The following is a 57,671-nucleotide window of genomic DNA, read 5'->3' on the forward strand; positions in this document are numbered from 1 at the left end:
ATAAACTCCGTACTCATTTTTTTAGCATCCCCAACAAGTGCCAAGGTTCTTGAAGGTACAATTGGAATACCTTTGTCATTTATTTTAACAACGTTTCTAAACTGAGTACCATACCATGAAACGTATCCTATACCACCACCTAAGAATATCCTTGTACCTACACCAATTGTAAGCATCTTCGGATCTTTTAGAAGAGGACTAAGCTCTCCAGAAGTTGAATAAGTTACATTTCCATAGTTTGGTAATAACTTACCCATGTAAGTGTAAATTGTTTCATCTGAGCTATTTGTTGCTGCAGCGTAATTTTGATAAGCATTTCTTGGGTTAAACAAGAAAAAATCATTTATCGTTTCTTTATTAATGTATGTTTTAAAATATTTTCCCGGATAACAATCTGTACCTTTTCCCCAAGCTTCAAGTAATATATCTTCTCCCTTTATTAAAAGCTCAATTATATGTCCACCACCAAATGACTTATCATATTCAGATTCTTGAGTGGCCCCAATATATCCGTCTACAGCAGCAATTCCTCCGTAAACTCCAACACCTCCTAAGTTTATCTTTTCCATCCTCATAGGTGGTAAAGTATGCCCAAAGTTAATAAACGCACCGCTTGAACACATCGGAGCAAAAGTTCCTGTTGTAACGACGTCGACTTTCTTCGCAACCTCTTTTATGCCTTCTTCCTTAGCCATTTTAACAACTTCTTCAGCTGTTAAAACCACAATTTCACCTTTTGCTATTTTATTATTTATTTCTTCGATTGTTTTTGCCATAGTATTAATTTACCTCCTTAATTTGACTATCTTCATCTTCAAAAAATTCTTTGTGTACCAACTTAAATGCTTTTTCTCCATCTTTGGAATCTGTAATAAAGTAAATTGAAACATCTGAAGCTCCTGCTGATATCATCTCAACATTAATGCCTCCACGACTAACTGCTCCAAAAATTTTAGAAGCTATACCGTGGGCATCAAGCAACCCTTCACCAACAACTGCTATTAATACCTTATCTTTTTTAAATTTTATTTCTTCTATCTCTTTTAATTTCAGACTTTCAGATAACTTCAAAACCTTATCTAAATCACTCATGGATATGATTAAATTTATCGAAGTTTGAGAAGTAATCACAAACTTTATGTTCACACCACTTAAAGCCACACGTGAAGCTATTTCTCCAAGTATTCCAGGAACTCTTCCAAAATTGTGTCCTTTGAATTGAACAATTGCGATGTCGTTTGTCATAGAAACACTTTTTATGCAATTAGCCGTGTAATCTCTAATATGCTCTAATTCATTTCCTTCACTATAATCTTTTATTACTGTAAAATTGATACGATTGTCTAATAACAATTCATAACTTTCCAACTTTTTTAAATCTTCGATACTACAAATATACAATGGAATGGATTTTAACCTTAAAGGTTCTACTGCGCTATGATGAAGTACTTTCGAACCAAAATAAGATAATTCATCAGCTTCTTCGTAATTTAGCATTCTTACAATCTTAGCGTTTGGCGTTATTTTTGGGTCTCCGGTAAGGAAACCTAGAACATCTTTAACGAGAATCACAGAATCCGCATCTAAACAATATCCTAAACTAGTTGCAGTATAGTCACTTCCACCACGTCCAAGTATTGTAATATCACCATTGGTAACTGACTTACCGTAAAAACCAGGTACTATAAAATCACCACTTTGCCATTCACTAATGCTTTCAGCTAGAGCAGATTTACTCTTTTCTAATAATACACTTGAATTACCATATCGACCATCTGTGATTAGAAAATTTTCTGGATATGCGATCTTAAATTTCATTCCATATTCTAGAAGTAACTTTTCCATTATAACAGCGCTCCATCTTTCTCCGGAACTAACCACCTTGTCATATACAAAATCTGGAACTCTGCCTATCATTTTTGAAGCGTAAAGCAAATTTTTTAGGGAATAAATCTCTTCTTTAATCAGATACATATCTTCTTCGGTAAAATTTGCAAATTTCAAGTGATAATTGTGAATGTCATTTAAAAAAGAATCGATATTTAAATTTGTTATATTTTTTAAAGCCTCTATAAGTTTATTTGTTATCCCCTTTAGTGCACTTACAACGATAACAAGTTGATGATCTTTAAAAATTTTATTTTTCAAACTAACTATAATCTTTGAAATATCAACTAGGCTTTCTGGAGAGTCTAAAATAGATCCCCCAATTTTGATAATTTGAAATCTCCTTTTCCATGTTTGATTCACAGAATCGCACCTCCTTTTTGTTTAAAATTTTGCTTGAATTTTGTTAGAATGTGTGGTATAAAAAAAGCGGTCGGGTTTCTTCAACCCGACCGCTGGTTTTTTGTAACAGCAAAATGGTGTACCTATAATTTCCAGCGGTCGGTACACCACATCATCATAGCCATCATATTAACATTTATCGTAACGATATTCATAAGAGAATATTTTTCTTTTAGCTTAGACACACAATCACCTCAAGCCAAAAATTTCTTTGAAATAGATTATATAACAATTACTCGAAAAATCAAGAGCTTTATTTGTATGCAGTAACAAATAATAAAAAATTTGGAGGTGTCCTCCATGTTAGAAGTTTGGAAAAAATGGAATGTAAGAGGTGTTGTTCAAGGTGTTGGTTTTCGCCATTTTGTCAAAAACGTTGCAAGAGCAATAGGTGTCAGAGGTTATGTGAAAAATGAAGACGATGGAAGTGTTACAATAGTTGCTGGAGGTAACGATGAGCAAATAAAAGAGCTCTTTAGAAGAATCATGGAAGGAAATGGTTGGAGTTACATTTCCGATTACGACGAAATTGATTTACCAAAACAAGAATACAAAGACTTTCATGTAGAATTTTAGAGAGGAGATGGTTTGATGAATATAGTCTGCTATGGATTACAGTGGGGGGACGAAGGAAAAGGAAAAGTTACGACATATCTTTCAAGAGAGTTTGACTACGTTGTACGGTACAGTGGTGGAAGCAACGCAGGTCATACTGTTAACTACGGTGAATTTAAACTTGTCCATCACCTCGTACCATCTTTTGATATAAGAGGAAATACCAAAGCTTACATAGCAAATGGTGTTGTCGTTGATCTTGATGTTCTTATTAAAGAAATCGAAGAAATTAAAAAAATTGGTTTTGATGTATACGATAGGATAAATATTTCATCACTTACTCACATTGTTTTACCGGTTCATAAGATGTTAGATGAAAAATTAGAAATTGCGAAAGGCGAAAAAGCTGTAGGGACAACAAAACGTGGTATAGGCCCTGCTTACGCCGATAAAGTGCATAGGATTGGTCTAAGATTGGTTGATTTATTTGATAAAGAAACAGCTTTAGAAAAATTAAAATTCATTTCCAAGATGTATAAAAATCTTTACGGTATAGAATGGGACGATTATGAGATACTCTTTGAAAATTTTGAGAAATTATCAAGAATTATAGTTCCTCCTCTTGAGATGAAGGAAGAATTAAAAAATGCTAATGTTCTTTTTGAGGGAACTCAGGGTGTTTTACTTGATATAGATATGGGAAGCTATCCATATGTAACAGGTTCTTATTGTAATACAACAGGCGTGGAAAGTGGACTGGGCTTTCCAATAAAAATTGACAAACGAATAGGTGTGTTTAAAGCATATGTAACGCGTGTTGGTAAAGGTCCATTTCCAACAGAACTATTTGGTGAAGAAGCCGAAAAGATTAGAATAGCTGGTAGAGAATTTGGTGCTACTACAGGTAGACCAAGGAGATGCGGATGGCTTGATTTGCCAATATTGAGGTACGCAATTGAAACTTCTGGTTGCGATGAAATGATAATGACAAAAGCAGATATATTATCTGGATTGGAAAAAGTTAAAGTTGGAATTAGATATCTATCGAATGGGAGAAAGTTTGAAATCCCTAATGATATATCTATGATAGATAAAGTCACTGTTGAATACATCGAGTTTAACGGTTGGAAAAATCTTGAAGATGACAATTTTGCTAAATTTGTAGATTTTATTGAAAGAGAAACGGGTTTAAAAATTGCCTATATATCTACTGGTGAAAAAATTGATGATATCAGAAAGGTCTGATGCGTTTGAAGGTATCCATAAGAATATTTGGATCTTTGTCTGATTTAACTAAGGGAGTTTACTATTTTGAGATTAATCCTGGAGTAGGTCAAACAATAAAAGATTGTATTGAACGCCTCGGTATTCCACATACCGAGGTTTATTTTATTACTTTAAACGGTAATTTTGTAGATTTTTCTAAGATTGTCGAAGATGGTGATTTTTACTGTGTTTATCCTCATTGCAATCTAGAAATCGATGAGAACTATTCTTTAACTCCTAGATTCAAAGGAGAACCAAGATTTGTTTTGGATATACATTTAGGAAAGCTTTCGAAATTGCTCCGAATGTTTGGTATATACGCTGAGTATGGTTTAGTTGACGATTTTCAAATAGTTGATAGAGCAAAGAAAATTGGTGGAATAATACTTACAAGAGACAGAAAACTTCTTATGCGAAGAGATATCGTTTATGGTTATATAATTCGAAGCGATTTTCCAGAAGAGCAGTTAAAAGAAGTTTTTGAAATGTACGAGCTTATGAATTGGGTGAAGCCTTTCTCACGTTGCTTGGAATGCAATGGGGAGTTAGTCGTTGTTGATAAGGAATCTGTTTCTGGTAGAGTTCCTCCACGTGTTTTTGAGATGCATGATGAATTTGCTATGTGCGGTAATTGTGGAAAAATCTATTGGAGAGGAACGCATTACGAGCATATGGCAGCTTTAATAAATGAATTTATAAAACAAATTCAATGAAATTCTTGAATTTATCAATACATGTTGCAAACTAAATTGTTTTTGTTTTCCTTGTCCAACTATAGTCATAGAACTATATATTATATATTACTTATTATATATACTATATAGGGTGGTAAATTGGTAAGTTTACACGGTGGTAACACAAAAAGGTACAATTCAAAGGGCTTTATGAATTTTTTTGAACGTACCATCTTATTCATAAAAACTTACCGCAAATGGTAAATTTCTCCAAAAATTGTTTATTCATAAGTATTTGTGTTTGGTAAATTTTTATAAAGCATATGAATAAAAAATTTTTCGAATGTTTTTTCTCAAAATTCATGGTAAAAAAATTTTCAATTGGTAATTTTGGTAAGTTACTTGTTGAGACTTTTTCTCAATTAACTATATATAGTCGACTAACTTTTATAAATACTATATATTGTATTAAAATAATTACCACTAAGGGTAAAAACTTACCAAAAATATACCATAAATATACCAACACTATATATTGTGTTTAATTTACCAATTTATGTCAATATATAGTATACTAATGAACTTAAATAATATGGTTTAAAAGTTTTATAGAATTAAAAAAATTAGTTTTAGATTTTGAAGTATTCGTAAGCATCTAAGATATTTGTAAAGTTAAAACGTTTCGTGTTCATTTTTTTATTTTTTGGTGTATAATTATTTGGGTAAAGTGTATAATAAGTATAATAAAATGTACTTTTGGTTTTAGAGAATTGAAAAAATAATTTTGTAGGTGGTTTTAGTGTCTGAAAAATCTATAAGGGTTTTGTTTTATGTTATGGCACTCGTAAGTGTTGTGCTATTTTTGTTTTTACTCATATATGTTAAAAAGATTAAAAATGAGCCTTTAGCTATTATTGAAGGAATTTACGGTAGTGTTTTTTTGGATGGTAGACGTTATGAAGGGACCGTAATTCTTGAGCCGAATAAGACATATGAGGTTATAGGTTCTGCAACGATAAGTCAGTTTGGAGGCAAGAAGAAAATTGTTAATTTGCAACACTTTGAGGTGAAGGTTGTATGGGAGAAATAAGAATTGTTGAACCGGTTAATTTGGTAATTTTTATGTTTTCATCTCACCTAGACTATTGGTTTGATGAGATTAAACCCGAACTAATCAAACATTTTGGACCAATTGACTATATTAGTAAGCCATTAGATTTCGAAAAGTATACTTTGTATTACAACGAGGAAATGGGTTCAGGAATATTCGGTAGGCTTATAAGTTTCGAAAGATTAATACATCCTTCGATGCTTTCGATAATCAAAGTAAAGACTAACGAGATTGAGCAAAGATACGCGGTTGATGGTAATAGAAGGTTTAATTTGGATCCGGGGTATATGCACCATATGCAGTTTGTTCTCGCAACAACGAAAATGTGGCCACACAGAATTTACATAGGTCACGGTATATATGCAGAGCCGACGCTCATGTATATAAACGGCAGATGGAAAGATTACGATTTTACATATCCAAACTACAAAGAGCAGGTTTATAAAGATGAGCTGACGAATATAAGAGAGCTTTATTTGGAAAAGAGAAAGAACTTTTTGAATAATCTATCAAGAAGTAAAAAGCAGAGAGTCAGAGAGTGAACTAGAAAGATAAATTGTAAAGGGAAAGAAAAGGAAGGTGGCTTTTTTGAAATTATATGTAATTGTTCTTGGTTGTGCCAAAAACGAGGCGGATTTTTCACTTTTTAAGTACCATTTGAAACAGTTAGGTCATGAAGTAGTTGATGATGTTGAAGATGCAGATGGTGTTGTTATAGATACTTGTGGTTTTATAGTGGATGCCAAGCAAGAGTCTATCGATACAATATTAGAGTTTGCAAGTATTAAAAAACAAAAGCCCGATTTCAAAGTATATGTAACTGGCTGTTTAGTTCAAAGATACCCCAAAGATTTGCCATTGGAAATACCGGAGGTTGATGGCTGGTTTGGAGTTATTCCTCCAAAGAATTTGGCTGAAAGTATTAACAAAACAAAAAAATATATAACAGATCCTGTGGCAGTTTATGAGTTTGAGGGAAGAGTTGATAGTGATTTACCTTATGCGTATGTGAAGATAGCAGATGGATGTGATAGAGCGTGTACTTTTTGTACAATACCAAAGTTCAAGGGGGGTTTTGTAAGCAGAAAACTGGAAGATATAGAAAAGGAAGTAAGATATTTAATTGAAAATGGTAAGAAAGAGATAGTCCTTGTGGCACAAGATACGACAGGTTACGGTGTAGATTTATATGGTAAGCAAATGCTTCCAGAGCTTCTTAAAAGAATTAACGATATTGATGGAAACTTTTGGATTCGTGTTATGTACATGCACCCTGACCACGTAACTGATGAAATTCTAAAAGGTTTTTCATACGAAAAAGTTGTTAAATATTTTGATATACCAATCCAACACAGTAGTGATAATATACTTAAACTAATGGGAAGAACGAAAAGTACGAAAGAACTTGAGGAATTATTCGATAAAATAAGAAGTTTATATCCTCAAGCGGTTTTGAGAACCAGTATAATTGTTGGTTTTCCTGGTGAAACAAAAGATGATTTTGAGCAACTGATAGATTTTATAAGAACTATTGAATTTGATAGGCTTGGTGGATTTGTGTATTCCGACGAAGAAGACGCCGCATCGTATAATTTACCTAATAAAGTTTCTTTGAAAACAGCTCAAAAAAGGTTAGACACTTTGATGGAAGTTCAGGCTGAAATTTCGTTTTTAAGGAATCAAAGATTGGTTGGAAAAGTTATCGATGTTTTGTTTGAAGAAGAAGTTAACGGAGTAATCATCGGAAGAAGTTACATGGATGCTCCTGAAGTTGATGGGAATGTTTTTGTAAAAGGTCACGGAATTAACAGGTTTGGTAAGGTAAAGATTACAGAAGCAGATACTTACGATTTGGAGGGGGAATTGGTTGAATAAGGAGAATTCGACGACTTCAAGGAAATCTGTTTTTAACATTCCGAACACAATAAGTTGGTTAAGGATAGCTCTCACTGTTGTGATAGTTTTGCTAATGTATTTTGGAAAAAACTTACTCGCGTTTGTGTTTTTCTTAATTGCGTCTATCAGCGATTATTTCGATGGTTACTTAGCCAGAAGGCTAAAACAAGTTACAAGTCTTGGTAAAGTACTCGATCAAATGAGTGATAAAATATTAATCACATCGATTCTTGTTGTTTTTGTAGAACTCCATATTGTACCAAGTTGGCTGGTTGTTATAATTATTTTAAGAGACACACTCGTTAGTGTTGTTAGAATGTTAGCGTCAGAATCTGGAAGAATCGTTGCGGCAAATATCTTTGGAAAATTGAAAACAGTGTCTCAGATGATACTTACGATAGGACTGTATATCCAGCTCTTGGGTTTTCGGATAGAAGTGTTCACCACAGTATTAATTTACTTTGTGGCTGTTGTAACGGTACTTTCTGGAGTTATTTATCTTTACCAAAATCGAGAATTTCTCAATAAGTAATATTTTGGGGGTGTTGTGGTGAGAACATTTGTGGCTATTGATATAAACGAAGAAATTAGAGAGATAGCCAAAGAGGTAATAGATAAACTTCAGAATATAGGGTTTAAAGCCAATTGGTCTAAGCCTGAGAATCTTCACTTAACGTTATTTTTCATGGGAGAGATGGATGAAAAAAGCGTAGATTTTATGTCGCAAACTTTGAACAAAAGGATGTACGGTTTTCCATCTTTCAGCACATCTTTGAATGGGTTTGGCTATTTTAAATTTAAGAACTCTCCAAGAGTTTTGTTTTTAAAACTTGAATCAACTAAATCTCTTCAAAAGATGTATTTGGAGATGAAGTCTGAATTGAACAAACACAAGATAAAGTATGATGATCAAGGGAATTTTGTCCCTCATATAACTCTTGGAAGAGTAAAAGAGTATCCAGACAAGTGGGAAGAACTTGTTTCTCAAATAGAAATTCCTAAATTAACGTTGGTCATTGATGGATTTACTGTTTACAGTTCCACTTTGACACCGCAAGGACCTATCTACAAGTGGATCTACAAATCAAAGTTTGAAGGAGGTTTGATTAAAAATGTCAGATGAAATGAAAAAAGATGTTTTAAAAAAAGCTATAAGCAAAATTGAGAAGACTTATGGTAAAGGTTCTATAATGGTTCTTGGTGAAGGCAACCTTGTTCAGGAAATAGATGTAATACCAAGTGGCTCGTTGGCAATTGATATAGCGTCAGGTGTTGGTGGATACCCAAGAGGCAGGATTATAGAAATATATGGCCCTGAATCAAGTGGTAAGACTACCATCGCTCTTCATGCCATCGCATCGGTTCAGAAACTCGGAGGAATAGCAGCTTTTGTTGACGCAGAACATGCTCTTGATTTAAACTATGCAAAGAACCTAGGTATAGACCTTTCGGAATTACTTGTTTCTCAACCAGATTACGGTGAACAAGCGCTGGACATTGTTGATGAACTTGTAAGGAGTAACGCTGTTGATTTGATAGTTGTCGATTCTGTAGCTGCTTTAGTGCCAAGGGCGGAAATTGAAGGTGCAATGGGTGATGCACAAATAGGTTTGCAAGCAAGACTTATGTCTCAGGCTTTGAGAAAATTGGCAGGAAATGTCAATAAATCAAAAGTTGTGGTTATTTTTATCAACCAAACGCGTATGAAAATAGGTGTCATGTACGGTAACCCTGAAACAACAACAGGTGGAGTTGCCCTGAAATTTTACGCAACAATGAGAATAGAAGTAAGATCTGCCGGGAAAATTGTGGAAGGTAACGAACATATAGGTAATGAAGTGAATATTAAATTCGTGAAAAACAAGGTTGCACCACCATTTAGAACAGCAAGTGTTGATATAATATACGGAAAGGGTATAGTCCGAGAAAACGAACTGTTTAATATAGCAGTCAATGAAGGTTTGATAGATAGGAGAGGAAGTTGGTTTACTTACGAAGATCTTAGTGGCAAGGAACACTCTCTTGGACAAGGTAAATCTAATGCTGTTAATTATCTTGTTGAACATTCAGAAGTTGCCGATGAAATTGAAAAGAGAATTAGAGAAAAGTATTTAGCAAAACCAGATCAAGTATCTCAAGAGAAAGATGGAGAAAATGAAAAATTACAAAAACAAGCAACAAAGTGAACGTTCCAGTGAAATTCAGTCACGACAACAAAAAAAAGATCCATTCAATATCGCTTTAAGATTCATAAAATTTAGGGCAAGGTCTGAGTGGGAAGTTGCGAATAAGCTCAGACAGTATGGTTTTTCGGAGGAAGTTATATTAGAGGCTTTAAAGAAGTTAAAAGAAAGAGGTTTCATCGACGATGAGAAATTCGCTTACTTATACGCATACGATAGTCTTGTAGTTCGTTATAAAGGTCCTTATAGGATTCGCTATGAGCTAAAACAGCTCCACGTTGATGAATATATTATAGAAGATGCTATAAATAAAGTCTTAAATGAGGTAAATGTAGATGAGATAATCGAAAAACTTACTCAAGGTCTTGACGAGCATAAAAAAAGAGAAAAACTTTACAGACAAGGATTTGGAGGTGAATGGTAATGGAATGGTTGATATATATAGTTATATTATTTGTTGGAATAGCGGCAGGTGCGTTTTTTGGCATTTCGGTTGGAAGAAAAAGAGCGGAAGAAGCTTTGGAGAAAAAGCTCAAAGCAGCTAAAGAAGATGCTGAAAGCATAATTAAAAGTGCAGAAAAAGAAGCAAGTGAAATAAAGAAAAAGGCTATAATCGAAGCGCGTGAGGAAGCTCATCAAATTCGCGAAGAAATAGAAAAAGAAAGAAAAAAGCGAGAAGAAGAGATAAAGCAACTCGAAGAAAGATTGCTTAAACGTGAAGAAATGCTGAGTAAACGCGAAGAGCTTATCGATAAAAGGGAAAATTATGTGGAAAATTTAAAAATAGAGCTCGAATCTAAAGCCAAAGAGATAGAAGAAAAGGCAAAGGAAATCGAGAGGAGATTTATAGAGCTCGCTGGTATTACACATGAACAAGCAAGAGAAATAGTACTTCAAGAGGCGAGAGAAAAGTACGAACATGAAATTGCTAAATTCTTTGTCCAGATAAAGACAAGATACGAGGATGAAGCCGATAAGTACGCTAAAAAAATCATTGCTGATGCTATTCAAAGATATGCACCAGAATACATAGGTGAAGTAACGATTAGCACTGTTGCTTTGCCAAATGACGACATGAAAGGTAGATTGATAGGTAGGGAAGGTAGAAACATAAGGACATTTGAAAAGATAACAGGTGTGGACCTTATAATAGATGACACACCAGAAATGGTTACTTTAAGCTCGTTTAATCCATTAAGAAGAGAAGTTGCGAGAAGAACTATCGAAAAACTAGTTCAAGATGGTAGAATACACCCAGCAAGGATAGAAGAGATGTACGAAAAAGCTAAGGCAGAAGTTGAAAGAGAAATAAAAGAAGCAGGACAAGACGCGGTTATAACAGTTGGTGTTGGAGGTTTACATCCAGAGATTATCAAATTGCTTGGTAGATTGAAATTCAGAACAAGCTACGGTCAAAATGTGCTAGCACATTCGGTGGAAGTTGCACAAATCGCAGGTTTGCTTGCAGCCGAATTAGGTTTGAATGTAGACAAAGCCAAAAGAGGAGGCTTACTCCACGATATAGGTAAGGCGATAGATCACGAAGTCGAAGGTTCACACACCGATATAGGTGCTGAAATGTTGAAAAGATATGGTGAGTCTGATGAGATAATTAATATGGTTATGGCACACCATGGTCAAGAAGAACCAATAACACCAGAAGCGGCTATAGTAGCTGCTGCGGATGCAATTTCAGCAGCGAGACCTGGGGCAAGGCGTGAAGACGTCGAAAATTACATCAAACGTTTGATGAAACTTGAAGAAATTGCAAAGAGTTACAAATATGTTGAAAATGCGTACGCAATACAAGCTGGTAGGGAAATAAGAGTTATAGTCCAACCAGATAAAACGGACGATGCGACAATAGAGAAACTTGCGCACGATATAGCAACAAGAATAGAAAACGAACTACAATATCCCGGTGTATTGAAAGTTGTAGTTATAAGAGAAAAAAGATCGGTTTCTTACGCTAAGTGATAATATTTAAAAAATAACAAAAAGTCGAAGATACATTTTGGAGGAAAATATAAATGAGCATTCTTGCAAGTAGTTTAGCATTTGCAATAGCTACATTTCTATCAAGAATACTTGGCCTTGTCAGGGATATGTTAATGGCTTCGAAATTTGGAACATCCTGGCAGGCGGATGCTTATTTCGTAGCGATACTATTTCCTTTTTTTCTTAGAAGAGTCTTTGGTGAAGGTGCTATGACTTCAGCTTTTGTACCACTCTATTCGGAATCAAAAGAAAAAGACGAATTTCTTTCTTCTGTACTAACGTTATTTACGCTTATTCTTTTGATAATAGTTATAATAGTGATGATATTTCCAGATATAGTAATTTACCTTTTCAGTTCTGGTGCGGCTCCTGAAACGAAACAACTTATAAGGAAACTAACACGAGTAACAGCTCCTTCAATATTGTTCATTTTTTGGTGGGCTATTACTTATTCTATAGAAAACACCAGGGGAAAATTCTTTTATCCGGCGCTAACACCGATTATTCCAAATATCGTAATCATTATTTCTTTGCTTCTACCAAAAGTTGGTATTTACGGCCCAACTTGGGGTTTTCTCATAGGTGAAATTGCAGCGTTTGCAGCATTAGCCTATCCACTGAAAAGGCATAAGCTTAAATTTACTTTCAAGTACGCTCGAGAATTTCTTCAGTATTTTTGGCCAAGTTTTCTCGCGATGTCAATCTCTCAAATAAACAGTATAGTTGATACGAACGTTGTCTCTTATTACAGTCAAGGTAAAGGTGGTGGAGTTTCGTATCTCCAATACGCATCAAGATTTTACATGTTACCTTACGGATTATTTGGAGTAGCGGTGGCAACTGTTATACTTTCAACGATAAGCAACGACAGAGAAAACTATACGAAGCATTTAAGAAAAGGGATAACATCGACGATGTTTTTTACAGTACCCGCAGCGGTAGGGCTAATCGCACTTTCTAAGCCTATATTAAGACTGTTCTATGAGTACGGTCAATTCACAGCGCAAGACACAAAAATGACAGCTTACGTTCTTAATGCTTATGTTTTGGGGTTACCATTTTACGGTATATACTCAACAATGGCTCGTGCCAGACATGCGGTAAAGGATATGAAAACACCTCTCAAGGCAACTTCTATCGTTGCTATCACAAATGTTATAATGGACTTGCTCGTCGGTCTTAAGTATGGCCCTATAGGTGTTGCTTTAGCCACGAGTGTGGCAGGTATCATTGGATTTGTTTACTTACTGCTTAAAGAAAAGAACAAAAAACTTTTCGAAAAAGATGATTTGTTCATTTTAATCTCATCTATAATAATGGGTATAGCCACTTACTATTTTTCACTTATTTCTTCAAGAAGATACTGGGCGATAATCTCGACGATTTTTGGAGCGGCTGTATATTTACTTGTTTCGTCGATCTTTTTTAAAGATAGAATAAAAGAATTCTTAAAAAGAAGATAGAAGATATTGTGAGGTGCTACAATGATTGGTGAAGAAATAGAGGTGCTTTACGAAGTTGATAGTACAAATGAATTTTTGAAGAAAAATTACAAATCTTTTCATGACGGGGCAGTAGTTGTAGCAATTAAACAAACGGCTGGCAAGGGCAGAATGGGGAGAAGTTGGATTTCACCGGAAGGTGGGTTGTGGTATTCCGTACTTTTTAAGCCGAAAATACACTTAACCCCCCATATATACACCAAAATATTCTCAATAGCGATAATTGAAGTGTTGAAAAAAATAAAAGTAAAAGCATATATAAAATGGCCAAATGACATTTATTACAACGGAAAGAAGCTTTGTGGTATCTTGCCAGAAGCTGTATCTATTAACGATCGACCAGTTGCGATAGTTGTTGGGATAGGTATTAATGTAAATAACGACATACCAGATGAAATAAAAGATATCGCGATATCGTTAAAGGATATAGTGAAAAAGAAACTGAAAATAACATATTTACTTGACGAAATAAACAAACACGCTTGGAATCTGCTTGTAAGTTATAGAAATGAGACTGAGAATATTACAAAACTTTGGAAAAAGTACCTTGTTCCTAAAGAAGGAGATAAACTTAAGATAAAACACGAAGGAGAAATATTCGAAGGAACGATATTAAAGATAACTGACGAAGTTTTGTATGTGGACATTGGAGGGAAAGTTGTTGGAGTTCAGAGCATTCACCAAATTGTTGAATAAGTTGATAATACTGATTATTTTATCACTTTTTTCTGTTTCTTATTTTGCTCAAAATTATCAAAGTGTTTATCAATTGATTAGTTCCAAAGCACCTTTGTCAAGTTACGTAGGAGTTTATTTTCAAGATATAGAAAATGGGAATGTACTTGTGCAATACAATGAACATAACCTTTATGTGCCTGCTTCGATTACAAAAATATTTTCAACACTCGTTGCATGGGAAGTGCTAGGGCCGGATTTTCGATATACGACAACAGTCTATGTACCAAGAGGAAATATATCACCAACAATTAATGGGAGCATAATTATAAAGGGCAATGGCGATCCTTCTATGAGTGTTGAAATTTTAAGGGAAAATTTGAAGAAATTTGTATACGAAGGAGTAAAAGAAATAAAAGGTGACATAATAATAGACAATTCCTTTTTTTCAAACGAACGTTGGGGAATAGGCTGGGAGTGGGATTACAAAAATCCAAGTATAGATGCCCTTATACTTAAAGAGAACACAAATACATTTAATCCATACGATGAAAACGCTGTGGCTCTTAATTTTGGATACAATGTGGTAAATATACTTAAAGAGTATGGAATTAAAGTTTATGGAAATGTCAAGGTTGGAAAATTAAACCAAAGCTACCGTGAGTTTATAGTTATAAAATCTGTCCCACTTTCTAATTTGATAAGTGTGGCAAACAAATACAGTAGTAACTCTTACGCTGAGCAAATTCTTAGAACTGTTGGTTTAAGAGTTTATGGATATGGAAATATATACAATTCTTTAAAAGTTATGAACGATTTTTACAGGAAACTTTTCGGGGAATACTATCCATTTAGATTAAACGATGCATGCGGCTTATCAACAAAAAATGTTGTAACCCCGTATATGGTTGTCAATGTTCTAAGTTATGCATATAAGAACGAAGGGGGTTTAAGTGGATTTATATCCACATTAGCGGTTTCAGGAAAAGAAGGTACGATGAAAAACCGATTAGGTGATATAATAGCGTATGCTAAAACGGGTACACTCCAAAATGTTTCAAACATAGCAGGAATAATGATAACGAGAACAGGAAGAAAAGTTGCATTTTGTATAATGGTCAATAATTTTACAATACCAACATATGTGGTAACTAATTACCACGATGAAATAATAAGATACGTATGGAATAATTATTAATCAAATTAATCAAATGTTTTCAAGATCTTTTGGGTAAGGCTCAAGGAAAGTTTGATTAAGAATGTAATTTATATTATAATGTATAGCCCAAGATTTTAGCAAAACCATTATTGATTGCAAACTTATAAGATTGTTTTTATAATCCTCCACTAAATCCATGAAGTATGCTTTCTCTTTCTCATTTAATTTGTCTTTGAAGAATCCATACATGTGAAGTAGTGTGTTTATAACTTTTGAATTTTTAATGGGAGTTTTAAGGGCTTTTATTAAAAATTCACGATATTCTTTCAGAACGTTCTCGTTAAATTCCTTTTGTGCAACTATTCTTCCAAGCTCTCTCATAATCTTTTCATTTTTTGTAAGTAAAAGGAACTTATTGATTGAATGAAAATCGATAAGTTCCTTTTTTGTTTTCACGTCTCTAAAGCGTGCAAGTGTAAAAATGAAAGTCAAGAATTCAAATCTGATTTTATCGTTTGTAAGTCTCATCTCACTTTCAATCATTAACTCTGTAAATTTCTCAATCATCACCTTTGCAAAAATTCCCGGCGTTTTTGATATGACTCTACCATTTGGGCCATACAATTTCGCATCGTTTATCGCGCACGAAGGCGATTTGGCTTTTAAAATCATTCCATCGATTTCTAAGGTAGAAACATTTTGAGCAAATTTATTTGCAAAGCTCAGCATCTTTTCTGTTAAATCGATATTATGAGATTTATTCATAAGTTTGTAATCATTGTTGATTAAAAACACATCTATTGGTTCTCTTGGTATAGGTAAACCGATTTCGACTTCTGGGCAGATGGTTACAAAATTGCAGTAATTTTCAAGCTTTTTTACAATATCACTCGAAATAATTCCACCATCGTAACGTGTGTGTTCAAAAAAACACCTGCTCACAATTAAATTTGGTTTGTTATGGAAAGGCATAAAAATTCCTCCTTATGTTTAAATTTTTTGCAGTTTTTGCACAAAGTATGTTAAAATATATTATACCAGAAAATATCACAGTTCTACATAAACTCTACTTTTGATGGGGAGGAGATTGTATGGAGAAAAAAGAAATTGTTTTGAAAGTGCTTCTTGAAAATGATAAGCCGATGAGACCTGGCGATATTGCTGAAAAATCAGGTTTACCAAAAGAAGAAGTGGATAAAGCTATCAAACAATTAAAAGAAGAAGGAAAGATAGAATCACCAAAAAGGTGCTACTATCAAGCTAAGAAATAATAATTGTCAGCGATAAGATCGTATAGTTTGTAAATTACATTTCTAAAAAAGAAAATCAGAAACGTAGGTGGTTTAATTGAAGGGATTGGTTAAGCCAATTCTAATTGTTTTATTTGTTTTTTATATTGCTCTTTCTTTACTATCTTTTGGCAAAGAAAATTATGTTGCTGTGATTTCAGATTTGCACCATCCATACTTTAAAAACACGATTAATAGCGTTATTGAAAAGCTTGTTCAATTAAAGCCATTGTATGTATTTATGCTTGGCGATCTTACGGAAATGGGGAAAGAAGAGGAATTTGACGACCTTTCAAAGATTTTAAGTGTTTTTAGTAATAACGGAATTAATTACAATATACTTCTTGGAAACCACGATACTCGCTGGTCAGACAAAGTTAGAAAAACTAAGAATATAGATAATGCCTTGTATGAAAATTTCAGAGTAGATATAGGAGAAATATCTTTCATAGGCATAGACACCTCTATGTACTTTCAACACCTTGGCCACATCGGTGAAAAACAATTAGAATGGATAAAGACTCAATTGGAAGATTGTAAAAAGCAAGGTAAACTAGCAATATTACTATCTCATCACCCATTCGGTGGACCAATTAATTATACAGACGATGGCTGGAAGCTGATGGATATCATAAAAAATTACAATGTTCCTATAATTCTTTACGGTCACACGCATAAATACGATTACTTTGGGATGTACAATGGGGCATATATCCAAACAGTTGGTGCAACAAGAGAAGGTTGGATAACATTAATTAGCTGGGATAATGATAATCTATATTTATCGAAAACAAATCCAAAGCAGTGTGGAAAAGAAGAAATTGTAAAGATAATACCGAAAAAGAAAGAATTTCGAGAAAAATCTAAAAACGTCCAAACTAAAGAGTTAAAAAGCGTAAATTCAAAATATTTTGAAGAAATAGTATCGATTAGGTTTGAAAATAGTATTTTTTCTCAAGTGTTAGCAAACGATGGCGTATTTTACGCCATAGATTATTCTGGTAATATTAAAGCGATAAACAGCAATGGACAGATTTTATGGAAAAACGCAATCCAAAATCCAGTTGTAGCGAATATAGAGTATTATGATGGAATAATTTTCATTGGTGATTTGTATGGGAACTTATATTTAATCAATTCAAAAAATGGAAGAGTTCAAAGGATATTAAACTTCGACGGACCTATATTTTCCATAAAGGTAGGAAAAGTTTCAATCGCGATTGGAGTTGGGAAAACCATACATATTTTAGATTTGAAAGAATTTAAAAGGTTAGCAACTTACAATTTAAATGGTGTGATACAAAGAGAGGCAAGATATTACCAAGGAAAGTTCTTTCAAACTTCTTGGGGAAATGGGTTGTTTATTATAGACGAAGATGGGAAACTCTTTGCGAAGATTCCAACAGGTTCGGGTTATTACACCCCTGGAGGCATAGTGCCTTTGGTTTTCGAAAATTTGTTGATTGTCACAACTCCTTCTGGAGTAGTTCAGGCATATGATTGGAAAAATAAAACAATATTATGGACAACAAGTGGTTTAAAAACAGGTTATTCAGATGTTGTGAAATCTGATCCAAATTTTGTAACGACAAGCATAGATGGTCTTGTTTACTCATTAGATATAAATTCCGGAAAAGTGATTTGGAAAACTTCCGTAGGTTCACCCATTTACAATATATCACCATTGATTTTATCGGATGGGAAAATAATTGTTGGCACAAACAACGGGGAAATTGTATTGATTTCAAAAGATGGGAAAATATTGGAGAAAGTTTTTGTCCACAACTCGTACCTTATCAACAAAATTTTATATTCGAACGGTAAAATACTTTTATCGTTCACAGATGGTTTGGTTAAAATACTTAAAATTAAGGAATAAATCATACATTAAAAAACGCCTGCCAATTGATTGGCAGGCTTCTGTATTTTTAGAACTTTCAGGAAATTTTGAATTTTCCCAACTCTGTTTTCAGCTGTTCAAAAGCCAAGCTTGTATCTTTTAGCTTATTTGAAAGGACTTCAAGTTGTTTTTCTATTTCCTGCATTGTTGATGTGATTCCTTCACCTTGGACGGATATTTTTGAAACATTTTCGGCTATTTCATTCGCTCCACTTCTCATTTCTTCAACAGACGCATTTTGTTCTTCGCTATGTGCTGCAAGTGTATCTATAGCCGAAGAAATATCTTTCACAGCTCTTTCTAAGTAACCGAAGGTATCAAACAATCTATCGTATCCACTTTCCGTTGATTTTATTCCTTCTCGTAATCTTTGTATTTGCTCATTAAGAACTTTGGAATATGTTCTTATAGTTTCTATCGTTGATGTAATAGTATCAGTAGACCTTTTTGTTTCTTCGGCTAATTTTCTAATTTCATCGGCAACGACCGCAAAGCCCCTTCCTGCTTCTCCTGCCCTTGCGGCTTCTATAGCAGCATTTAATGCAAGTAAATTGGTCTGCTCGGCTATATTTCTAACACTTTGTATTATGTCACCTATATTTTTTGTTGCCTCTGTTAGTTGATTTATACCATCTTCGAGATTTTCATATTCTTTTACAAATCCAGAAGTTGTTTCTTTTACTTTCTTGAGTTCATCTGTACTTGTTTTTGCCTTTTCATCCAATGTGTCTGCAAGTTTTTGAACACTCATTGCTAAATCTGCAAGCGATTGAGCTTGTATTGAAAGTTGTTCTATATTTGCAGTTATCTCCTCTATTGAACTTGTAATACGCTCAATACCTTGTTGCTGTATTTCTACGGCTGATATGGTATTATCAGCAATGTTTTTGAATGTATAAAACTTATTTTCAAGGTCTTTCAATACATAGATTGAAGAATCAGATATATTAACCGTGCCTTTTATCACATTGTTTATACTTTTGGTTGCTTCATTTAACTTGTTTGATATATATCTAAACTCATCAACAGATTCAACAAAAACAGCTTCTGTTAAATTGCCATTATATATATCATTAAGCGATGTAATTATTTTTGGAACATATCTCAATATACGCTTTGATAAAAACATTATTGAAAAACCAAGTATTATGTTGAGTCCTATGCTTGTGATAACAAAATTTCTTTGCATTTCATTTGAAAGCTCAGTTTTTAATGTTAGATACTTTAATAGTATAGGTGCGATCCAAAGAGAGATTGCTAATACGCCTGTTGTTAACTTCATGGAAATCGGTATCATGATATTTTTATATCTTTCCCCAGTATATTCTTTTAGTAATCTTAAATTAGAATAAAAGACCAAAAACAAAACAATTATAACCATATTTATAGCAAGAGCTCCGGATAACCTGAGCATTAAAGTTTCTTCTGGAAGTGGTTTAATCTGTTTGGCAAAAATGCCAACAAAAGTTGCTGCAATAAAATTCATAATGAACAAAAGTATTGACAAAACTGTCGGAAGGTTGAATTTGCCATCTAACAGTGATTTCCCCGCTAACTTACGAGATATGAATATCGTTAATAGACCAAATGTTGCAAACATGATGAAATACCCGGCAAGTATAATCCAAATAGGATAATCTCTTAGTCCAGCAAAGATATAATAAGAAAACAATAGTGCTGGTGGATCGATGAGAAGGAGTGTAAGCAAAACAACTTTAGTTACGTATTTTTTTAATCCTATAACATGTTTTTCACTTATATCGTTAGGAAACATGACAATCCCTCCTAAAGCATTTTCTAAAAAATTATAAAATGAATTTTCCAATGGATTTTTCAAAAGAAAAAGAGATATAATTTAAAATATAAGGTAAAAATGAAATTTTGTGGAGGTGATTGAAATTGTTTGTCTGTTTTGGAGATAGCATAACAGAGGGGAAACCAGGGGTTTCGTATGTGAGGTATCTTGGGGAAGGTTTCATCAACAAAGGTTTAGGTGGAGACACAGTTATTGGTTTGAAGAAAAGAGTTGAAGACTTTTTAAATGCTGAAAATACCGTTGACAAACTTGAAGGGGCTATAATCGAAATTGGAACAAATGACATACTTTTACCATTTCTTAAATCATACTCATCAGGTTGGGCCAAAGTTGTTGATAAAATAATCGAGTCTGGGAGAATACCATCTAAAAATATCGATGAATTTGAAAAGTATTACAGAGAAATTGTCTCTTTAGTAAGTGATAAATTGTTATGCGCTATAAGCATTCCATGTATAGGCGAAGACATTGAAGGTGAAATGAATAGGAAAGTAGAAAAATACAACGAAGTTATTAAAAGCATTTGCCATGAAAAGAAAATAACGTATGTCGATTTCAATTTATGGCAAAAGAATATGATAAAGAAAGAAATTAATAATTTTAATCGAGGAAAAAGTTACTTTGTTTCGAAAGAACCATTTGTAATGGTTATGGATTCAATATTTGTTGTTTCACCTTTGATGACTACTTTTGTTAGCAAGTTGAGAAGGTTAATAACAACAATAGATGGGGTGCATTTGAATTCATTTGCCGCAAAAGAGCTTGCAAAAATGGTTAAAGAAAGCATTATTAAGAATTCGTAATAAAACCAGGCAGGTTTTTGAACCTGCCTGGTTTTTAAGTATTTAGTAAGTATTTAGTATGTAATAGATTTAATCAAACATGGAGTATTTGCTTTATATCTTCTTCAGGTGTACTAATGAGTTTTAAGTCGTAATTTTTCACAAGAACCTCAAGTATGTCTTTGTTTACCCAAGCTGGTAGGACTGGTCCTATGTAAATGCCTTTCAATCCAAGTGCAAGTAATGTCCAAAGTATCGCAACTGCCTTTTGTTCCATCCACGTGAGAACAAGTGTCAACGGAAGTTCTGTGACTTTTACACCAAATACATCGGCAAGAGCCATAGCTATCTCAAGCGCAACTATTGTATCGTTACATTGACCCACATCGATAAGTCTTGGAATTCCTTCGATATCACCTAATTGTAAATCGTTAATTCTGAATTTTCCACAAGCAAGTGTTATAACTACCGTATCTTTTGGAAGTTTTTGTACGAATTCTCTGTAATATGCACCGCGTTTTGTCGGAGTATCACAGCCACCAACTACCAAGAAGTGTCTAATTTTTCCTGCTTCTACAAGTTCTTTTATTTTTCCTGCGAGTGATTTTACAACACTAGCTGAATACCCAGTCGTTAATTTGTAAGATCCTGGTTGATTTGGAAGTTTTGGCAGGGATTTTGCCTTTGCGATAACTTCTGAATAGTCATATCCTTCAATGTGTTTCACGCCGGGTAATTTTGCTATAGATGTTGTGAACATTCTATCTCTGTAAGACTCTTTCGGAATGAGAACACAGTTACTTGTTCCAAGTATAGCCGCAGGATACTTATCGAAAAGTTCTCTTTGATCATACCAAGCAGCTCCTAAATTGCCAGCTAAGTTTTTGTATTTTCTAAGTCCAGGATATCCATGTGCTGGGAGCATCTCTGAGTGAGTGTAAACGTAAACGTCCGTACCTTCAACTTGTTTCAATAGTTCTTCAAGGGCTTTTAAATTGTGACCTGTAACTATTATCGCGTGCCCTTCTTTTGTACCTGTTTCAACTTCTGTAGGTATTGGCTCACCGTAAGTTTCAATGTGCGCTTTTTTAAGGAGTTGCATAACTTTGAAATTCATCATACCTGCTTCAAGAGCCTTTTTAACAAAGTCTTCTCCGTCAAAGTTGACGTTTGTAAGTGTGGAGTACAATCCCTCACCTAAATATGCTGCTATTTCTTCATCGTGATATCCTAATTCTCTGGCATGGTAATAGTAAGCGGATATACCTTTTAGGATATAAACTAGATTGTCTTGGAGTCTTGCCACTGTCGGTTCTTTACCGCAAACACCGGTTACTGTACAACCTTCGCCGTTCATCGCTTGTGAACATTGATAACAAAACATGTTAAGAGCCATACTAACACCTCCTTAATGAGCATTGGTTTTCTAAGAAATCCACTATAATCTTAAAACAAATAAACAAAAAAATCCGTAACCTATGTTACGGATGAAATAGAATTTTTCATTGTATTTTTCCCAACTCATTTTGAGCAATTTTGACAGATTCTTCGTATGATTTAACAAAAAGTGGATAGGGTTTAGATTCTATGTCTTTCATTTTGTCGCCTCCAAATACTTAAATTATTGTTGATAAAATTGTACCACATGTATATAATTTAAGTGTGACAATATTTATATACAATTTTTGGGAGGAAATATGAAAAAAAATTTAGAGGAAATATTGCAAAATTTGGAAAATTGTGAAATTTTTAAAGGTATAAGCAAGGATTTTATAATGGAAATTTTAAAGGAAGCTAAAATCGAGAATTATAAATCAAAAGAAATAGTCCGCTATCGTGGGGATGATTGTGATGAGATTTTAATCCTTGTGGAAGGAGAAGCCTATGGCTTGTTTACAAATACAGAAGGAAGAGTTTTGCAGATTGACCATATGTTGGCTCCAAAACTTTTAGCCTCAGCGGTTATATTTTCGACAGATGCCAAATACCCTGTCGATGTGGAAACAGTAAGACCATCAGTATTCGTAACTATTGGAAAAGATACTTTTGTGAAATACCTTATGAAGAATGAGACTTTGCTCCGTAACTACCTTAGGTATGTAAGTGATGCGTTTATATTCATCACAGACAAATTTTACGAAGTTGCAATGAAAAACCTCGTTCAAAAGGTTTGTTCTTATCTATTAAAGCTTTCAGAAGAACAAAATTCTTTGAAAGTTACTATGGATATGTCAAAAGAAGAATTGGCTCGAGAGTTCGGTGTTACCCGTCCAGCTTTATCGAGGGTTTTTATTGAGCTTGAGAAACAAGGGATAATAAACGTAAATAATAGGATTGTTGAAATAATCGATGAAGATTATATTAGAAATTTTGCGGAGTTTGGATAAATTAAAGCAAAGGTTCTTAATACGAAATAATGTATTGACATTTATTTTCCAAAGTTGTACAATTAAACATAATAAAAACGATAAAATTTTTCAATAAAAAATCCGGAGGGAGGGTTGTCCGATGAGAATTAGTAGTCTGAGTTTTGTGAAGAGTAGTTCTTCATATTTCTTTTTTATTGGACAACCCGAGTCATGGAGTCAGAGCCCTTCGGAACGTTTTCTTGAATTGCTAATTAGTTAATGGTGTATAGCTCAATTCCTCTTTTTTAATTAATGAATACACTAATTAACTAATAAAATAAAAAATAGGCTAAAACTCCACGGGTTGTCCCCGTGGAGTTTTTTTATTCAATGTTTTAGTGTTAAGGAGGGAAAGGGTATGAAAGAAGCAAAAAGCACTGGAGATTTAAGAACGATACTACATTACATGAAAGGTTACACATTTTATTACGTGGTCGCAGTTTTATCCACAGCACTTTCTATATTATTTTCCAGGCTTATCCCTTTAGTTGTGAAATTTACAATTGACAACATTATTTCTAATAAGAATATAGAATCAAAATTTCTCAGTAGTATTTATTATGAATTCGGCGGTCGAGAGTTTTTTCTTCGAAATTTGTGGCTCGTTGGTTTAATTGTTGTCGTATTTGCATTTTTTAACAGCTTTTTTTCTTTCTTAAGAGAAAAAATGGCGGGATATACGTCTGAAAATTTTGCCAAAAAATTAAGGGACGACTTATATAACGTTATTCTAAAAGCGGAATATGGATTTTATTCAAGGTTTCAATCGGGTGATGTTATACAAAGATGTACATCAGATGTTGAGACGATACGAAGATTTATTGCAGCAGATGCGATAAGTATCTGGAGGATTATTTTTACAATATTTCTTGCTTTGTTTGTTATGCTAAAGCTCAATGTGAAAATGACATTAGCTTCATCTGCGATGATTCCTGCATTATTTGGAAGTTCTTTATATTTTTTCGTCAAAGTGAAGAGATATTTCGAGAAAGTTGATGAGGCGGAAGCGGCAGTTACAACGGTCGTTCAGGAAAATATTACGGGAGTTAGGGTAGTCAAGGCTTTTACGAGAGAAGAATATGAGGTGAAAAAGTTTTTGGAGAAAAACACTGAGTACAGGAAACTTGATTTAAAATTGCTCAAGTTGTTTGCCAATTTTTGGTCAATTTCTGACTTTTTAGCGTTTTCACAATTTGTTTTTACTATTATATTTGGAACTTACTTTACTGTAAAAGGAGAAATAACTGTCGGGACTTTGATAGTGTTTACAACATATGTTGGAATGTTGATGTGGCCTGTTAGAGAGCTTGGGATATTATTATCTAACTTTGGGAAAGTGAAAGTTTCATTAAAGAGAGTCAATGAAATTCTTTCAGAGAAATTGGAGAATTTAGAGGACGGCAGAGAAATTAAGTTAAATGGTGATATAGAGTTTAGGGACGTTTGGTTTGGGTACAATCCGGAACATCCAGTACTCAAAGGCGTTTCTTTCAAAATTAGCAAAGGTGAGAAAGTTGCGTTTTTTGGTGGGACTGGATCGGGTAAGTCGACAGTAATTTCGTTGCTTATGAGGTTATATGATTTAGATAGCGGAAAAATATTAATCGACGGTATAGATATTAGAGAAATACCGAAAAGCGCCCTTAGGAAGAACATAGGCCAGGTTCCACAAGAGGCTTTCGTTTTTTCAAAAACAGTGAGGGAAAATATAGCTATTACAAAGCCTGATAGCGATATTGAAGAAATCATCCTTTCAGCCAAGCTTGCATCTGTTCATGACGATATTGTGAAATTTGAGAGAGGATACGATACCTTGGTAGGTGAAAAAGGGATAACGCTTTCAGGTGGACAGAGGCAGAGGTTAACAATCGCGAGAACTTTGGTAAATGACTACCCGATTTTAATATTTGATGATTCCATGAGCGCTGTTGATACTGAAACGGAAAGAAAGATACTTGAGGCGATAAGAAAAAGAAGTGAAAACACAACAACGATAATCGTGTCACATAGGATTTCAAGTATAAAAGATGCTGATAAGATTATAGTTTTCGAAAATGGTGTGGTAACTGCGATAGGTAATCACGAAGAATTAGTGAACCATCCAGGGCTTTACCAAAGAGTTTGGAGAATTGAGAATGTACTTAAACTCACGGAAACAGGAGAGTGAATAGTATGGAAGAAATTATTCAAGAAAGGCAAACCAAGTTTAATCCTAAATTGTGGGCTAAATTTTGGATTTTCTTAAAGGAGTACAAATTTCACTTCATTTTTTTAATAATAATTATGATTCTTGTTGGGCTTATCGATGCAACTTATCCATATTTGACTAAATATGCTATAGACAATTTTATTGCCAGAAAAAATTTGAATGGTTTTAGCAAATACTTTATTTTGCTCTTAGCAATAGGCTCTTTACAAGCATGTGGAACGTATTTTTTGATAACACTTGCTGGAAAAATAGAAAATGGTTTTGCCTATAATGTTAGAAATGCGTCATTTAAAAAGCTTCAATCTTTATCGTTATCATTTTTCGATAATACACAAACGGGTTTTCTCATTTCGCGCGTGATGTCTGATGTTCAAAAAGTCAGTTCAGTTATGTCATGGCAGATAGTTGATGGAGTTTGGGCTATTTCTTCTATGACGTTTATTTTAATTTACTCTTTCTTACTTAGTTGGCAACTTACACTTTTCATACTTTTTGCAATTCCATTGATTGCTTTTGTCGGTTGGTATTTCCAAAGAAAAATACTTAAACAATACAGAATTGTCAGAAAGCTTGTTTCAGAAGTGACGGGTATATACAATGAAGGACTGATGGGTGCAAAAACAGTAAAGGTATTGTCTGTTGAAGATTTGGTATCGAAAGATTTTAAAAAACATACAGATGAGCTGAAAAATGCTTCGATAAAAGCTACCATTCTTTCAGGAATGTACACTCCGATAGTTATTTTCATCGGTAATATAGTCACAGCTCTTATTCTTGTGTACGGAGGAAAGAGAACGTACATAAATGTTTTAAGTATCGGTACTTTGAGTGCAGCTATTTCTTATTCCATCCAATTTTTCGAGCCAATATATCAACTTGCAAGAGTATTAGCTGACCTTATATCAGCTCAAGCAGCTGCCGAAAGAGTTCTCGAACTCATCGAAACTGAACCTGAGATATTGGATACCCCTGATGCCATTGACGTAGACATTCAAGGGGAATTGGTTTTTGATAATGTATCGTTCAAATATTCAAAAGGTGACTGGGTTATTAAATCGTTTAACTTAAAAGTTCGTAAAGGGGAAACAATCGCTCTTGTAGGTGATACCGGTGCTGGAAAAACAACGATAGTAAATTTAATAGGCAGGTTTTACGAACCAACTCAAGGTACGATATACATAGATGGCGTAGATTACAGAAAAATCAAAATAAAAAAACTGAGAGAAAGCATAGGCTATGTACTTCAAACACCGCATTTATTTAATGGGACTATCGCTGAGAACATAAGATACGGTAGGCTAGATGCAACAATGGAAGAAATAATAGAAGCGGCAAAATTAGTAAATGCCCATGATTTTATAATGAAATTGGAGAATGGGTATGAAACAAACGTTGGTGAAAGCGGTGCGAATTTATCACTCGGTCAAAGACAACTTATTTCACTTGCGAGGGTTGTGATTGCTAATCCGAAGATTTTAGTATTAGATGAAGCAACAAGCTCTATAGACACATATACGGAACATTTAATACAAGACGCTATTCACAAACTGCTAAAAGGAAGGACAAGCTTTGTCATAGCCCACAGATTATCCACTATAAGGAACGCCGATAAGATATTGGTTATTGAAAATGGGGAAATAATAGAAGAAGGTACACATGAACAATTGATGAGGAAAAAAGGAAAGTATTACAGATTGTATATGAACCAATTTGTACAAGAGAAAGAAAAAGAGATATTGGGAGAGAAAGAGCAGGTTTAGAGTTGACAATTATAATACAAAATTTGATATCTTAGCTTATTATAAGTTATAATTTATTGATTTCTTCGTTATGCTAATTTATGTTCGTTTGTATTGATATTTAAGTACCATAAAATAGATAGTATAATTAAATGTGGATAAAATCCTATTTTGCGGTATCAAACTTAAATCTAACAATAGGGAGGCGGTTGCCTTGGGGACAAATACGATGAATACTATGAAAGCTATTATGAAAGAAAAAGCCGGTCCAGGATTGGTGTTAAAAGAAGTTAAAAGGCCAGATGTAAACGATCTTGGTCCACGCGATGTTTTGGTTAAAGTTCGAAGAGCTTCAATTTGTGGTACGGATGTACACATATATAAATGGGATGAGTGGTCACAATCAAGAATTATTCCTCCACTAATAACAGGGCATGAAATGGCAGGAGAAGTTGTCGCTGTTGGTAGTGCTGTTACAAGAGTAAATATTGGAGATTTAGTCGCAGCGGAAACTCACATACCTTGCGAAAGTTGTTATCAATGCAAAACTGGTAGAATGCATGTTTGTAAAAATTTGAAAATATTAGGTGTTGATACAAATGGTATATTTGCAGAATATGCAATTATTCCCGAAAGTGTTTTGTGGAGATTTTCTTCCGAGATTCCTCTTGACTTCGCATCTGTTATGGAACCATTCGGAAATGCTATTCATACCGCATCTGTAACTAATTTACTTGGGAAGAACGTCCTTATAACCGGTGCAGGTCCGATAGGTCTTATGGCAATTCAAGTGGCTAAAGTTGCCGGCGCAAGCACAGTAATTGTGTCCGAAGTCGATCCAATGAGAATTAAAATGGCTCAGGAAAATGGGGCGGATGTAATTATAAATCCCGCGGAAAAAGATTTAGTGAAGGAAGTTTACAAAATTCTTGATGATGGTGTTGACGTGCTTCTTGAAATGAGCGGTAACAGAAAAGCATTTGAAGATGGATTAAAATGTGTTACGATGGGTGGCGAAGTTTCCGTTCTTGGTATATTTGGTGGAAAAATAGATATAAACTTAGACTCTCTTATCACAATGAGGGGATTAACTGTATATGGTATCACAGGAAGAAGAATGTTTGAAACTTGGAGAATTGCGGATGAATTACTTAGGACGAAGAAGGTTGACCTTTCAAAGGTTGTTACCCACGTTATCCCGTTTGAGCAATGGGAAAAGGGATTTGAATTGATGTTGAATAAACAATGTGGAAAGGTTGTTCTAAATCTTGATTAAACTTGATTAAATTTATCAGTTGGGAGGTGAACAAAGATGTTTAATTATAAAATTTTAGAAGATGAAATGGAAAATTTGAAAAATGAAGGTCTGTATATTAACATTAGGACACTTGAATCACCACAGGGAGCATGGATAGTTGTTAATGGTAAAAGGGTACTTAACTTGTGTTCAAATAATTATCTTGGTTTTGCAAGCGATGAAAGATTAAAACAAGCTGCAAAAAAAGCTATTGATGAATGGGGCGTCGGTCCAGGAGCAGTTAGAACAATTGCAGGTACAATGAAAATCCACGAAGAACTTGAAAAAGCGCTAGCGGAATTTAAAGGAGCAGATGCGACGATATTCCTACAATCCGGTTTTATAGCGAACCAAGCAGCTATACCAACGGTGTTTGGCGATGAGAACGATGCAATTATTTCAGATGAACTGAACCACGCAAGTATAATTGATGGTGTTAGGCTCTCAAAAGCCAAAAGGTACGTTTATAAGCACAACGATATGAATGAACTTGAGGCAAGGTTGAAAGAGGCAAGAGATGTTCAAAAGGCAAGAAGAATATTGATAATAACTGATGGTGTTTTCAGTATGGATGGTGATATTGCCCCGCTTCCAGAAATCGTTGAACTTGCCGAAAAATACGAAGCGGCAGTTATGGTTGACGACGCGCATGGCGAAGGGGTATTAGGTAGAGGAGGAAGAGGTATAGTCGATCATTTCGGATTACATGGAAGGGTGGACATGGAAATTGGTACGCTTTCAAAAGCGTTTGGTGTGCTTGGTGGATATATTGCAGGTAAAGAAACACTCATAAGGTACTTAAAACAGAAAGCGAGACCATTTTTGTTCAGTACAGGATTGACACCAGCGGATGTTGCGGCATGTCTCGAGGCAGTAAAGATACTCCAAGAAAGTGATGAGAGAGTTAAAAGATTGTGGGATAATGCAAATTACTTTAAGAGTGAGATGAAAAAACTTGGGTTTGACCTAGGCGTAAGTCAGACACCTATTACTCCCGTTATGTTGTACGATGCCAAAGTTGCGAGTCAATTTAGTAGAGAACTATTCGAAGAGGGAATATTCGCACAATCGATAGGTTATCCAACAGTACCGAAAGGTAAAGCAAGGATAAGAGTAATGATAAGCGCGGTACATACAAAGGAAGATTTGGACTTCGCTCTCGATAAATTTGAAAAAGTTGGAAAGAAATTTGCGATTATTTAAAACCTCAAATCAGCAGTTGGTTCCTTACCAACTGCTGATTTTTTTGATTTTTAGGGAGTGAAAAAAATGGATATTGTCACATACCCCAAAGGAAGTGTTCTGTATGATTACGATGAAATACCTCGAAAATTTTACTATCTTCTAGAAGGAGAGGTTTCTGTTAAAGTTCACAAAAAAGAAGTAAACCTAAACAGTGGAACGTTTGGCGAATGGTCTTGGTTTTCTATGCTTTCAGAAGAAAAAATTACAGTATCTTCTCCCGAAGCGATGTTTTATGTTTTTGAACCGCAAGAGGTATTTCAATCAAAAGAATACTTAAAAATTCTAAAAAGCGCGATATCATCAATCTCAAAGAGATTATTGATAGCCGATTCGGAACTTGCTGAATGTCAGAAATTGCCAGAATATGTTGGACCTGACAGACTTAGATATTTTAAAAGAGTACATCCAAATTCATATAAATTGGACGATAAAGTATTTCAAGATGTTTTAAGTGCAAAAAGATTTTACGCAGGCGGATACTATAAAGAAGCATTTGATGTACTTGTTAAAATTCTTCCAGAAGTTGTTTCGGAAGATTTGAAAAAAGAAATCATGGTTTTGTACACATTACTTAGCGTGATATTAGATCCCGAGCATGCTGAACTTCATTTCAGAAGATTAAATCCCAAAGATTACGCTGAACATCTTTCGTACTTTTATTTACACACATTTTTAAGAGGTGGGCAAAATCAGGATATACTAGAAATGTTTATGAAAGCTGGTTTGTATATACCTCCGTACACTATAGTTACACTTGAGGGAGATGTAGCACAAGAGGGGTATTTGGTCGTAAAAGGCTACTTAAAAGCTGTGAAACTTTACGAGAACAAAGAAGTTCTTTTATCAATTGTTCAACCTGGAGAATTTGTTGGAGAAGGCGCGCTTTTAGATACAAAAACACGTATGGTAACGCTTTACTCGATATCCCCAGCTTCGATTATACCTATAAACTGTGAAAGTATAGAAAAGTCACTTCAAACGAATCCTAATTTCATACTCAGAATATGCAAATCTCAACTGAAAAGAATAAAACAGGTGAAGAGCTTAATCAAAATTAAAAACATACCTAATCCTATTAAACGCATAGATTGGGCAATAAGTTATTTTCAGGAATTATTTTCCAAGGTAAAAATAACCGCAAAAGACATATCGAATTTAATCGATGTTAACGTTGAGCATGTTATCGAAGAGCTAAAGAGGAAAGGTTTTAGAATAACATTGGATGGAAGTATTGAAAAATGAAAAAGATGAGCAAGTGAGGTGTGAGGTAACTGTGGAAAAATTCTTTAAACTCATAAAGAATGCTTGTATATACGCGCCGGAATATATCGGAAAACGTGATATATTGATTGCTGGGAAAACGATAATTACAATTGAAGAAAATATAAATTTTCCATTGTTTGATTTAGAAATTTATGATGCCACAGGTTTAATAGCAATTCCCGGATTGATAGATCCGCATGTGCATATAACAGGTGGAGGGGGGGAAGGTGGTTTTTCAACAAGAACGCCTGAACTTAGGATTTCGGATTGTATAAAGAATGGTGTTACGACGGCTATTGGATGCCTTGGCACAGATGGAATAACAAGGAGTTTGGAAAATTTATACGCAAAGGCAAAAGCTATGGAAGAAATTGGTATAAGCACCTACATATACACAGGATCTTACAGCGTTCCACCAGTTACGTTCACTGGAAGCATTCAAAAAGACATAATTTTGATAGATAAAGTTATAGGTGTTGGAGAGATAGCCATCTCAGATCATAGGTCCTCGCAACCGACTTTTGAAGAAATAGTAAAGATCGTTGCTGATGCAAGAGTTGGTGGAATGATTGCTAAAAAACCAGGAATTGTCAATTTCCATGTTGGTAATGGTGAAAGAGGTATTGAGATTTTATTTGAGATAGTTAAAAGAACGGAAATTCCAATAAAACACATTTACCCAACGCATATCTCAAGGGGTAAGAAATTGTTCGAGCAAGGTCTAGAATTTGCTAAATTGGGAGGAGTGATTGATTTAACAGCACTACAACCTGAAGAAAATAGCGAATTTGGTTTCAACACAGTAGATGCTATTATTCAATCTTTTGATAATAACTTAATCGAAAATGTAACTATCTCTTCGGATGGACAAGGTAGTTTACCAAAGTTTGATAAAAATGGCAATTTTGTGGGTTTAGGAGTGGGAAGTGTCGGAGCTTTGTTGTACACAATCAAAAAAGTTGTTGAAAGAGGTATAAAACTTGACGAAACATTAAAAATTGCAACGGTGAATACTGCCAAAGTTTTCAATTTTAGCAAAAAAGGTAGAATAGCAAAAGATTTCGATGCTGATATAGTTTTTCTCAGAGATTGGGAAGTTGTTTCCGTTATATCTCGGGGTGAATTTCTTATGAAAGATGGTATTTTAAAGCCTATCAATTTTGAATAAATATAAATGACAATTTATAGCTATATTATCCTTTACTTTATTCTGCTATTTATCAGTTGAAAAAGTTTTAGGTAAGAGTATACTATAAAATTGAAAGACAAGTTAAAAGTTAAATAATAGAATATGGAGGGATTGGTTTGCTAGAACAATTCTTATTGTTTTTTCAGAAAATGGCATTCTCTCAGATGACTTTTGGTAATATCTTTATGCTTCTTATAGCTGGTGTTTTGATTTATGTGGCTGTCAAAAAAGATGCTGAACCGCTTTTGCTTATACCAATCGCATTTGGAATAGTTCTTTCGAACATCCCACCACTTGCGACGGGCATATTAAATCCTCCGCAAACTTTCCCAGATGGGAGATTTATACCTGGTGGATTTATGTATTACATAAAAAAAGGACTAGATTGGGGTGTTTACCCACCTCTTATATTTTTAGGAATAGGCGCTCTTACTGACTTTTCTTTCATGATATCCTATCCGATAACCATATTTCTTGGTGGTGCTGCTCAAATCGGTATATTTGTGACATTCATACTCGCAAGAGCATTTGGATTTACTTTTAAACAGGCTGCATCCATTGGTATAATCGGAGGAGCGGATGGTCCTACATCGATATATGTTGCAACAAAGTTTGCGCCAGAATTACTTTCTATAATAGCTATCGCCGCGTATTCTTATATAGCTTTAATTCCTATTTTACAACCACCGGTGTCTAAGTTGCTTACAACGAAAAAAGAAAGGTTGATTCGCATGAAACCACCAAGAAAGGTTTCTAAAACGGAAAAGATATTGTTTTCACTTATAACAACCCTTGTAACAGCATTACTCGTTCCTCAATCTTTAACACTTGTTGGGCCTCTTATGTTTGGTAATCTTCTTAGAGAAGTTGGTAATGTCAAAAGACTTGTTGAAGCGGCAAGCAAGTATATATTAGACACAACGACAATACTTCTTTGTTTGTCAGTGGGTGCATCTGCAAGAGCTGATATATTCTTAAAACCTCAATCTCTTCTGGTCTTTGGAATGGGAGCTTTTGCGTTTGTTTCCGCTCTTGCTTCAGGGATACTGTTTGCAAAATTAATGAATTTATTTATGAAAGATAAAATAAACCCATTAATTGGCGCTGCTGGAGTTTCAGCTGTTCCCGATAGTGCAAGAGTTGCTCAGAAAATTGCTCAAGAAGAAGATCCAACAAACTTCATACTTATGCATGCGATGTCTCCAAACGTAGCCGGAGTTATTGGATCAGCAGTTGCTGCAGGCGTCTTTTTAGCAATATTTGGATAGTAAAAATTATTTAAAGGAGGTTGAACCATGGCAAAAAAGCAATTTAGAGTGGAAATTAAATACGAGTGGTGTAAAGCATGTGGAATATGCTATAATGTATGCCCGACAAAGACAATTGTAAGAGGAGATTTAAATAAACCAGCTGTACCAGATCACAGCACATGTATAGGTTGTTTAATGTGTGAAAATCTATGTCCAGATTTTGTTATAAATATAGTTGAAGTAACTCCTATGGAAGAAGTAAAGAACGAAAAGGCTGGTGTTGAAAATGCCTAAGAATCCAAGAATGGTCTTTTGGCAAGGCAATGAAGCTTGTGCTTATGGAGCAATAAAAGCAGGTTGCAGATTTTACGCAGGTTACCCAATTACACCTTCTTCGGAAATTGCGGAAACGATGGCACGTGAACTTCCAAAAGTTGGAGGAGTTTTTATCCAAATGGAAGATGAGATTGCAAGTGCCGCTGCAATTATTGGCGCCTCGCTTGCAGGTGTGAAGTCTATGACGGCGACAAGCGGTCCGGGATTTAGTTTGATGCAAGAAGCGATAGGTTACGCAATTATGACAGAAACCCCGACGGTTTTTGTTAATGTTATGCGTGGTGGACCATCAACAGGTATGCCTACGAAACCGTCCCAAGGAGATATAATGCAAGCAAGATGGGGAACACACGGTGACCATGCGATAATCGCACTCTATCCTTCGACTGTTGAAGAAGTTTACAAATATACAATCAAGGCGTTCAATTTGGCTGAAGAATACAGAACTCCTGTAATATTGTTGATGGACGAAGTATTAGGGCATATGTACGAGAATTTTATTCTACCACCAGACAGCGAAATCGAAATTTTTGAACGTATCTCATCGAAAGAATTGGAAGAAGAAGAAATATTCGTTCCTTTCTCTGAAACTGAATATGCGGAAAGTTTGCCACCGTCTTTGGTTGAGATGGGAAAGGCGAAGTTCCATGTCTCTGGGTTGGTACACGACGAGTCAGGATTTCCAATGGCAACTATGGAAACAGCTGAAAAATTAATAAGAAGGCTTGTTAATAAAATTAAACTACACATAGATAAGATAGCAGAATGCGAAGAATTCATGATGGACGATGCGGAAACTGTTATAATAGCGTATGGTTCAGTTGCAAGGTCAGCTAAGGAAGCGGTATTAATGGCAAGAAATGATGGTATAAAAGTTGGTTTGCTTAGGCCAATTACTATTTGGCCCATACCAATTGAGAAAATAAGGAAAAAATTATCGAATGTGCAAAATGTGCTTGTCGCAGAGATGAACCTCGGGCAGTATGCAAGCGAAGTTTCAAAACTTGTAAAGCCTGGAACAAAAATTAGATTACTGAGTAAAGTTGGAGGGGAACTTATTGCTCCTCATGAAATATTGAATGAGTTAAATAGTATGCTCCTCGAAGGCATAGATTTCTGATATAAAGCTAGTGCTTCGGTCATCCTTGACGGGTGACCTTTTTTCTTTTTTATGATACAATATAATTGCGACTTGTAAGGTTTGGCAAGTCATTTGTTTGTAATTAAATTAATTAAAAATTGAAAACTTGGGAGTGATTGATAAGTGCTTGGAAACTTAAAGAAAATATTTGATAAAAACGAGATAGAAATAAGGAAAGCGAGGAAAATCGTTGAAAGAATAAATCAATTAGATGAAAAGGCAAGAAAAACAAGTTTTGAAGAAATGAAGAGTTATATTTTACAGTACAAAGGCAAACTGGAAAATATTGAAGAATTAGATGAACATTTGGAACAAGTATTTGCTTATGTGCGCGAAACCGCAAGAAGAACAGTTGGAATGAGGCATTTCGATGTTCAACTTATCGGCGGTATTGTTTTGCATAAAGGAAAAATAGCTGAAATGAAGACTGGAGAAGGAAAAACTTTGGTCGCGACCGCCCCAATAGTTTTAAATTCACTTATGAACAGGAATATCCACGTTGTTACGGTGAACGACTATCTTGCTAAAAGAGATGCTATGTGGATGGGTCCTATTTATCTTGCCCTTGGTTTAAGGGTGGGGATAATAAATACAACTGGAAAAGCTTACGAAGTTGTATGGAAAAATCCTGAATTAGCTGAAAAAGGGTTAAAAGAAAATTACTGTGTCTGGCCTGACGATTACGATGGAGAATTTTTATCAGACGAGATGAAAGTTAAAAAAGCAGTCGAAGCTTTTGAGGTTGATATAATTGAGGTAAGTAAAAAGGAAGCTTACAGATGTGATGTTACATATGGAACAAATTCGGAATTTGGATTTGATTACCTTAGAGATAACCTTGTTGTCTCACTTGATGATAAAGTTCAGATGGGGCATTTTTACGCAATTGTTGATGAAGTGGACAGCATCTTAATAGACGAAGCAAGGACCCCATTGATTATAAGCGGCCCATCAAAAAACAATGCATCTGTCTACAAACATTTTTACCAAATAGCAAAAAGATTAGAAAAAGACAAACACTTCAAGGTTGATGAAGAGCATCGAACAGTATTACTTACAGACGAAGGCATTGAATATTTGGAAAAGCTCCTTGGCGTTGATAACCTATATGACCCAGCGAATGTGAATAGTATATATCATATAACAAACTCATTGAAAGCGATTCATCTTTTCAAAAAGGACGTCGATTATATAGTTCACAACGGACAAGTTTTAATCGTCGATGAATTCACAGGGCGTGTTCTTCCTGGAAGGCGTTACAGTGGAGGTTTACATCAGGCTATAGAAGCAAAAGAAGGAGTTCCAATTAAGGAAGAGAGTATTACGTATGCTACGATAACGTATCAAAATTATTTTAGAATGTATGAAAAACTTGCTGGTATGACCGGTACGGCAAAGACTGAAGAACAAGAATTCAAAGCAATTTACGGTATGGATGTTGTGGTAATACCGACTCACAAGCCAATGATAAGAATTGACCATGACGATTTGATTTACAGATCAGTTGAAGAGAAATACAAAGCGATAGTTGAAGAGATAAAGAAAAGGCATGAAAAGGGTCAACCTGTCTTGGTAGGTACAACTTCCATAGAAAAGAGTGAAAAACTCAGCGAAATGCTTAAAAAGGAAGGTATACCCCATCAAGTTCTAAACGCGAAATACCACGAAAAAGAAGCGCAGATTGTTGCGCAAGCTGGCCAGAAAGGTATGGTAACGATAGCGACAAACATGGCGGGACGTGGTACGGATATTAAATTAGGACCTGGTGTAAAAGAGTTAGGTGGACTTTTGATAATAGGTACTGAACGCCATGAAAGTAGAAGAATCGATAACCAACTTAGAGGTAGGTCTGGAAGACAAGGGGATCCTGGCGAGTCAATATTCTTCCTTTCGGTTGAAGACGATTTAATGAGAATATTTGGTGGCGACAGAATACAAAAAGTAATGGATATGGTCAAGATAGAACCAGGCCAACCGATATATCATCCACTATTAACGAAACTCATTGAACAAGTACAGAAAAAAGTTGAAGGTATAAACTTCTCCGTAAGAAAGTACCTTCTTGAACTTGATAGCGTTCTTGATACTCAAAGAAGAGCTATATATGGTTACAGAGACAATATACTTGAACGCGATGTCGATGACTTTATAAGTGAAGCTATCGATAATTTTGTTGAAGCAAGAATTGAAGAGTTTTGTTCTGGCGTGGAATGGGATTGGGAAGGTTTGAAAAACTCATTTGCAGTTATAAAAGATTTTGTAAAAATAGATACTAAAATAGATGATAAAGAAAAGCTGAAGCAGGATATAATTGAACAAATCACAAAGGCTTACAGATTGAAAAAAGAAGAATTTGGTGAGGATTTTGAGCATGTTGCCAAATTTATAGTACTTAGGATAATAGATGAAAATTGGAGGCAGTATTTAGAAGAAGTTGAGCATGTAAAAGAATCTATTAGACTTAGAAGTTACGGTCAAAAAGATCCTGTTCTCGAGTTTAAGAAAGAAACATACGATATGTTTAATGACATGATGATGCGGACATACGAACTTTCAGTTTCGTACTTACTCAACTTGAGACGTGTTGACAACAAAGCTGAAGAAGAAAGTAAGAAAGAACTTGCAAAGGTCAGCACTGTGCATGACGAGTTCAGATTAATTGCCGAAGAAAGCAAAGATAGCGATAAGAAAAAGCCCAAGTTGAAAATAAAGAGATGATGGGTTAGCAAATTGGGAGGAGTATCTGGTGAAAATAGAAGGTGTGATACTCAAAAGCGGAGAAATTCCGAAAAAGCTTTTTAAGGTAATTTCTGGGACCGTACGTGAAACAAGGCAAAATACGTACCACGATCTTGTTAGTGGAGATTATATAGCATTAATGGAATATTTACTTTCGATTCCATTAGAGGAAGATATAGTTGCAATCGAAGAAAGTGAAATTGTAGAAATAGACTTTGAAAGTGAATATTTAAATATAGTAAAAAAGATTGTCGAACTTAGGAAACTAATAGATGAAACATCCATCGATATTGACAACATGGTTTTAAGCGATTTTAATTTTGAAAATATTGAATTGGATGATTACCTTAATCAAATTGAGCAATTACTCACACTTGCGGCAGGCGAACTTCCGGATGATGTTCAAGAAGCCCTAAAACAAATAGAACAGCTTGAAGATGATAAGATAATAACGAAAGTTAACTTAGTCCGCAGATTTATTGAGAAATTTCCAGATGACGAGAGCGGGCCAAGACTTTTAATAGAAACAGCTTCAAAAGTTTATCTTTTACTAAATGATAGATACCTCACAAAAGCTTTGTTAAAGAAAGTTTTAATAAATTACTCTCAAAAACTTGATTATTGTTATGAAGCGACCAAAATATTGAAAACTGTATACGAAGATGAAGGTAATATACTATGGCGAAGGTATGAAAAAATTGCAAAAGTTATTGAGGTGATTTTGCGTGGAAACGCTTGAATTCAAAGATAATCAAATGATTATACAAAAAGGTGAAAAAGGTGAATATGTTTATGTTTTAAAATCTGGAAAAGTGAAAATAAAAGTTAGTAGTTATGAAGTAATGATGTTCGATGAAGATATATGTGTGTTTGGCTTAGAAGCATTGATTGACGAACCTTACACGGAAACGTGTGTGACGGTAGGAAATGTTAAGGCTATAAAGTATCAACCATCGGAATTTATGGAAATATATGCAAAAACGGAAGTTGGAAAGAAAGCACTTGAAAGTTTCATGAGAAGGACCGCAAAAGTTCTTGGATGGATTTGATTAAGTTTCAAAAAAGAATTAGAATATCAATATAGAGACTTATAAAGAAAATTATATTGCTTGCTTTGGGGGTGGATTTATGCACACTAATAGGATCGACCACATAGGTATAGCTGTAAGAGACGCTAAGGAAAAATTAAAATTATATCAGGATTTTCTTGGTTTGGAGGTTACCGAAATTGAAGAACTTCCAGAAAGAGGCTTAAGGGTGTATTTCATAAAGGTTGGAGACACTAGGATTGAATTGCTTGAACCGATGAACGAAAATTCTGAAGTGTCAGGATTTTTGGAAAAGAAAGGCGAAGGAATTCACCATTTAGCTTTCAATGTTCATGGGATAGAAGAGGCAGTCAGACTTGCAAAAGAAAACGGATTACAGCCACTTTCTGAAGAACCTAAAAAAGGTGCTGGAGGTACAAAAGTTTTATTCCTTCACCCAAAGACAACAGGCGGAGTACTTATTGAATTGGTAGAAGGTGAACATTAATTGTATTCACATAAATAAAATATCTTCGAGGGGAGTGAATCCGTAAATGGACGAACTTATACAGAAATTGAAAGATTTAGAAAAGGAAGTTGAAATTGGCGGCGGACAGGACAAAATAGACAAGCAACACGCGGAAGGAAAACTTACAGCAAGAGAAAGATTAGAATTATTATTCGATCCAGGTACATTTGAAGAGATAGATAAATTCGTGAAGCATAGAAACACACAATTTGGGCTGGACAAAATGAAATTGCCTGCCGATGGTGTTATAACAGGAATTGGTAAAGTAAATGGCAGGCCTGTTGCCGCATTTTCACAAGATTTTACGGTCATGGGTGGCTCGCTTGGTGAAATGCACGCGAAAAAGATTGTGAAAATAATGGATATGGCGATGAAACTTGGGATTCCACTCGTTGGTATAAATGACTCGGGTGGTGCAAGAATACAAGAGGGCGTTGACTCACTTTACGGGTACGGTGAGATTTTCTATAGAAACACACTTGCATCAGGTGTCATCCCTCAGATAACAGTTATCGCGGGGCCATGTGCAGGTGGAGCAGTTTATTCTCCGGCTATCACGGACTTCGTCGTGATGGTTGATAAAACTGCTCAGATGTTTATCACAGGACCAAACGTTATAAAGGCAGTGACCGGCGAAGACATCTCAAAAGAAGATTTGGGGGGTTCATTTGTACACAACTCTAAGAGTGGAAACGCTCACTTCTTGGCGTCAGATGACAAACAAGCAATAGAAATGGTTAGAAAGCTCTTATCCTATATACCACAGAATAATATGGAAGAACCATTGCCCGAGGATAATTTCAGTATTCCAGATATATCTGATATACATACATTAGTACCTGTTGATTCCAAGAAGGGGTTCGACGTTCGAGATGTTATAAAAAAGATAGTTGATGAAGGTACATTCTTTGAAGTTCACGAACATTTTGCGAAAAGTATTGTAGTTGGTTTTGCAAGAATCGGCGGAAGATCTGTAGGTATTGTTGCGAACCAACCAAATTATCTAGCTGGAGTATTGGACATTGACTCTTCTGATAAAGCGGCAAGGTTCATAAGATTCTTGGATGCCTTTAATATACCAATAGTCACATTTGTTGATACACCTGGTTACCTTCCTGGGGTAAAACAAGAGCATGGTGGAATAATAAGACACGGTGCCAAGTTACTTTACGCATACAGTGAAGCAACCGTTCCAAAGATTACAATCATTCTAAGAAAGGCGTACGGAGGAGCATATATAGCTATGGGAAGTAAACACCTTGGAGCAGATTTTGTTGCTGCGTGGCCAACAGCTGAAATTGCTGTTATGGGGCCGGATGGTGCTGCAAACATAATCTTCAAAAAAGACATAGATGCATCAGAAAATCCAGAGGAAACAAGAAAACAAAAAATAGAAGAGTATAGACAACTGTTTGCCAATCCATATGTAGCTGCATCAAGGGGATACATAGATGCGGTAATTGATCCACGTGAAACAAGAACATGGATAGAAAAGGCTCTTGAATATGGTTCAACGAAAGTAGAACCAAGACCCAACAAAAAACATGGAAATATACCTTTGTAATTTGTAAGTAGTAATTAATTCAAAAGAGGTGGTTGTGTGAATAATCCAATTGAATTAACAATAACTATTGTTGGTGTAGTCACTGTCTTTGCAGTTTTCGTTATCTTGTATGGAGTTTTTAAATTAATGGAAATTATAGGCATTAGTCAAAACAAAAAAGTTAAAATGCCGAAAGAAAATCAACAGTCTTCCAAACCTAATGTTGAAAATGCGGTTATCGTGGAAAATTCTACAGCGAGTATCTCAGTTACAAATATGACGCAAGGGATTGAAAACGAGGAAGAAATAGCGGCGGTTTTTGCTGCGATATATTCTCTTTTTGGAGAAAATGTTGTTGTTAAATCCATAAAACCAGTGCAACGTATAGTTGAGAAAAAAGGAAAAAGAGGATGGAATGAATGGAGAACATATGGTTGGAGAGGTGGAAATAAATGGTGAGAAAATTTGTTGTTCGAGTTAATGGTAAGGAGTATGTTGTGGAAGTTGAAGAATTAGGAATGCAAACTCAGGCATCTGTTCAAAGCGTTACTCAGCAAGCGCAAGCTTCTCAACCTGTCCAAACAGTGCAAACACAACAATCAACACAACCAGTCCAAGCGGTTAAAACAGTTCAACCGGTTCAAGAGGAAAGTAAACAAACACAAGTGTCATCTACATCGTCTGGAGTAAAAATTGTAGCTCCAATGTCTGGTGTCATTTTGAAAGTGCTTGTTAGCGAAGGTCAAAAAGTTGAGTACGGTCAGAAAGTTGTCATCCTTGAAGCGATGAAGATGGAAAATGAGATAGTTGCAGATAAACCTGGGGTTGTGAGGAAAATACTTGTTAAAGAAGGAGACAACGTAGATACTGGCCAAGCGCTTGTTGAGTTAGGATAATAAATAAAAAATTAATTTGATAAAAAGCGGACAAACCTAAAAAGTTTGTCCGCTTTTTATCGTATAATTAGTAAAGAGGAATCTATTTTCTATAAAGTAATTATGAGTTTGTTTGCGAATTACAATATTTTGAAAGGTGAAGTTACATCTTCTATAAATCACAGTAGTTCGCATAAAACAAAAAAGTGCCATTATTGGCACTTTTTCATATAGAATACTCAAAGGGTTTAAAGTACAATTTTTCGAAGAATTTTTACAAATTGTTGGTATAAATCCTCGTTTATCCCGTACTTTTCTTTGAAAAACTCTTTAAAAACCTTTCCTTCTTCTTCTACCACTTTCCAATCTTTTCTCTTAACAGGTCCAGTTAAAGCATCTTTTAAATCATACTTTGATATATTTTTACTGACCGATTCCATCAGTGTTGATATTATTTTTCTAGCGTTTTCATTATCTATTCCTATATCTTCGTATATTTTTAAGGACAAATACGCAAGTGCCATAGGAAAGTTGCTCGATATAACCGCCGCAAGATGATATAAAGCTTTGTCATGTGTTGAAATTGTTACATACTTTCCTCCGACTAATTTTACAATTTTCTTCGCTATTTCTAAGCCTTTTTCGGAACCTTCTATCCCAAATAAAACGTCTTTAAAAGAGTAATATTCATCTGCAACTGAGCAATTAGGATGCATAGAAACAGGGGACCATTCTTCAGGAAATATTGCGGATGAATGAAACCCACTGAAATGTACCGCTATTATATTATTGACTTTTCTCTCCAATTTTTGTTGTATATAAGGTAATACTGAATCATTTACTCCAAAAAGTACGATACCATCCAATAGAAAATCATCATCGTAAGTAACTGGTATACCGTCTAACTCTTTAGCAAGTTGTTCGGCTTTTGCTCTATCTCTTGAAAGAATATGCCCAAATTTTGTTTTTCCCTTTAATTGTCTTGCTATAGAGCTGGAAACTTTTCCAATGCCAACTATATTTATAAATAATTTTGATGGGCTTTTCGTGCTCATAATCTTGGTTCATTCCTCTTTATCACATATTTTTCCAATTACAAAATCAACTAATTCTAAGACATTCTTTCCATCAACGCTGTACTTATCAAGCAACTTGGATATTTTTTTATTCAATATAGTTTCCACATGCTTCTTGATTCTTCTTTGAGCTCTTAAAGAAATTTCACCACTCTGATATAAAAATTCACGGTGATTTTGAATTTCATTGTAAAGTTCATCAATTCCTTTTCCTGAAGTTGCTACGCACATAACTATAGGCTTTTTGCTATCTGAATAAGATAATATTGTTTCTAGGTTTATTTTTAGTATTTCTGCGCCTTCAAGATCGGCTTTGTTTATGACAAATATATCGCCTATTTCCATTATTCCAGCTTTCATAAGTTGAATTTCATCACCGCTTCCGGGCGAAAGAACTAGTACAACAGTGTCTGCTACATAAGCAATATCTATTTCGCTCTGACCAGCACCGACAGTTTCAATTATTATATAATCGAATCCAAATAACTTATAGAGTGTAATCACACCAAAAATTGAGTCGTTTAGACCTCCAACATTACCTCGACTCCCCATGCTTCTTATAAATACGTCATTATCTGTAAAATGCCTTTTCATCCTTATCCTATCACCCAACAGTGCACCACCAGTAAATGGGCTTGAAGGGTCAATTGCTATTATACCTACGCTCTTTCCATCTTTTCTTATCCTTGTAACATAAGAATCTGTCAATGTACTTTTTCCAGCTCCTGGACTACCGGTTATTCCAATGATATGTGTTATTCCATTCTTCTCTAAAAGAATATCTTTAAAATTTTTTTCAATTTCAAAGACTAACTCCGGATTATTCTCAACCATAGTTATAGCCCTTGAAAGGGCAAATTGATCCTTTTCGATGATTTTATCGGTGAGCTTTAATAAGATTTCCGACTCTTTGGAAAATTTTTTCATGCTTGCTCTACACCTTGCTTAACGACCTCGTTAATTTTTTCTACAACTTCTGAAATTGGAGTTCCTGGGCCAAAGACAGCTTTAATTCCCATTTTCAAGAGTTCTTCGGCATCATCGGCTGGTATGATTCCTCCAACAAATACTGGAACATGGAAATCGTATTTTTCCATCAATTCGAGAACTTTTTTACATACGCTCATATGTGCGCCAGAAAGGATAGATAAGCCTATAATATCGACGTCTTCTTGCATAGCTGCTCTTATAATCTCCTCTGGAGTTTGTCTTAACCCAGTGTAAATAACTTCCATACCAGCATCTCTTAGACCTCTTGCCACAACTTTAGCACCTCTATCATGCCCGTCCAGTCCGGGCTTTGCGATAAGAACTCTAATTCTTTTCCCTTCCATAATCATCACCCCACAACCTTAGATTTTTGTTTACAAACCTATTTTATCACTCAAAAAATCTTTTTCAAATATTGGAAAAAGTTAAAAAACAAATTAAATTACACCAAAGTTATTCAATGAAGCTAATAATTTAAATCATTTAATTAATGCGTATTTTTAGTCTGTTTTATTTTGAAAAAAGCCTTAACCAAAATTTGAAATAGAATATTTTACATATAGATTAAAGCAATCGATGAAAATAAAAGGATGTTAAAAGCACAGATTACACATTGAGACATTAATAAATACTATCGTAATTTATCGTAAAGCGATAAATCTAATTAACAAATAATTTTTTCATTATTCGATGGATGTTATTATGCATTGCATAATAATTAACAAAGTTGATACTTTACTTGTAACATAAAAATTGGAAGATATTTAGAATTTGAAAAGCTTCCTATTACAGGATTAAGGTATTCTTATATGATAAACGATGGAACTTTTGGTTTATATGTCTTTTCAACATTTGAAAATTTACCTTCTTCAACACCATCTTCGTATGTCTATACCGTAAAATCAAATTTAAATGATGAAACAAAAATGTTGATTTTAGCTTCAATGAAAAATAACAACTCACACATTGTTTTCGAAAATCAAAAAGTTATTGACCAATTCGCGTATGCCTTAAATTGGTATGGAAATGTGTTGTGGCTTGATTACGGAGTTTTAGTAACATATCAGAAAGCAAAATATTTAATTGTTGATAAAATTTTAGAAGATGGTGTTCATCTCAAATGGCCGTTTGTTTACACGACTTCATTATCGCTTGTTTATCAAGTACCATCTTCTAGTCTTATAGTTCATAACTACACAGCTTTTGAGACTGAAAATAGGAGTACATTTAAATTACCAGTTGAAGGTTTAGGAGAAGTTGAAATAGAAGAAAAAGTACCGAGTATTTTTGAAGATGTTTTTGGTGCAGAATATCAAATTGGAAACAATGGACTTGAATGTAGAATCTGAGGAATTTGATGTTATGTACGAAGGTTTATATAATTTTGATGATTACACATCACTTTTTGCAAGAGGATTATACAATAAATTAGGTGATAATGATAAAAATTTACTAATGCTTGGGATAAAAGCTAGTTATTAATCTTCCTGGGGGGTTCTCCTCCCAGATTTTTGGAGGAATACAGTGAGGATAATAGAAAAATATAAGAACAGAAAATTATATGATACGAATATGAAAAAATTTATCACTTTAAATGATGTTGCAAATTTTGTTAAAGAAGGGGAGACGGTAAAAATCATCGATAGCCTGGGTAATGATATTACCCAGGAGATTTTTTTGAAAGCAAGAATAAAAGGTAAGATTTTTTGTAGCCTAAAAAAGGAAATGATAGAAAGATTAATCCAGGGTTTTATTAAAATTTTTAAAGGAAATACAGACGACTTTATTGAAATACTTCTTGATCTTGTAAATCAAGGGGTATTGCCTGCAGATATTGCAAAAGAACTAGGAAATGCTGTAATCAAGCATTTTAATGAATTTGAAGAAAATATGAAAAAGGATATAATAGAACTTATTAAATCAACAGGTTTTGTTTCAAAAGAAGAGTATGATAAGTTAAAGGAAGAATACGAAGCTTTAAAGAAAAAATGTGAAAATTAATTTTTTTAATATTTGTGTAAAAAATCTATTTCCATGTTTTTTTCATATTGTTTGGATCCAAAGTATTTTTGCTTTTTCCTTCCCTGGGTTTCTGAGATAGTGGATACAATCTGCCGAGTAGTAAAAACAATCTCCTTCATTTGCCCTGTATTTTTTTCCATCGATATAAATTTCTACAGAGCCCTCGATAACATACCCGAACTCATCACCGTCGTGATAATCTTCTTGTTCTGTTTGTGAACCTGGTTCAAGCTCAACAATTTTTGCATCTATTTCTTTGTCTTCTATTCCATCCATTAGAATATCAATTTTTACACCTTTTGGTAATTCGTACATAGGTACCCTTTCATTTTTTTTGAAGATAATTTTCTTCTGTTCATCGCTAAAGAAGTGCTTTAAATCTGTACCTAATACCCTTAAGACCCGTTCTAATGTTTCAACAGATGGTGAAACTTTATCGCTCTCTAACTGTGATATAAAACTTCGTGATAAATCACATCTATCGGCCAATTCTTCTTGTGTGTATCCCCTTGCTAATCTTAGGCGTTTTATCTTACTTCCAATTTTCATGATTTCACCTCAACATACTTTAACTAGTTCTCTTGTTTAATTATAGTTATATTTTAGCATAAAAAACGGCAGGGATAACCTGCCGTTTTGTTAATTTTTTATTCTTCTATGTATTTTTTTACGAAATTCGGAAGTGCAAATGCAGCTATGTGTATTTCTTCATTGTAATATCTTAACGGTTCTCTGAAATTTTTTACTTTATCTGGATTGAAATCTTTAACTGGGTCAATTCCTGCTTTTGAAGCGTAAGTGTAAGACCAAATACCTCCGGGATACGTTGGCATAAAGCCAAGGTACATCTTTACAAGCGGGAAGTTTGCCTTAATTCTTTTGTAAGCAGTTGAACCCCATTCGTAGTCGTATGTCATGCCTTCAGTTTGAGCACACAAAATACCATCTTCTTTCAAAGCTTCGTTACATGCCTTGTAAAAGTCAAGCGTGAATAGGTGCCCACCTTCCCCTGCTGTTGGGTCGGTTGAGTCAATTATAATAACGTCAAACTCGTTTTTAAATTGCCTTACGAACTTCGCACCGTCTTCGTAAACAAGCTCTACTCTTGGGTCTGTTAACTTTGATGCGGTGTATGGGAGATATTCCATAGCAGCTCTTACAACAAGTTCGTCAATCTCACACATTACCGCTTTTTCAACGGATGGGTGTTTTAAAACTTCTCTTATGCTTCCACCGTCACCGCCACCGATAACAAGGACTTTCTTTGGATTTGGATGCATAAACATTGGTACGTGAACGAGCATTTCATGGTACATGAATTCATCGATTTCCGTTGTCATTGTAATACCATCTAGTGAAAACACTCTTCCATAAAATGGTGCTTCAAATATATCTATTCTTTGATACTGACTCTGGGCTGAGTACAAATATCTATTAACTTTCATGAATAATCCACCGGGATCTTTCGAATACCATTCCATATACAACATATGTCTACCGGGTTTTAATTCTTTTTCGAGTCCTTTATCAGCCATTCAGAGCACCTCCTTTTCGAAGTTTTTAAACTATAAAAACATTAGAATATTTCTGCCATTTCTGCTTCAACAGCTTTATGTGGTGCGTTTTCAGGAATTCCGACTTCATCGTATTTTCCTCTAAGGTGCTCAACGACATGTGCCCTTTGCGACTTGAATATCTTCTTTAAGTAAGAAAAAGCTTTCCATGGGTCGACATGGTCACCACATGTGAACAAGTCAACCGCTGCGTAACCGTACTCTGGCCATGTGTGGATCGTAAGATGTGACTCACTTATTACTACCACACCGCTTACTCCGTAGGGGAGGAACCGGTGGAAAGAAGAATTAACTATTGTCGCACCAGTTTCGTAAGCTGCTTGTTTCATATGAAACTCGATTGCGTCAATATTATCGAGCATTTCCTTGTCACAATCGTAAAATTCTGCGATAATATGTCTACCCAAACTTTTCATGTTAATCCCTCCCCATTTAAATTTTGATTATTGTTTATTTATGAGATATTTGGTAAAAGATAGAGATTTGTTTTTGTGCATTTAAATAAACACGATTATTCCATTTATATAATCATGTTTACTTAAGTGAACAAAATACGTCAGTATTACGGACAATATTATATACAATAAATCGGTTTTTTATGGTTACGTCCATGTAACGATTGTGGTAATTTTTGGTTTAAAAAATTTCCTTTATAAAACGTATGAAGTATAATAATTTGCATTTTTATTTTCAGAAAAATTAGGATATATAGATTGACAAAGGAGGTATTTAAAAAGTTTATGAATCAAGTAGAGAAGAAACTCATGACATTTACGACCCTTTTTATCACTGGTATTGTTATTTCAAACGTTATAGCATCTAAAGTTGTTAAAATAGGTTTATTTGTCTTCCCGGCCTCTATTATAAGCTATACTTTTACGTTTATTATTTCAAATATGGTTTCAGAAAGCGTAGACAAAAAGTACTCAAAACAGCTTATATATATGGGTTTTCTTGCACAAATAACCGCAAGTTTGTTGATAATATTAGGTTTGTTCATGCCTTCCGCTAACACTGAAAGAGGAGAAGCGTACAAGATAATTCTTGGAATGAATTGGCGCTTTACGATAGCGAGTTTATCAGCTTATGGGACATCGCAATTAATTAACCATTATGTTTTTAACAAAGGCTTATTTAAAAGTCCGCTTACTGCAAATCTTGTTTCAGTTGGCATCGCACAATTTTTCGATACATTAGTATTTACCTACGTTGCGTTTTTAGGTGTTTATAAAGGACTCTGGGGAATGATATTGTCTCAGTATGTAATTAAGGTTATAATTGTTATAGTTACGAATCCTGTTTTTCTATTAATCAAAAAGGCTAAATAAAGCTTTCAGGATACTTGAGGTGATAAGGTGTATATAATTGAGACTTACGGTTTTGACGGTGCGACAAATATGGCTTACGACGTGGCATTGGGAGAGTTAGCCGATGATGTGATTTTACGTTTTTACACATGGAAAAATCCAACTTTATCGTTGGGAAAGCACCAAAAAACCGATGATTTAGATTTTGAATATATAACGGCGAAAAATTTTGACATTGTGAGAAGACCATCTGGTGGAAGGGCTGTTTTGCATTGGGATGAAATTACTTACTCTGTTATTATTCCAAAAAATCATGAGTTATTTAACACGACAGTTTTGGAACTATACAATTTTTTGTCAGAATTACTAGTTAAAGGATTAAGAAAAGTTGGATATCCTGTTGAAATGGTTGAAGGGAAGAAAAAAACTGCGAGTCACGTTTGTTTCCAAACGCCTTCGGCTTATGAAATAGCCTTGAATGGAACAAAAGTTGTTGGAAGTGCTCAAACACGAACCCAAGATTACATATTGCAACATGGTTCAATTGTTTTAACACCGCACGACGAAATTAAATACTGCTTCAAGAGTACAAAAAGTCTTGATATACCATTGATTGGTCTATACGATTACAAATATGTATCGTTTGATGATATAGTTAGTGGGATAAAAGAATCATTTGGAGATTTCTTTGGTCAGCCAAAGCACTTTTTGAACCAAGACGTTTTATTTGAGAAGATAAATGATAAAATGCATACATTTAAGATAGTGACAAATGAGTCGGTTTAGAAAGGTTGATTTTATGGTGAACAAAAGCGAAAATAACAAAGAATACGGAATGCTATACATTGTTGGAACACCTATTGGAAATTTGAAAGATATAACATTCAGAGCTTTAGAGGTTTTAAAAGATGTTGATATTGTAATTGCAGAAGACACCAGACGGACGAAGAGTCTTCTGCAATATTTTGGTATCGAAAAGTACATAGAATCGTTTAACGAACACAACTCTTACAAAAAGATAGATAAGATAATAGAAATTATAAAGTCAGGGAAGAAAGTGGCTCAGGTTTCCGATGCAGGAATGCCCGTTATTTCCGATCCAGGTTACAACCTTGTCAAAAGATGTCACGAAAAAGGTATAAAGGTAGAAGTTATACCAGGACCGAGTGCCTTAACAAGTGCGGTAGCTGTAAGTGGGTTCAGAGGAACTCACTTTTATTTTATAGGGTTTATGCCAAAAGATAAAAATAGAAGAAGGTTGTTAAGGAAATTAGAGCAAGTAAGAAATTTAGGATTAATAGAATCTTTTGTCTTCTTCGAAAGCCCGGAAAGACTTTTAAAAACACTTGAAGATATAAAAAGTATACTCGGCAGTTGCGAAGTATTTATAGCAAGAGAACTAACGAAATTTTACGAAGAACACTATTTTGGGACAATTGAAGGAGCTTTAGAAAAATTCAAAAATGTTAAGGGAGAACTAACAGTCATTGTTAAGTTAAATTCCAACGAAGGAAATGAAGAAAGTGATGATGGTGATAAATAATGCTTAGGATTGAGAGTGGGGAATTAAAAGGGAAGTTAATAAAAACAGTCCCAGATCCACGAACTCGTTATACATCAGCTATACTAAGGAGAAGTTTAGTCAACATAGTCGAATTTGAAGGTAAGATTTGCGCGGATGTTTGCTGTGGAAGTGGTTCTGTTGGATTTGAAATGCTCAGCAACGGAGCAAAAGAAGTTGTTTTTGTCGACGTTTCAAATAAGGCTATTTCGACCGTTAAAGAAAATGCTAAAAACCTTGGCTTGGATGACAAGATAAAAATATACAAAGAAGATGTTAGGAGATTTTTGGAAAGTTACGGAAACGTTTTTGATATAATATACTCAGACCCTCCTTATGAACTTGGCTTGGTTAATGATATTGTTCAAAGAGTACACAACGTGATGCATGAAACTTCCATTTTCATCCTTCAATGTTCAAAGAGAGAGATACCAGATGAAAATATCTTAAAATTCATTAGAGTATTTAAAATAAAAGAATACGGAGATTCTTTTCTCGTTTTTTTGAGAAAATGTGATATAATTAAATAGAAATTAGAAAAATTTAATACTTAAATGTTAATTGAGGTGGTATGTGTGCCTTTCTCATTTGCAAAGAAAGAAAGGGAAGTAATAGAAAAATTAATACAGCTTTCCAGAAAAACCATTGAAGCGACAATGGCTTTAAAAGATTTTTTCACGTGCTATTTTTCCCCAGAATGTGAAAGACAGAGAGAAGTATTTTTATTAATCAAAACAATTGAGCACGAAGCCGATGAGATAAGAAGGTTTATAATATCAGAATCCTACAAAGGATTATTTTTACCCGATATGAGGGAAGTAATTCATTCTTTGAGTGAGAGCATAGATAAAATAATCAACAAATGTGAATCGGTAAGTAAAATAATCGATTATCAGCAACCTAATGTGCCAGAAAACATAAAAGATAAAATTCTTAGTCAGCTTGAATGTGCTGTAAATGCTTCTAAATCATTCTATAAATCTGTTGAAGAATTGTTTAATGACATTGATAAGGTCAATGCTTATATACTTGAAGTTGAAAAATACGAGCATGACGAAGATATGATTGAGGAAGTTGCACTAAAGGAAATTTTCTCTTTAGATTTACAACTTGCTGAGAAAATGCAACTTAAAGAATTAATAATAAACATAGGTGATATTGTCGATAGAACGGAAGATGCTTCAGATATACTGGAGGTATTGTTATTAAAACTAGCTTATTAAGTTTACTCTTGGTTTTGGTTACCATTTCACTATCATTTCCAGCGCAGTATTATGTGTATTATAACAACGGAATACCTGTTTATAGAACTATAAAAGAAATAAAACCTTTCTTTGAATATACAAAAGTCTCGGAAGTTTATTGGGAAAGACCTGTGCCAGAAATAGTTAAAATAAGAGATGGAGAACTTTCAGTTGTTCTCATTCACGGAATTGACCCTATGGAAGTTAACGGTAGTTGGACTTTATACAAAGAATATTTTGTAAATACATGGAATAGTTTATTGCCTAAAAATTGTGGTCTTTACATATTTATATATCCAACGCTTGATGTGCCACTTGAAGAAACGGCAAAAATTTTAGTCGATGAAATAATCAAATTGAATAAAAAAGTAAATATATATGCTCACAGTATGGGTGGAATTCTTCTGAGATATGTGCTTCAAAATGAAGAATTTAGGGAATTTGTGAACAAAATCATCTTCGCTGGAACACCTCATCTTGGAACACCGCTTGCTAATTTTGTAGTTTTGGACAAGAGCGTTTTGAAGTTTCATCCAAAATGGGACATAATAAAGACCGTAATTTTAATGGCTAATACTGCGTGGGTTTTTATTGATGCGCCAAATTATAAATACCTGACATTTGGATTTGAAAAACCTGAAATTCCAGAAAATATCAATTTTATGAATTTTGCAGCCAAAATAAACGCAAACACAAGTAGCATAGTTAAAAATTTAATAAATACTGATTTTTTTTCATCTATTGCGTTGCAAATTCTCGAAAGTACTATAAAGATAATTTATCCAAAAGATTCCGATTTTACTCAAAATGATGGGATGGTACCACTATTCAGCGCGACATACTATGGTAATGAAAAGGTATTTGAAGGATTTGACCACGCAGACTTAGCCATTAGCGAGACAATTGTTAAGGAAGCGATAAAATACTTTTTTGGAGAATAAAAATTATGTAAAACAAACAAGAAAGTATTAGAGGTGAGTTTAAGATGATTCAAAAATATAGATTAAATAGTTTTACGTACATTGTATTGGTTTTTGTATTAACTTTACTATTTTTCTCATGTTCGGTGCCTTTTATTCCTGAAGTACCTCCTTCAAGCTACTCCCAAGAGGCTGCAATAAATGTTTTGAGTAACAAGTATTACTTAATCGATAGTGGATACATAGAAGGTTTTGGTGATATTTACCTCGGTGAAGGTAGATATGCTATATTTGACGGAGTTGATGGAATATTCATGGTCTTCAAATACGACGATGAAGAACACGCAAAAGAAAGTTGGAATAAAATCACAAAGAAATACAACAATCCTTTCAAGTTAAAGTATTTCAAGGTAAATATGGGTGATTATGGCGTTTTTACTTTGAGGCTAGAAAATACCGATTTGTATGTTTGGTACAAGGATAATTGGTTGATAGTTATTTCTGGAGATAAAATCGATAATTTTGTGAAGGATGTCAACGAGATTTATAAGACTATAAAAGCTCGATAAGAATTGATTTTTTATCAAAAAACAACATTAGGGGTTAAGTATTATGAGTACAAAAGGGACAATTGACTATTCCATTATAGGTGTTGACGAAGCTGGCAGGGGCCCAATTTTTGGTCCGGTAGTTGCGGCTGCTGTTTTTTTTGATGAGGGTATATACATAGAAGGGATAACGGACAGCAAAAAACTTAGTGAATCCAAAAGAGAAGAGCTGTATGAAAAAATATCTTTTAGCGCAAAGTTTGGAATCGGAATAGCCACACCAGACGAAATAGATGTATACAATATACTTCATGCGACTGAATTAGCGATGAATAGAGCGCTGGAAATACTTTCTTATTATATCAAGATAGATGAAGGAAAAAATATTTATGTTGATGGAAAGGATTTGAGACTGAATTTTCCTTCTAAGTGTATTGTAAAAGGTGATGAAAAAGTTTATCAAATATCGGCTGCATCAATTTTGGCAAAAGTGACACGGGATAGGATAATGAAAAAGTTTGATAAAGAATTTCCAGAATATAATCTATCAAAACACAAAGGATATGCTACTTCTGAGCATATTGAATTACTAAAAAAGTATGGTCCCACTCCGTATCATCGTTTAACCTTTGATCCAGTATTTCAATTGGTAACTCCTTCTTTGTTAGATAAATGGTTAACTGAAAACATGATTACTTTAGAAAGATACATTATTTTAATAAAATCAATGGAGGTGGACTTGTTTGGCAATAGACGAGACGTCAGGAAAAAGAGCAGAAAGACAAAATATGGAAAATATTGATTTTTCAAAATTTGAGAAGAATATACTCGATAAGGGTTTCGTTAGATTAGTTGACATGATGGGTGATGATTATGCGGCGGTAAAAGCGGCACGTGTTTCTTATGGTCAAGGACTTAAAACACCGGAACGTGATAAAGCACTTATTATATACCTTATGGAACATGGTCACGAAACACCATTTGAGCACATTGTCTTTACATTCCACGCAAAAGCCCCACTCTTTGTCGCAAGACAATGGTTTAGACACAGGATAGGTTCATTCAATGAAATAAGCCAAAGATATACAGAGATAAAAGACGAAGAATTCTATATCCCTTCCAATGTTCGTGTAAACGTACCAGAAGATAGACAAAAAGCAGTTCAATTAAACGACGAAGAACTTTTGCGCAAAGTTATTGATATGATGGAAAATGTATTTGATGAAAGCTATAAAATTTACAAAGAGTTGATAGGCTTAGGTGTAGCACGTGAACTTGCAAGAATAGTCTTGCCATTAGCAACATATACACAATTTTATTGGACGGTAAACGCAAGAAGTTTAATGAACTTTTTGAACTTGAGAGCAGATTCACATGCTCAATGGGAAATTCAACAATACGCTATAGCAATAGCCGATATATTTAAAGAAACTTGTCCATGGACATACGAAGCATTTATAAAATACGGCTATAGAGGTGATTTATTGTGAAACTTAGTGAGTTACTCAAAATAGTTGAAGGTGAAATAGTGGTCAATAGTGGTGTAAATCCTGAAGAAATAGAGATAGAAAAAGTTGCAGCATCTGATTTAATGAGTGATGTTCTTGCGCTTTCTGAACCCGGGTCTTTACTGGTAACAGGTTTAGCAACTCCACAGTGTGTTAGAACAGCTGGAGTTGTTGGGATTCCTGTAGTTTTAATTGTTAGAAACAGGGATATAATGCCTGAGACAAAAGCAGCTGCCGAAATGTCTGGAGTGGTTCTTTGTGTCACGAAGAAAGGTATGTACGAAGTATGTGGAATACTTTATAACACTGGACTGAAACCCGTTTATGCACAATAATTTAATTATAAGTTAGTTAATATTTTTAGAAGTAAGTGAGGGGAAGTGTTTTTATGTTTATCAATATAGAACCTTTGTATTCTTCAATGGTTGAAAATATAAAAGAACGTGTATCTAAACTTTCTAAACCTCCAAAGTTGGTTGCAGTTACTTGTCAACCTGATTCTTCAACATTGGCGTACTTAAGAAGCCAAGAAAAACAAGCAAAAAGATTTGGAATTGATTTTGCGGTGTATGAAGCACCAAAAGCGATGGATTTGAAAATTCTTTTACCAAAACTCTCAGCAGATGGTTCCGTAAACGGAATATTTTTGACGCACCCGTTACCATCTGATATTTCTGAGTACGAGGCAGTTTCTTTAATATCACCGGATAAAGATATTGAAGGACGCCATCCAATTAACCTTGGTAACATTTTGTATGACAAACCAGTATTCCCTCCATGTACAGCGGAGGCGGTTTTAAGGATAATAAATTACCTCACAAATCCATCGGGTAAAAAGATAGCGGTAATTGGTCGAAGTGTCACGGTTGGAAAACCTCTTGCTATGCTTCTTCTTCAAAAAGGTATAGATGCAACAGTTACAATTTGTCACTCAAGAACAAAAGATATTGCTGAGATTACCAAAAATTCGGATATTGTAGTTGTTGCTATAGGAAAAGCGAAGATGTTTGGAAAAGATTACTTCAAACCTGGTACAATAGTTATAGATGTTGGAATCAACGTTGAAGGGGATGAGATTGTTGGAGATGTTGATCCATCTGTTTCTGAAATTTGCGAATTAACACCGGTTCCAGGCGGAGTTGGTCGTATTACAACTCTTGTATTAATGGAACACACTGTGAAAGCGGCAGAAATGTCGTTAAAATAAAAGGAGGTATTGTTATGAGGATGATTTTTGCAGGCGCACCTGATGCAGGTGCGACGACAGGAACAACAGCTACTTCAACAAGTGGAGCAGGAGCATTGATGCAAATGCTCATAATGCTTCTTATATTCTTTGCAATGATGTATTTCTTGGTTATTTTACCTCAAAGAAGAAGAGAAAAAGAATTTAAGCAAATGGTTGAATCCCTTAAAAGAGGAGACACAATTATAACAACTGGTGGAATTGTTGGAAAGATAATTGATATCAAAAAGGACACAATAAAAGTTAAGAGTGCAAACTCAACTGAGCTCGAAATTCACAAAGCTTACATTGCAAAGGTTATTAAGGAGAAAGAAGAGGTAAAGGAAGAAGAAAACGATAATTCCAAGGAGAATTCTAAAGAATAAACATCAAGGGAGGGTATTACTATGCGAAGTGACCGTGTAAGACTCATAATTTCATTAGCACTACTGGTCGCAGCCGTTGTGGCATTGTTATTACCAGGGGGAAGACAAGCAACAGGTATTGCTAAGCTTTTCAGTAGAATCAAACTCGGTTTGGACCTCAGCGGTGGTGTAAGGCTTGAGTACAGAGTTGATATTGAAAAAGGTGTAGAAAATCCAAGTGCTGTAGTTGACGATGTGTGGACAGTTCTCAGAAATAGGCTTGACTCGGCTGGATATACGGAAGCAGTAGTAAAGAAAAGTTTCAGGGAAAATAATTCATTTATCATAGTTGAAATTCCTGATGCAACTGACACATCATTTGCTGAAAAATTGGTTGGTTCAACCGGTCTTTTGTGGTTTGGTCAGGCAATCGACGAAAGAGATTACGATCCAACTACTAATCCTGATGATGTGAACCTTGCTACTAGGGAAGGAGCACAATGGTATTCAGATAAAGACGGAAAAAAATGGTACTTAATAAAGAAAGAAATCAATAACAGAAAAGATCTTGTCCTTTCTGGTCCAAGAATTTCCGAAGCAGTTCCTACTGTTGACCAAAAAGGTGTTGCAAATTATGTTGTATCGTTCACCTTGGCAAGAGAATACGTTGAAGTATTTAAAAATATAACAAAAGAGCTTTATGTACCAGAACAAGTCCTCAATAGTGGTACGACACAATATCAAATGGCTTTAAAGAAGAGACTCGCAATAGTACTTGATGACAAAGTTCAATTTGTAGGATTTGTTGTAAGCCCAATAGAAGATGGTAAAGGACAGATTAGAGGTAATTTCACATTTGACGAAGCTAAAGAGCTTGCAGCGATTTTGAGAAGTGGGGCACTACCTGCAAGACTTGAGAAAACTTCTGCAAGCCTCGTTTCACCACTTCTTGGTAAAGATGTACTTAAACAATCTTTAAACGCAGGTCTAATTGGCGCGGTGTTAGTAATTATTTACATGCTTGCTTTCTATGGTGTTATGAGCTTTGTTGCAGTTATAGGTATATTCTACGCACTTGCACTAATATTCGGTTTCTTGGCCGGTACGGGCGCAATATTAACATTACCAGGTATCGCAGGTATAATCTTTACAATAGGTACACTTGTTGATGGAAATATAATTATTTACGAAAGGATAAAAGAAGAAATCAGAGGTGGAAAAACACCAAAAGCAGCTATAGAAGTTGCATTTTCAAGATCTTTCTGGACACTCTTTGACGCAAACCTAACGACTATAATCGCAGCTCTCTTCCTTTACTACTTTGGTACGGGAACAATAAAAGGCTTTGCTATAACAACAATCGTTGGTATCTTCTCAGCAATGTTCATGAATTTGGTATTCAGCAAATTCTTACTTGACGCAATGGCTGGAGCAATTAGAGTGAG

At 34.7% G+C, this 57,671-nt stretch carries 61 protein-coding genes (2 of these 61 cut by a window edge); 50 read left to right on the forward strand and 11 right to left on the reverse strand.

Going from position 1 to position 57,671, the window contains the following annotated elements; all coding sequences use genetic code 11:
* Positions 1-776, reverse strand: the 5' portion of a protein-coding gene (locus FNOD_RS06715; protein ID WP_011994437.1) for a homocysteine biosynthesis protein. Its footprint begins 592 nt before the window's first position; only the first 776 of its 1,368 coding nucleotides appear in the window; the start codon lies at positions 774-776; the stop codon falls past the left edge of the window.
* Between the two features lie 4 nt (positions 777-780).
* A complete protein-coding gene (locus FNOD_RS06720; RefSeq protein ID WP_011994438.1) occupies positions 781-2,250 on the reverse strand; it encodes an aspartate kinase in 1,470 nt (489 codons plus the stop codon).
* Positions 2,251-2,589: 339 nt separating this feature from the next.
* On the opposite strand from FNOD_RS06720, the gene FNOD_RS06725 reads away from it, so the two are divergent.
* The 14 genes from FNOD_RS06725 (at position 2,590) to FNOD_RS06790 (ending at position 15,347) form a co-directional block, all read left to right on the forward strand.
* Positions 2,590-2,865: an acylphosphatase gene (locus FNOD_RS06725; protein ID WP_011994439.1), complete on the forward strand. Its 276-nt coding sequence runs from the start codon at positions 2,590-2,592 to the stop codon at positions 2,863-2,865.
* A gap of 15 nt (positions 2,866-2,880) precedes the next feature.
* Positions 2,881-4,089: an adenylosuccinate synthase gene (locus tag FNOD_RS06730; protein WP_011994440.1), complete on the forward strand. Its 1,209-nt coding sequence runs from the start codon at positions 2,881-2,883 to the stop codon at positions 4,087-4,089.
* Positions 4,089-4,823: a Mut7-C RNAse domain-containing protein gene (locus FNOD_RS06735; RefSeq protein WP_011994441.1), complete on the forward strand. Its 735-nt coding sequence runs from the start codon at positions 4,089-4,091 to the stop codon at positions 4,821-4,823. The genes FNOD_RS06730 and FNOD_RS06735 overlap by 1 nt, the downstream gene beginning before the upstream one ends.
* Before the next feature lie 760 nt (positions 4,824-5,583).
* The gene (locus FNOD_RS06740) at positions 5,584-5,874 is read left to right on the forward strand and encodes a hypothetical protein (RefSeq protein WP_011994442.1); all 291 of its coding nucleotides are present in this window, start codon (positions 5,584-5,586) and stop codon (positions 5,872-5,874) included.
* Positions 5,862-6,437, forward strand: a complete 576-nt coding sequence (locus FNOD_RS06745; RefSeq protein WP_011994443.1) for a DUF4416 family protein — start codon at positions 5,862-5,864, stop codon at positions 6,435-6,437. Before FNOD_RS06740 ends, FNOD_RS06745 begins: the two co-directional genes overlap by 13 nt.
* Positions 6,438-6,483: 46 nt before the next feature.
* A complete protein-coding gene (gene rimO / locus FNOD_RS06750) occupies positions 6,484-7,770 on the forward strand; it encodes a 30S ribosomal protein S12 methylthiotransferase RimO (RefSeq protein ID WP_041256954.1) in 1,287 nt (428 codons plus the stop codon).
* On the forward strand, positions 7,763-8,323 hold the full coding sequence (pgsA, locus tag FNOD_RS06755; RefSeq protein ID WP_011994445.1) for a CDP-diacylglycerol--glycerol-3-phosphate 3-phosphatidyltransferase: 561 nt from the start codon (positions 7,763-7,765) through the stop codon (positions 8,321-8,323). Before rimO ends, pgsA begins: the two co-directional genes overlap by 8 nt.
* A gap of 18 nt (positions 8,324-8,341) precedes the next feature.
* Positions 8,342-8,914 carry an RNA 2',3'-cyclic phosphodiesterase gene (thpR, locus tag FNOD_RS06760; protein WP_011994446.1) on the forward strand — a complete coding sequence of 191 codons (573 nt, stop codon included), beginning with the start codon at positions 8,342-8,344 and terminating at the stop codon, positions 8,912-8,914.
* Complete coding sequence (gene recA, locus FNOD_RS06765) at positions 8,904-9,977, forward strand: recombinase RecA (RefSeq protein ID WP_011994447.1); 1,074 nt, start codon at positions 8,904-8,906, stop codon at positions 9,975-9,977. Before thpR ends, recA begins: the two co-directional genes overlap by 11 nt.
* Positions 9,946-10,398: a regulatory protein RecX gene (locus FNOD_RS06770; RefSeq protein ID WP_011994448.1), complete on the forward strand. Its 453-nt coding sequence runs from the start codon at positions 9,946-9,948 to the stop codon at positions 10,396-10,398. Before recA ends, FNOD_RS06770 begins: the two co-directional genes overlap by 32 nt.
* Positions 10,398-11,951: a ribonuclease Y gene (gene rny, locus FNOD_RS06775; RefSeq protein WP_011994449.1), complete on the forward strand. Its 1,554-nt coding sequence runs from the start codon at positions 10,398-10,400 to the stop codon at positions 11,949-11,951. The genes FNOD_RS06770 and rny overlap by 1 nt, the downstream gene beginning before the upstream one ends.
* Before the next feature lie 53 nt (positions 11,952-12,004).
* Positions 12,005-13,435, forward strand: coding sequence for a murein biosynthesis integral membrane protein MurJ (gene murJ / locus FNOD_RS06780; protein ID WP_011994450.1), 1,431 nt, complete (start codon positions 12,005-12,007; stop codon positions 13,433-13,435).
* A 21-nt stretch (positions 13,436-13,456) separates the two neighbouring features.
* Positions 13,457-14,170: a biotin--[acetyl-CoA-carboxylase] ligase gene (locus tag FNOD_RS06785; protein WP_011994451.1), complete on the forward strand. Its 714-nt coding sequence runs from the start codon at positions 13,457-13,459 to the stop codon at positions 14,168-14,170.
* Entirely contained in the window at positions 14,136-15,347 is a 1,212-nt protein-coding gene (locus FNOD_RS06790; protein WP_238374573.1) for a D-alanyl-D-alanine carboxypeptidase/D-alanyl-D-alanine-endopeptidase, read from the forward strand. Before FNOD_RS06785 ends, FNOD_RS06790 begins: the two co-directional genes overlap by 35 nt.
* A 9-nt stretch (positions 15,348-15,356) precedes the next feature.
* On the opposite strand, the gene FNOD_RS06795 is transcribed toward FNOD_RS06790, so the two are convergent.
* A complete protein-coding gene (locus tag FNOD_RS06795) occupies positions 15,357-16,280 on the reverse strand; it encodes a YbgA family protein (RefSeq protein ID WP_011994453.1) in 924 nt (307 codons plus the stop codon).
* A 119-nt stretch (positions 16,281-16,399) separates the two neighbouring features.
* On the opposite strand from FNOD_RS06795, the gene FNOD_RS06800 reads away from it, so the two are divergent.
* Both FNOD_RS06800 and FNOD_RS06805 read left to right on the forward strand, forming a co-directional pair.
* Positions 16,400-16,579: a helix-turn-helix domain-containing protein gene (locus FNOD_RS06800; RefSeq protein ID WP_011994454.1), complete on the forward strand. Its 180-nt coding sequence runs from the start codon at positions 16,400-16,402 to the stop codon at positions 16,577-16,579.
* A 76-nt stretch (positions 16,580-16,655) separates the two neighbouring features.
* Entirely contained in the window at positions 16,656-18,476 is a 1,821-nt protein-coding gene (locus tag FNOD_RS06805) for a metallophosphoesterase (protein ID WP_011994455.1), read from the forward strand.
* Between the two features lie 58 nt (positions 18,477-18,534).
* On the opposite strand, the gene FNOD_RS06810 is transcribed toward FNOD_RS06805, so the two are convergent.
* On the reverse strand, positions 18,535-20,271 hold the full coding sequence (locus FNOD_RS06810; protein WP_011994456.1) for a methyl-accepting chemotaxis protein: 1,737 nt from the start codon (positions 20,269-20,271) through the stop codon (positions 18,535-18,537).
* A gap of 125 nt (positions 20,272-20,396) precedes the next feature.
* Between FNOD_RS06810 and FNOD_RS06815 the strand changes: the two genes are divergently transcribed.
* Complete coding sequence (locus FNOD_RS06815) at positions 20,397-21,116, forward strand: SGNH/GDSL hydrolase family protein (protein WP_011994457.1); 720 nt, start codon at positions 20,397-20,399, stop codon at positions 21,114-21,116.
* 73 nt (positions 21,117-21,189) lie between these two features.
* On the opposite strand, the gene hcp is transcribed toward FNOD_RS06815, so the two are convergent.
* On the reverse strand, positions 21,190-22,491 hold the full coding sequence (gene hcp / locus FNOD_RS06820; RefSeq protein WP_011994458.1) for a hydroxylamine reductase: 1,302 nt from the start codon (positions 22,489-22,491) through the stop codon (positions 21,190-21,192).
* A gap of 301 nt (positions 22,492-22,792) precedes the next feature.
* Between hcp and FNOD_RS06825 the strand changes: the two genes are divergently transcribed.
* The 17 genes from FNOD_RS06825 (at position 22,793) to FNOD_RS06905 (ending at position 41,907) form a co-directional block, all read left to right on the forward strand.
* Positions 22,793-23,482, forward strand: coding sequence for a Crp/Fnr family transcriptional regulator (locus tag FNOD_RS06825; protein WP_011994459.1), 690 nt, complete (start codon positions 22,793-22,795; stop codon positions 23,480-23,482).
* 379 nt (positions 23,483-23,861) lie between these two features.
* Positions 23,862-25,670, forward strand: coding sequence for an ABC transporter ATP-binding protein (locus tag FNOD_RS06830; RefSeq protein ID WP_011994460.1), 1,809 nt, complete (start codon positions 23,862-23,864; stop codon positions 25,668-25,670).
* A gap of 5 nt (positions 25,671-25,675) precedes the next feature.
* Positions 25,676-27,472 carry an ABC transporter ATP-binding protein gene (locus tag FNOD_RS06835; RefSeq protein ID WP_011994461.1) on the forward strand — a complete coding sequence of 599 codons (1,797 nt, stop codon included), beginning with the start codon at positions 25,676-25,678 and terminating at the stop codon, positions 27,470-27,472.
* Positions 27,473-27,689: 217 nt separating this feature from the next.
* Positions 27,690-28,727 carry an L-threonine 3-dehydrogenase gene (tdh, locus tag FNOD_RS06840; protein ID WP_041257200.1) on the forward strand — a complete coding sequence of 346 codons (1,038 nt, stop codon included), beginning with the start codon at positions 27,690-27,692 and terminating at the stop codon, positions 28,725-28,727.
* Positions 28,728-28,763: 36 nt separating this feature from the next.
* Positions 28,764-29,951 carry a glycine C-acetyltransferase gene (locus tag FNOD_RS06845; protein ID WP_011994463.1) on the forward strand — a complete coding sequence of 396 codons (1,188 nt, stop codon included), beginning with the start codon at positions 28,764-28,766 and terminating at the stop codon, positions 29,949-29,951.
* A 66-nt stretch (positions 29,952-30,017) separates the two neighbouring features.
* Complete coding sequence (locus FNOD_RS06850) at positions 30,018-31,235, forward strand: cyclic nucleotide-binding domain-containing protein (RefSeq protein ID WP_011994464.1); 1,218 nt, start codon at positions 30,018-30,020, stop codon at positions 31,233-31,235.
* A gap of 31 nt (positions 31,236-31,266) precedes the next feature.
* Positions 31,267-32,424, forward strand: coding sequence for a beta-aspartyl-peptidase (gene iadA, locus FNOD_RS06855; protein WP_041257201.1), 1,158 nt, complete (start codon positions 31,267-31,269; stop codon positions 32,422-32,424).
* 137 nt (positions 32,425-32,561) lie between these two features.
* Positions 32,562-33,713 (forward strand): sodium ion-translocating decarboxylase subunit beta, encoded by a 1,152-nt coding sequence (locus FNOD_RS06860; protein WP_011994466.1) that lies wholly within the window; start codon positions 32,562-32,564, stop codon positions 33,711-33,713.
* Between the two features lie 27 nt (positions 33,714-33,740).
* Positions 33,741-33,989: an indolepyruvate ferredoxin oxidoreductase subunit alpha gene (locus FNOD_RS06865; protein ID WP_011994467.1), complete on the forward strand. Its 249-nt coding sequence runs from the start codon at positions 33,741-33,743 to the stop codon at positions 33,987-33,989.
* Positions 33,982-35,151 (forward strand): 2-oxoacid:acceptor oxidoreductase subunit alpha, encoded by a 1,170-nt coding sequence (locus FNOD_RS06870; RefSeq protein WP_011994468.1) that lies wholly within the window; start codon positions 33,982-33,984, stop codon positions 35,149-35,151. The genes FNOD_RS06865 and FNOD_RS06870 overlap by 8 nt, the downstream gene beginning before the upstream one ends.
* 144 nt (positions 35,152-35,295) lie before the next feature.
* Positions 35,296-37,890, forward strand: a complete 2,595-nt coding sequence (secA, locus tag FNOD_RS06875; RefSeq protein WP_011994469.1) for a preprotein translocase subunit SecA — start codon at positions 35,296-35,298, stop codon at positions 37,888-37,890.
* 28 nt (positions 37,891-37,918) lie between these two features.
* Positions 37,919-38,650, forward strand: a complete 732-nt coding sequence (locus tag FNOD_RS06880; protein ID WP_011994470.1) for a cyclic nucleotide-binding domain-containing protein — start codon at positions 37,919-37,921, stop codon at positions 38,648-38,650.
* Positions 38,637-38,960, forward strand: a complete 324-nt coding sequence (locus FNOD_RS06885) for a cyclic nucleotide-binding domain-containing protein (RefSeq protein ID WP_011994471.1) — start codon at positions 38,637-38,639, stop codon at positions 38,958-38,960. Before FNOD_RS06880 ends, FNOD_RS06885 begins: the two co-directional genes overlap by 14 nt.
* Positions 38,961-39,039: 79 nt before the next feature.
* Positions 39,040-39,447: a methylmalonyl-CoA epimerase gene (gene mce, locus FNOD_RS06890; protein WP_011994472.1), complete on the forward strand. Its 408-nt coding sequence runs from the start codon at positions 39,040-39,042 to the stop codon at positions 39,445-39,447.
* Between the two features lie 46 nt (positions 39,448-39,493).
* Entirely contained in the window at positions 39,494-41,032 is a 1,539-nt protein-coding gene (locus FNOD_RS06895) for an acyl-CoA carboxylase subunit beta (protein WP_011994473.1), read from the forward strand.
* A gap of 36 nt (positions 41,033-41,068) precedes the next feature.
* Positions 41,069-41,470 (forward strand): OadG family protein, encoded by a 402-nt coding sequence (locus FNOD_RS06900; RefSeq protein WP_011994474.1) that lies wholly within the window; start codon positions 41,069-41,071, stop codon positions 41,468-41,470.
* A complete protein-coding gene (locus FNOD_RS06905) occupies positions 41,464-41,907 on the forward strand; it encodes a biotin/lipoyl-containing protein (protein WP_011994475.1) in 444 nt (147 codons plus the stop codon). The genes FNOD_RS06900 and FNOD_RS06905 overlap by 7 nt, the downstream gene beginning before the upstream one ends.
* Positions 41,908-42,134: 227 nt before the next feature.
* Here FNOD_RS06905 and FNOD_RS06910 read toward each other — a convergent pair whose 3' ends face one another.
* Genes FNOD_RS06910 through FNOD_RS06920 form a run of 3 tightly spaced genes read right to left on the reverse strand, consistent with a single transcriptional unit; the run spans position 42,135 to position 44,296 of the window.
* A complete protein-coding gene (locus tag FNOD_RS06910; RefSeq protein WP_011994476.1) occupies positions 42,135-42,941 on the reverse strand; it encodes a Rossmann-like and DUF2520 domain-containing protein in 807 nt (268 codons plus the stop codon).
* 9 nt (positions 42,942-42,950) lie between these two features.
* Entirely contained in the window at positions 42,951-43,889 is a 939-nt protein-coding gene (gene meaB, locus FNOD_RS06915; RefSeq protein ID WP_011994477.1) for a methylmalonyl Co-A mutase-associated GTPase MeaB, read from the reverse strand.
* Entirely contained in the window at positions 43,886-44,296 is a 411-nt protein-coding gene (locus FNOD_RS06920; RefSeq protein WP_011994478.1) for a cobalamin B12-binding domain-containing protein, read from the reverse strand. Before FNOD_RS06920 ends, meaB begins: the two co-directional genes overlap by 4 nt.
* A gap of 465 nt (positions 44,297-44,761) precedes the next feature.
* On the opposite strand from FNOD_RS06920, the gene FNOD_RS06925 reads away from it, so the two are divergent.
* From FNOD_RS06925 to FNOD_RS06930, 3 genes are read left to right on the forward strand one after another with little or no spacing between them, the layout of a single operon-like run.
* A complete protein-coding gene (locus tag FNOD_RS06925; RefSeq protein ID WP_011994479.1) occupies positions 44,762-45,301 on the forward strand; it encodes a hypothetical protein in 540 nt (179 codons plus the stop codon).
* Positions 45,285-45,434 carry a hypothetical protein gene (locus FNOD_RS09855; protein WP_238374575.1) on the forward strand — a complete coding sequence of 50 codons (150 nt, stop codon included), beginning with the start codon at positions 45,285-45,287 and terminating at the stop codon, positions 45,432-45,434. Before FNOD_RS06925 ends, FNOD_RS09855 begins: the two co-directional genes overlap by 17 nt.
* 42 nt (positions 45,435-45,476) lie before the next feature.
* Positions 45,477-45,953 carry a polyhydroxyalkanoate synthesis regulator DNA-binding domain-containing protein gene (locus tag FNOD_RS06930; RefSeq protein WP_011994480.1) on the forward strand — a complete coding sequence of 159 codons (477 nt, stop codon included), beginning with the start codon at positions 45,477-45,479 and terminating at the stop codon, positions 45,951-45,953.
* Positions 45,954-45,995: 42 nt separating this feature from the next.
* Here FNOD_RS06930 and FNOD_RS06935 read toward each other — a convergent pair whose 3' ends face one another.
* The 3 genes from FNOD_RS06935 to speD all read right to left on the reverse strand — a co-directional run bounded on the left by FNOD_RS06935 (position 45,996) and on the right by speD (position 47,964).
* The gene (locus tag FNOD_RS06935; protein WP_011994481.1) at positions 45,996-46,523 is read right to left on the reverse strand and encodes a helix-turn-helix domain-containing protein; all 528 of its coding nucleotides are present in this window, start codon (positions 46,521-46,523) and stop codon (positions 45,996-45,998) included.
* A 98-nt stretch (positions 46,524-46,621) separates the two neighbouring features.
* On the reverse strand, positions 46,622-47,509 hold the full coding sequence (speE, locus tag FNOD_RS06940) for a polyamine aminopropyltransferase (RefSeq protein ID WP_011994482.1): 888 nt from the start codon (positions 47,507-47,509) through the stop codon (positions 46,622-46,624).
* Between the two features lie 41 nt (positions 47,510-47,550).
* Positions 47,551-47,964, reverse strand: coding sequence for an adenosylmethionine decarboxylase (gene speD, locus FNOD_RS06945; RefSeq protein ID WP_011994483.1), 414 nt, complete (start codon positions 47,962-47,964; stop codon positions 47,551-47,553).
* 324 nt (positions 47,965-48,288) lie between these two features.
* On the opposite strand from speD, the gene FNOD_RS06950 reads away from it, so the two are divergent.
* The 13 genes in view from FNOD_RS06950 to secD are tightly spaced (at most 53 nt apart) and all read left to right on the forward strand, a layout consistent with a single transcriptional unit that may run on beyond the window.
* On the forward strand, positions 48,289-48,876 hold the full coding sequence (locus FNOD_RS06950; protein ID WP_041256958.1) for a queuosine precursor transporter: 588 nt from the start codon (positions 48,289-48,291) through the stop codon (positions 48,874-48,876).
* A 27-nt stretch (positions 48,877-48,903) separates the two neighbouring features.
* Positions 48,904-49,641, forward strand: a complete 738-nt coding sequence (locus tag FNOD_RS06955; protein ID WP_011994485.1) for a lipoate--protein ligase family protein — start codon at positions 48,904-48,906, stop codon at positions 49,639-49,641.
* Positions 49,642-49,654: 13 nt separating this feature from the next.
* Positions 49,655-50,398 (forward strand): 16S rRNA (cytidine(1402)-2'-O)-methyltransferase, encoded by a 744-nt coding sequence (rsmI, locus tag FNOD_RS06960; RefSeq protein WP_011994486.1) that lies wholly within the window; start codon positions 49,655-49,657, stop codon positions 50,396-50,398.
* Positions 50,398-50,946 carry an RsmD family RNA methyltransferase gene (locus FNOD_RS06965; RefSeq protein ID WP_011994487.1) on the forward strand — a complete coding sequence of 183 codons (549 nt, stop codon included), beginning with the start codon at positions 50,398-50,400 and terminating at the stop codon, positions 50,944-50,946. Before rsmI ends, FNOD_RS06965 begins: the two co-directional genes overlap by 1 nt.
* A gap of 45 nt (positions 50,947-50,991) precedes the next feature.
* A complete protein-coding gene (locus tag FNOD_RS06970; protein ID WP_011994488.1) occupies positions 50,992-51,639 on the forward strand; it encodes a DUF47 domain-containing protein in 648 nt (215 codons plus the stop codon).
* 8 nt (positions 51,640-51,647) lie between these two features.
* Positions 51,648-52,601 (forward strand): esterase/lipase family protein, encoded by a 954-nt coding sequence (locus FNOD_RS06975; protein WP_238374576.1) that lies wholly within the window; start codon positions 51,648-51,650, stop codon positions 52,599-52,601.
* Positions 52,602-52,645: 44 nt separating this feature from the next.
* Positions 52,646-53,149, forward strand: a complete 504-nt coding sequence (locus FNOD_RS06980) for a DUF3242 domain-containing protein (protein ID WP_011994490.1) — start codon at positions 52,646-52,648, stop codon at positions 53,147-53,149.
* Positions 53,150-53,192: 43 nt separating this feature from the next.
* Complete coding sequence (locus FNOD_RS06985; protein ID WP_011994491.1) at positions 53,193-53,930, forward strand: ribonuclease HII; 738 nt, start codon at positions 53,193-53,195, stop codon at positions 53,928-53,930.
* Positions 53,917-54,618, forward strand: coding sequence for an FAD-dependent thymidylate synthase (thyX, locus tag FNOD_RS06990; RefSeq protein WP_011994492.1), 702 nt, complete (start codon positions 53,917-53,919; stop codon positions 54,616-54,618). The genes FNOD_RS06985 and thyX overlap by 14 nt, the downstream gene beginning before the upstream one ends.
* Positions 54,615-54,971 carry a hypothetical protein gene (locus FNOD_RS06995; protein ID WP_011994493.1) on the forward strand — a complete coding sequence of 119 codons (357 nt, stop codon included), beginning with the start codon at positions 54,615-54,617 and terminating at the stop codon, positions 54,969-54,971. Before thyX ends, FNOD_RS06995 begins: the two co-directional genes overlap by 4 nt.
* Before the next feature lie 53 nt (positions 54,972-55,024).
* A complete protein-coding gene (locus FNOD_RS07000; RefSeq protein WP_011994494.1) occupies positions 55,025-55,843 on the forward strand; it encodes a bifunctional 5,10-methylenetetrahydrofolate dehydrogenase/5,10-methenyltetrahydrofolate cyclohydrolase in 819 nt (272 codons plus the stop codon).
* Between the two features lie 14 nt (positions 55,844-55,857).
* Positions 55,858-56,247: a preprotein translocase subunit YajC gene (gene yajC, locus FNOD_RS07005; protein WP_011994495.1), complete on the forward strand. Its 390-nt coding sequence runs from the start codon at positions 55,858-55,860 to the stop codon at positions 56,245-56,247.
* 21 nt (positions 56,248-56,268) lie between these two features.
* Positions 56,269-57,671 carry the 5' portion of a protein translocase subunit SecD gene (secD, locus tag FNOD_RS07010; RefSeq protein WP_011994496.1) on the forward strand. 22 nt of this gene lie beyond the right edge of the window, so only the first 1,403 of its 1,425 coding nucleotides appear in the window; its start codon is at positions 56,269-56,271; its stop codon lies beyond the right edge, outside the window.

Origin of the sequence: Fervidobacterium nodosum Rt17-B1 (assembly GCF_000017545.1) — a bacterium.
Lineage (GTDB): Bacteria > Thermotogota > Thermotogae > Thermotogales > Fervidobacteriaceae > Fervidobacterium > Fervidobacterium nodosum.

What these genes read in the sequence shown, in the direction of transcription:
- speE (WP_011994482.1), bottom strand. Translation starts at nt 47,509, where the DNA reads ATGGCTGATAAAGGACTCGAAAAAGAATTAAAACCCGGTAGACATATG.
- FNOD_RS06725 (WP_011994439.1), top strand. Translation starts at nt 2,590, where the DNA reads ATGTTAGAAGTTTGGAAAAAATGGAATGTAAGAGGTGTTGTTCAAGGT.
- FNOD_RS06810 (WP_011994456.1), bottom strand. Translation starts at nt 20,271, where the DNA reads ATGTTTCCTAACGATATAAGTGAAAAACATGTTATAGGATTAAAAAAA.
- FNOD_RS06825 (WP_011994459.1), top strand. Translation starts at nt 22,793, where the DNA reads ATGAAAAAAAATTTAGAGGAAATATTGCAAAATTTGGAAAATTGTGAA.
- FNOD_RS06870 (WP_011994468.1), top strand. Translation starts at nt 33,982, where the DNA reads ATGCCTAAGAATCCAAGAATGGTCTTTTGGCAAGGCAATGAAGCTTGT.
- recA (WP_011994447.1), top strand. Translation starts at nt 8,904, where the DNA reads ATGTCAGATGAAATGAAAAAAGATGTTTTAAAAAAAGCTATAAGCAAA.
- FNOD_RS06730 (WP_011994440.1), top strand. Translation starts at nt 2,881, where the DNA reads ATGAATATAGTCTGCTATGGATTACAGTGGGGGGACGAAGGAAAAGGA.
- meaB (WP_011994477.1), bottom strand. Translation starts at nt 43,889, where the DNA reads ATGAAAAAATTTTCCAAAGAGTCGGAAATCTTATTAAAGCTCACCGAT.
- FNOD_RS06785 (WP_011994451.1), top strand. Translation starts at nt 13,457, where the DNA reads ATGATTGGTGAAGAAATAGAGGTGCTTTACGAAGTTGATAGTACAAAT.
- FNOD_RS06965 (WP_011994487.1), top strand. Translation starts at nt 50,398, where the DNA reads ATGCTTAGGATTGAGAGTGGGGAATTAAAAGGGAAGTTAATAAAAACA.
- FNOD_RS06770 (WP_011994448.1), top strand. Translation starts at nt 9,946, where the DNA reads ATGAAAAATTACAAAAACAAGCAACAAAGTGAACGTTCCAGTGAAATT.
- tdh (WP_041257200.1), top strand. Translation starts at nt 27,690, where the DNA reads ATGAAAGCTATTATGAAAGAAAAAGCCGGTCCAGGATTGGTGTTAAAA.
- FNOD_RS06845 (WP_011994463.1), top strand. Translation starts at nt 28,764, where the DNA reads ATGTTTAATTATAAAATTTTAGAAGATGAAATGGAAAATTTGAAAAAT.
- FNOD_RS06895 (WP_011994473.1), top strand. Translation starts at nt 39,494, where the DNA reads ATGGACGAACTTATACAGAAATTGAAAGATTTAGAAAAGGAAGTTGAA.
- FNOD_RS06735 (WP_011994441.1), top strand. Translation starts at nt 4,089, where the DNA reads ATGCGTTTGAAGGTATCCATAAGAATATTTGGATCTTTGTCTGATTTA.
- FNOD_RS06935 (WP_011994481.1), bottom strand. Translation starts at nt 46,523, where the DNA reads ATGAAAATTGGAAGTAAGATAAAACGCCTAAGATTAGCAAGGGGATAC.
- hcp (WP_011994458.1), bottom strand. Translation starts at nt 22,491, where the DNA reads ATGGCTCTTAACATGTTTTGTTATCAATGTTCACAAGCGATGAACGGC.
- FNOD_RS06835 (WP_011994461.1), top strand. Translation starts at nt 25,676, where the DNA reads ATGGAAGAAATTATTCAAGAAAGGCAAACCAAGTTTAATCCTAAATTG.
- FNOD_RS06985 (WP_011994491.1), top strand. Translation starts at nt 53,193, where the DNA reads ATGAGTACAAAAGGGACAATTGACTATTCCATTATAGGTGTTGACGAA.
- rny (WP_011994449.1), top strand. Translation starts at nt 10,398, where the DNA reads ATGGAATGGTTGATATATATAGTTATATTATTTGTTGGAATAGCGGCA.
- FNOD_RS06925 (WP_011994479.1), top strand. Translation starts at nt 44,762, where the DNA reads ATGATAAACGATGGAACTTTTGGTTTATATGTCTTTTCAACATTTGAA.
- mce (WP_011994472.1), top strand. Translation starts at nt 39,040, where the DNA reads ATGCACACTAATAGGATCGACCACATAGGTATAGCTGTAAGAGACGCT.
- speD (WP_011994483.1), bottom strand. Translation starts at nt 47,964, where the DNA reads ATGAAAAGTTTGGGTAGACATATTATCGCAGAATTTTACGATTGTGAC.
- FNOD_RS06905 (WP_011994475.1), top strand. Translation starts at nt 41,464, where the DNA reads ATGGTGAGAAAATTTGTTGTTCGAGTTAATGGTAAGGAGTATGTTGTG.
- FNOD_RS06800 (WP_011994454.1), top strand. Translation starts at nt 16,400, where the DNA reads ATGGAGAAAAAAGAAATTGTTTTGAAAGTGCTTCTTGAAAATGATAAG.
- FNOD_RS06980 (WP_011994490.1), top strand. Translation starts at nt 52,646, where the DNA reads ATGATTCAAAAATATAGATTAAATAGTTTTACGTACATTGTATTGGTT.
- FNOD_RS06910 (WP_011994476.1), bottom strand. Translation starts at nt 42,941, where the DNA reads ATGAGCACGAAAAGCCCATCAAAATTATTTATAAATATAGTTGGCATT.
- FNOD_RS06865 (WP_011994467.1), top strand. Translation starts at nt 33,741, where the DNA reads ATGGCAAAAAAGCAATTTAGAGTGGAAATTAAATACGAGTGGTGTAAA.
- FNOD_RS06950 (WP_041256958.1), top strand. Translation starts at nt 48,289, where the DNA reads ATGAATCAAGTAGAGAAGAAACTCATGACATTTACGACCCTTTTTATC.
- FNOD_RS06850 (WP_011994464.1), top strand. Translation starts at nt 30,018, where the DNA reads ATGGATATTGTCACATACCCCAAAGGAAGTGTTCTGTATGATTACGAT.
- FNOD_RS06920 (WP_011994478.1), bottom strand. Translation starts at nt 44,296, where the DNA reads ATGGAAGGGAAAAGAATTAGAGTTCTTATCGCAAAGCCCGGACTGGAC.
- yajC (WP_011994495.1), top strand. Translation starts at nt 55,858, where the DNA reads ATGAGGATGATTTTTGCAGGCGCACCTGATGCAGGTGCGACGACAGGA.
- thyX (WP_011994492.1), top strand. Translation starts at nt 53,917, where the DNA reads ATGGAAAATATTGATTTTTCAAAATTTGAGAAGAATATACTCGATAAG.
- FNOD_RS07000 (WP_011994494.1), top strand. Translation starts at nt 55,025, where the DNA reads ATGTTTATCAATATAGAACCTTTGTATTCTTCAATGGTTGAAAATATA.
- FNOD_RS06745 (WP_011994443.1), top strand. Translation starts at nt 5,862, where the DNA reads ATGGGAGAAATAAGAATTGTTGAACCGGTTAATTTGGTAATTTTTATG.
- murJ (WP_011994450.1), top strand. Translation starts at nt 12,005, where the DNA reads ATGAGCATTCTTGCAAGTAGTTTAGCATTTGCAATAGCTACATTTCTA.
- rsmI (WP_011994486.1), top strand. Translation starts at nt 49,655, where the DNA reads ATGGTGAACAAAAGCGAAAATAACAAAGAATACGGAATGCTATACATT.
- FNOD_RS06830 (WP_011994460.1), top strand. Translation starts at nt 23,862, where the DNA reads ATGAAAGAAGCAAAAAGCACTGGAGATTTAAGAACGATACTACATTAC.
- FNOD_RS06795 (WP_011994453.1), bottom strand. Translation starts at nt 16,280, where the DNA reads ATGCCTTTCCATAACAAACCAAATTTAATTGTGAGCAGGTGTTTTTTT.